Raw genomic sequence first — 55,522 nt, 5'->3', positions numbered from 1 at the left:
CCCTCTCTTATTTATACAGGGTATGTTCTGAGAATTCCCGCACCTGCAAAACCAGTAATCGAGGTTAATGCCTATATAACCAGAATGAGTGAAGCAGGAAGTCTAACTATCTTAAAATATGGCTCTCTTTTTACCTATCTATCGCCTTTTTCCTATAAGGTGAGTGAAAGCGGTGAATTGATTGAACTGCAGGATGCAAGAGTTCTTCAGGCTGCAAAAAGAACCAGCACTTCCTCTCTGCTGACAATCACAAATGAAGCAGATGGGTCTTTTAATTCAGACCGGGCGGCTGCCATCCTGCGCAACCCAGCTGTTCAGGATACTCTTTTGACCAATGTCCTTACAGAAATGCGAGAAAAGGGCTATTCAGGACTGAATATTGATTTCGAGTACGTGTATCCCGAGGACCGACAAAACTACAATGATTTTCTGCGAAAGGCTGTTGCCCGCATGCATCCCGCCGGTTATACCGTCTCCACTGCCCTGGCTCCGAAACAAAGAGCCGACCAGCAAGGGTTGCTGTATGAAGCCCACGATTATAATGCACATGGACAAATTGTTGATTTTGTCATCATCATGACGTATGAATGGGGCTGGTCTGGAGGCAGGCCATGGGCAATTGCGCCGATAAACGAAGTGAAGAAAGTCTTGGATTATGCAGTCACAGCCATTCCGCGCAAAAAAATCCTGATGGGTGTGCCTTTGTATGGCAGGGACTGGAACATTCCGTGGGAGCAGGGAACTTACGCGAAGACACTAAGTCCAAAAGGAGCAGTGGAACTTGCCGCACAGCAGGGAGTGAACATACAGTTCAACGAACAGTATCAATCCCCCTTCTTCCGCTATACAGACGCAAAAGGACAGCAGCATGAAGTATGGTACGAAGACGCCAGAAGCGTACAGGCGAGATACGATACGGTAAAAGAATACGGCCTGCGAGGTGTGAGCTACTGGGTTCTTGGGCCTTCTTTTCCGCAGAATTGGCCTGTGCTGCAGAACAACTTTAGGGTGAGGAAGCTATAAAAAATACAGCCGAATCCTGCGATTTTGGAATCGCAGGATTTTTTAAATGCCATCAAATATGGATCTCGCAAGGAACCTGAACAAATAGAATACCAGCCGGAATGGAAGGAGAATCAACTCCGGAATATAAAAAAGTACATCAAAAACAAAATCCACAAAAGTATAACTGCCGTTCTGCTTCTTCTTTCTTCTCTTTTCCGTCCGTTTTTCTACAAACATACCAGGTCCCCCTGTAATTTCACTTATCATTGCACTCATTACAAATTATTTTACCCTGATATTGTATAAATGCTTTAATCTCCGTCATACCCCTCGATTTTGGGTACCTCATTTTAACGAATATCTCTTCATTGGCTTGAATTTCTTTCTTACATATCGAGCACTGTGGCGTGATTTTGAACATGAAATTCACCTCGGTTTTAATACGATTTTTAAACAGAAAAGTTTCAACCGTCGATAAAATCACTCCAACCGTCGAAAAATACTGTCCAACCGTTAAAAAAACTGCGACAACCGTTTATATTTTGTCTCTAACCGTTAAATATCTCTTAATCAAAGCCAAAACAATCTCCAATTGTTAAAACCCTGACCAATTTCGGCCAGGGTTTCAGAATTTTAATATATATCCTGCCTGATAAAGACCCCAAATGAAACAATCAGGGCCGCTAATCCCCACACAGCCAGCACTACAAGTGAAAAGCCCAGCGACATTCCTTCGATTGGCGGTGCCTGTCCGGACAGGTAGCCTGTCAGATTCAAATTGATCATGAATAGGTATTTTGCCGATTCCCATGAGGAGACCATATTGCTAAGGATGGCACCGGATATAAGTGCTGCGAGCATGACACCCATTCCGGCTGGTGTGTTCCTGATCAGAACGGATAGCATGAAGGTGATCGTGCCGACAATCAGCGCCACAAACCACACAAGGCTGAATTCCATCAGTAGATACTGCCACTGGGGAATCATCTGGACTGCATTCGTGTTCAGTTCATTCCCTTCAACACTGAACCCGGTGATCACAGGGGCTGACCATCCTTGATAACCAAATATTAGCCCGGATATCAAATATGAGAGCACTCCAAACAGGACAACGATGATTGAGACGGATAGAATCAATGCGATGTATTTGCTCATCAGGATCTTCCAGCGCTTCACCGGCCGTGTCAGCAACAGCTTTACCGTGCCTGCTGTCCGCTCAGATGATACGATATCTGCCGCGACAACCATGATCATCAATGGAAGGAACAGGTTGATCGAATGCTCGGCGAACATCCTCGCGAAGCTTGGTGCACCAGGCTCCATCGGGTTCACATTTTTATCGAGATAATATTGTTGCTGCTGGATCCGCAGCAGCAGCTCGCTTTTCCACTCGTCTGAAATCCCGCTGCTCGTGATCCTGTTTTGCGTATCAATGATTTGCTGCTGCAAGGTCGTCCGCCAATCCACATCCCCGAAACGCTCAAGCCGCCTTTCAATTTCCCTGTATTGGGAATAGGTGAAAAGCGCCACAAGAACCGCGATGATTCCAGCGACTATCAGGATTCTCTTTTTGCGGACGATTTTAAGCATTTCATTCCTGACGAGGCTAATCAATCGATTCACCTCCAGTCAACTCAAGGAAAAGGTCTTCAAGCGCAGGCAATTTCCTGTTCATTTCGTTTACTTGAACCCCTCTTTCCACTAACATCTGATTCCATTTTGCCGATTGAGTTTCAAGATAAGGGGTGATAATTGCCCCATCCGGGCCGTCCAGTACATCTGTAACACCACTTAAAATCTCTTTAGCAGTCTCCCGCGGTTCTGCCTGCCAGATAATATTTTCCTGCAAAGCCAAAAGGTTTTCTACATAATCGACTTTAATCACCGAACCCCTCGAAATAATGGCGACACGGTCACACATCAGCTGGATTTCACTTAACAGATGGCTTGATACAAGAACAGTCAACCCTTCTTCCTCAGCGAGATAACGGATAAAATTCCGCATTTCCCTTATGCCCATCGGATCAAGGCCATTTGTCGGCTCATCAAGGATTAACACCTTCGGCTTGCCAAGCAAGGCCTGGGCAATTCCAAGGCGCTGCCTCATCCCGAGGGAATATGTTTTAACAGGGTCATGAATCCTCTCTTCAAGACGAACTAGTTCGACAACATAATCCATATAGGCACGATCAACATCTGGCAGCATCCTCGCAAAATGCTCAAGATTCTCCCAGCCTGTCAAATAGGAATAGAGTTCGGGATTTTCCACGATACAGCCCATCTGCGCCATTGCTTTTGTGAAATTCTTCCTGACATTATAACCGCCAATTTCAATTGTTCCGGCACTTGGTTTGATCAAACCGACAAGCATGCGGATGGTCGTCGTTTTGCCCGCTCCGTTGGGCCCAAGGAACCCAAAGACTTCCCCTCTTTTCAAATCAAAGTCGATTCCTTTGATGATCTCTTTTTTGCCGATTGTTTTTCTCAGCCCTTTTACAGACAGCGTAATCTCACTCATCCTTCTCCCCCCTTACCATGTAATCAAAGACGCGATCCGTTCCGCAATCAGCCTGTACCCCTCTGCATTCGGATGGAATTTATCTGTGTACAAATAGTCGTTGACACTCAACTGGAATAAGTCGAAGGTAGGCACATAAATAGCCTTCTTCTTCTCATCAAGAAGTTTATTTGTATCGTAATTCCAGTCACGGACAATTTTCGTCGTTACCGCTGAATCATTTAAATCGATGAATGGATTATACAAGCCAATATGGAAAATGACTGATGAATCATTCAAGCTCCGCAATTCTGTCAGGATGGAATCAAGATTTTTTAAATATTCTTCCTTCGCCAGGGTTATTTTCTGTTCATCCATCTGTAAAATCGTTTGTCCGCTCTGGAACAGATCATTGCCGCCAATCGTAATCAGTATATAATCTGCATCCTGGACTTTCCGCCGGATTTCGCCCTGCTTCAGTTGTTCAAGCAGTTGATTTGAACGATAACCTTTGACTCCATAGTTATGTATTGAAATTTTCTCATTTGATTTTTCTTCTAACTCTTCGACAAGATAACCAATATAACCCTTGCCTGTGTCATCCCCGGTTCCCCGTGTCAGTGAATCTCCGAGGGCAACAATGACCTTGGCGTCTTGATCTGATGGTTTATCCTCAACCGGCTTTGCCTGCTCAATGGCACCAGTTGAACCTTTGCTGAAAAATTGATTTTGAATTGTCCAGCCGAGACCAAACAGCATTATGATCAATGAAAGCACTGAAAAAAACAGTGTTATACCAACAGAATATTTTTTCACCTAAACATCCCTCGTTCCACTAATTGGTAAGGTTTATTTTATAATAATTTTCCCGTTATTAAAAATGATAATACTGTGGCAGATGTGCTGGCAGTGGCTTCCTCTCTTTTAAAAAGCAAAAAAGCGCGCAGCATTTTATGCTGTACGCGCTTTTAGATGGCAAATGCATGTTTCCCTATTGTTTTCACGACATCACGAGTGAAAATCCATTTGCTTGTTGCAGTTTCTGGATTATAAAAATACAGGCAATCAATTCCATTCTCATTTTCCAGTGCATCTTCAACTGCTTTGATTGCTTCTTCGTTTGCAGGTTTATTGATTGCACCATTTTGGACCGGTTGGAATGCGTTTTGTTGGTATATGACTTCTTTTACGGTATCAGGAAATTGTTCGTTCTCCACTCGATTAAGGACAACTTCTGCCACAGCCACCTTGCCTTCATATGGCTCACCTTTTGCCTCCGCATGAACAAGGCGTGCTAGAAGCTTCACTTCCTCTTCCTTGATGAAACGTTTATCTGTGACTGAAGACTCCTTGACGACAACATCCACTTTTTTCGTTTTCAATGTATCCGCCTTAATGGGTTTAGTTGTTTCTGCAGCATAAACTGTATATGAACCAATTACTAATGTAAGGATCGAAACCAGCATAAGAATTTTTTTCATAGTAAACCTCCTGTTTCGTTTATTAGACTTTACAGGCCCTATAATAGGCTAACAGGCTTACAATCATATCACACTAGTGAATCATTGGGTTAAACTTTAACTTATACCAAGAAGGGTAAAAACTGTATCAATTATTACGGGATTATCCTTACTCGTAAACTTTGTTACAAATTTTTAATGCTTATATCTAATTTCCCATCTATTTCGTAAGTCTAAATAACTGTTTTTCTAAAAATTCAGAATAAATATTTTTTACTATCACACTTCATGTTAAGATGTTGGAAACTATTAACAAAGTGGAGGATGATAGAATGAAAAAGAAAAAAGCACTAGGTTACATACTTACAAGCGGTTTAATCTCTGCTTCTCTGCTGGGCACAACAGTCACAAGTTTCGCAGACTCAACGACAACTCCAAATGGTCCATGGGTTCAGGATGAACAGAATCTGTCTTTTGAAAGCCTTATGTCAAATGAGCAACTGGAAAAAAAACTAATACAGATAGAAAAAACCTCCCAGGGCAGGATGGTCCTGGAGCAGTTCGGTACGTCTAATGACGGCTATCCGTTATACGTCAGCAAATTCGGTGACAATGATCCGAGCAAAAAGCGGGTATTAATTTATACTCAGATCCATGGCAATGAAACACTTGGCACCGAGGCAGCTGTTGAATTAATGCAAAAGCTGGCAGCTGGCGGACAAGAAGCGGATAAAATTCTGGAAAAAGTCAGTGTCTGGTTTGTTCCGCGGATCAATCCGGACGGTACTGCCAATCTGTATGAAGGCAAGCCGTTCCCAACTCGATACTCCCATCAAACATGGAACCCAGAGGAACTTGGCCTCCCTTCCGGAACGAAAGCCCCTTGGTATTATAATGCGGAAGGAAGCGAACGAGGACAAAACAACGAAGGAAAAATTGTCTATGGAATCCCTGGTTTTGACCTAAATCGAGATTTTCATCCAAACTATGATTTTGACGTAACTGAAGAGATCAGCAAGGATCCGGCCAAAGTAGCAAGTATTTTAAATGAAAGAGGCACAAACAATGGTTCCCAGGCATCACTTGTCTTCTCTCCTGAAACACGTGCATTGACAAAACTTGTCAAGGAACTAAATCCAGACGTGGCCATCGACTTGCATCACCGCGGATTCAATCGCTTGTCTGAAGATGACAGCCGTTCCGTATCCATACAGCTACTCGCGCAATTCACGACCAAGCCATACACAGATCCTTTCAGCGAGAAAACTTATGACCTGGACCCTGAAGTATTGGAATTAAGCAAGAAAGTAAATGCAGTGGCATATGAATCCTTGCAACGAGGCAATTCATCTTACGGAGCCATTCAAAAATACCCTACGGTCAACTATCCGGGATCGGGTCTTGGCGCCATCCAGCTGAACGGTACAGCAACAATGCTAATTGAAATAAAAGGGCAAACCCAAACCCTTGGCCAAAAACAAAACGGGATGTTAAAGGAAACGGCAAAAGTTCCAGCGATGGCCGTGTTGAACAGCATAGCAGATGGATCAGTTGAAAAAGCGGATCCTGCTGTCTATGATGCTATACCAGAATATGCTCTTCCGGTAAGTCCTGGCGGCGGGCACGACCATTAAGCACAGAAACACCGCACGAGAGTCCCTCCGTGCGGTGTTCCTATTTTGGTTGATGTTCATGACTAAACCACTTCAGACAATGTTTCAAGGTATGCATTCGAGCGGTCAAAATAAATAGATCATCAGAGTTATTTTCAACATAGCGTTCGATAATACTGAATCCTTTACTGACCCTGCCCACCAGCAATAAAGTGTATTTTTCATCCCAATCAAACGTATTGATCCTTTTCAGTTCAGCAGCCAGCAATTGAAATTTATACTCTTCTACCCATGACCTGACCTGATACAATTTATCGTGATTTAAAATCAATCCGGATTTCTCCTGATAGCATTTTTGAACAAAGTCGGAAAAACCCCTTATTTGATTAGCCAATAGATTGGCTTTTTGCATTTTAAATTTCAAGTTTTCCCCTCCCTCAAAACAAAATATGCTTTTTGCCGCAAATTTATACAAATCTAGGAAAATAGTCCGTTTTGATATGAATGTAGTTAATTTATAATTATGCGTATTGTTGTATTTTTATATAAAAGGAGGAAATTCTATGAAGAAGTCCATTTGGTCCATTCTAGCTGCTTTCGTACTGTTATTCTCTGCCACAGGAAGCGCCTGGGCGTATGCCCCGTCTTTCGTACATAAGTCTGGAACACTCGCCTACGAACATACCAAGTACTTATCTGAAGAAATAGGCAGCCGAGTGACAGGTACCGAGGGAGAAAGTTTGGCAAAAGAATATATTAAGAAACAATTTGAAGATACGGGTTACAACCCTGATGTACAGGAGTTTTCTTTTACAAAGAGGGGTACATCGCTCTCATCCTCAAATGTGATTGCAATCAAACAAGGTCAATCACCTAAACAAATTATCGTTGGCGCTCACTATGATTCAGTTAAGACTGGCAAAGGGGCAGATGATAACGCATCGGGAGTTGGAGTGATGCTCGAAGCAGCACAGGTCCTGCAAAAGGTATCAACTCCATATACCATCGTCTTCATCGCTTTCGGAGCTGAGGAAGGCGGTTTGAATGGTTCAAATTATTATGCAAGCCAGATGACAGCAGCCGAAATTGACAATACGATTGGAATGATCAATCTCGACAGTCTTGCTGTTGGCGACAAAATGTATGTCCATGGCGGCGCAGATGATGCAGGTTTTATCAGGGAACAAGCTTTGAACATTGCAGAAAAAAGAAAGCTTGATATCGGCATAAATCCAGGTCTGAATGAACACTATCCGGCAGGAACAACAGGTGACTGGAGCGACCACGCTCCGTTTAATAAGCTTGGCATCCCATTCGCTTACTTTGAATCTACTAATTGGGAGATTGGCGAATTAGATGGCTATGAACAGACGATGGAATATGGCGGAGTATGGCACACAGAAAACGACACGCTCACTTTCATCGAAACCGCCTACCCAGGCAGAATCCAGGAACGCCTTTCCAGCTACAGCCGGGTCCTGTCAGAGCTACTTAAACATTTTGATAAAACCAGCACATCTAAATAGGATAAGAAAACTGCTCGGGTAAGATTCAAAACCGTTCCGTTTTAAGGTGCATATCTACTAAATGACAATGAAAATGGCGTGCAAACTGACATCAGTTTTGACACGCCATTTTTCTAATTTAATATATTTTCAGTCCTGAAATATAATTGATCTTTTTAGACATAAGCACATTTTTATTTCATTCTTTAACATTCTTGCCCCGTTTATTAAATAACAGATCGGATAAAATGGCCTTTAATCCTCTCATGATCAAACTACCGCTTAGCTTAAACAGAAATATGTTGTTCCAATTCTTTGTTTAGAATAAAATCCCCTTGATCGTTTTTTAGAAACGGCAACACTGAATCAACTGAATCAACATTTAATTCACCATAAATATGTGGATATTTTCTACCACTATTTTCATCATCTTCCCATTTAATATCTGCTTCAACTTTTCTAGAGTCAATGCAAAGAAGCAACAGAGGTTCATCAATATCTTTAAAGTTAGGAGCGACTCTCCAAAAATTTCCAATAGAAGAACAGTGAATAAAACCAAAAGCCTCAATTGATTCTTTGCCGTAATAGGAGTTTTCCTTAATTTTATCCCAATTACTTTTGGTCAAACAATGCAAAATAATCATCTTTTCGCTTCCTTTGTATATATTTAATTTTAATTTTAAAAAAACATTTTAAGCATCTCTAATCTGGTACATACTATATCCTTAGTTGAAAAGTCAAAGTTAATTTAAAATCTCCCAATTCCTCAATTAATTTCTTTGCCTTACCATAAGGAATTTCCTGTGTAAGTACAAATGGTAAACTTTTAGACATCTTAAGTAATTCAGATGTAGACATATTTAATCCCAATATCGCTTTAATTTTAATTAAGTCTCTTAATCCTCCGTCTTGAATGTTTACTACAACTATTTTACAATTTTCTGACCAATCAATATTTGAAGATGTTTCTTTTAAATCAATTCTCAAACCAATATTAACCCATTCATTTAGATTTGTTGAAATTAATTCTGCATGATCAGGAATCATGTCTCCAGAATCTACAATTAATATTTCCTCTTTATCACTCAGTGACAACAGAAAAACTCTTCCACCACTATCATCTCCGATAGAGATAAAACCAGGCGCATACTCCTCTGTTTCCCATGCTTCATTACGTTCAAGAATGTCATCAGTACCATAAATGATTATTCCCTCATTAGTTACTAAACCATTAGAAGCTCGTAATAATTCTTTATATGGAATGGGAAGTGTAGTATTTAACCTTTTTTCTACTATTTCAATATCAATTTCAGTAGCTGCAGGGCTTAAAATTAAACCACTAACACCATTTAGATTCAAGACCAACGCACCTGCTTTTATAAAAATTATTGTTCTTTTCATAGTCAGCACCATATTCCAAGTTTGACTAACTGCTTCACCAAATATTATTTATTAAGCGAATTATCAATCTTGGTATAAACATTAAGATGTTCCAAACGACGTCACCAATTAGTTCAATTAGGGTATCTTTAAAAAAGCCGCCTCTATTTCTTTTTTTATTTTTCATTTTTTAGCTCCCTATTAATCACTCTTTATTGAACAATTCTTATTTGGAACAATACTACCTATTTATTCAATTTCTTTTTATGCTATCCTGCCCCGTCTCCTAATATAGTTACTAATTATTAAACTAACAAGCCCTTAATTTCAATAAGAAAAAGCCACCTGATTCGGCAGCTAGTCAACCTTAACTCCACTTAACCTTTTTGAAAAAGAAGAAATGAAATCATTTATACTCCTATAAACTTCATCTGGCTGGACATTAAATTCGGCAGTCTGATAATTTGGCAGCCATTGAACTCCAACCGTAAGTACATTCGCTTTTTTACCGGCAAGAATATCAGCGTCGCTATCTCCCAGGAAAACAGCCTCGTTTGGTAACACGTCTAGAAATTCCAATGCCTTATAAATTCCCTCTGGGTGAGGTTTAGGAAACTCGACATCATCGCCTGTAATGATTACATCAAAAAATTCATTTAACCCTAGACAATCTAAAGATATGTCGAGACTTCTTCTTGCTTTCCCGGTCACTATCCCAAGTTTATACCCGTTTGCTTTTAATCTTCTAAGTAAAGTGTTTATATCCTCATTATTCTGAACGAGATTTTCATGTCGATCTCGATATATTTCATAATATAATTCAATAGCTTCATCATAATTATTATTATTATTAAGGTTTTCACGGATAATTCCAGTCTCTGAGGGTCCGAACATTGCCTTAATTTCCTCCGAGTTAACCTCACGATTATCAAATTGCCTAAACACAGATTCAAATGCCACGAAACATACCGGTAATGTATCAGCAAGTGTACCATCAAAGTCAAAAATCTCTGCTTTAATAACAATCACATCCTTTTCCAATACATTACATGTTCTACATTGTGTAATTATTTTCCTTCTTCAACATTACTGGCGGGCATAAAAGGAAAAATGGCGTGGACAATTTCCACGCCATTTGTTGTGCCATTTTCGCTATATTCATTTAATCTTGGAACGGTTTATCAATGTCCCTAAGCAGTTTTCAATCTAAATATTGAGCCATTTTCTTAAGCAATTCACCGGAATTATTTGCAGTCACAAACTCCCCATCCACCATCGCATACGGAGACAACCGGCATTCCTTACATCTGCTTTGGCATTCGAACTCCTTATAATTCACATTTTTTCGACTCAAAAACTCATTATATTCAGCGTAATTTTCTTCTTTTAAAAACTGCTCTAAATTTCGCTGGCAAAATTCAATCTTCACTTTCTTTTGTTTTGAAAAAAGCTTTTGAATTACATTCATATGAGAAACTTCCTTTTCTAAAAAAGTCTAGTTGCCAAAAGGAGTATACAGTGATTGATTATTAAAATAGGCTTCTTTATTAGTAGTATAAACAAGCACAGTAACATATGCCTTATTATAGGATCAAAATAGACAGGGAATATACTTCAATAACACTAACACGAGCATCTTATCAATGAAAAGTATATCATTATTTTTGATATACCATAAACACTTAAATTTTAGTAGTTTTCCAAATAAATTAAGGGGAGAATGATATGATCATTCACGAACGGGAAAAGGATTTTATCATGGTTGCCCAGCATGACCATGCCAGGATTTCTATGGAAACGGCTATAAATTGGAGAGATGATTATTTTGAGGGGTTAGACAGAAAGGACTCTGTGGTTCTCGCTGTTCGAGAGCATGATCGATGTTGGATTGAACCTGACAAAGACCCATTATGGAACGAACAAACAGAGCAGCCCTATTCATTCATGGATTACCCGGGCAGCCCAAAGCTTGACTTTTACAAAAGAGGGATCGATGAAGTCGTGCAAATGGATCCATACGCCGGCTTACTATGCAGCCTCCACTATGCCTCCTTCCTTGAAGATGCGACAAGCACGATAGGAAAGAATTTTTGGAACGAGGAAAAACAAAGACAGGAGTTCTTGCTGAAAGACTTAAGGATTACACATGACCCGGTCCTCACTTTCCATTTAAATCTATTAAAATTCTGCGATAATCTCTCATTGTACATTTGCCTCAATGAACCTGGAACGCCAAAAGAACTTGAGCATTATTTTTACCGGGATGGGTTTCCGCAGCGATTCTCATTTGCTGGGGAAAAACCAATCCACGCCAATTGGTTAGACAAGGAAACTGTCACCCTTTCAATTTCGCCATTTAAAAGACCACTTAAGGTTAAGCTTCCCTATAAGTCTGTTGCCAAAGAGCAAATCATAACATCCGGACTGTCTGCTGCCTACAATAAAAGCGCCCTTTTACAAAGGGAAGTTAACTTTGTTTAAAACGAAAAAGACCGCTTTTTACTAAAGCTGGTCAGGGTTAATAATATACAATTAATGTTAAAAGAGAGACAGTGACTGAACTTAACCCGAAAAAGAATGCACCAATAAGAATTCTCCCGTAAAGATTGCCTTTGAACTCTTTTAACTTTTCATTGTCTGCTGCCCTTTCGTCTTCACGTTCCATTGCTCTTGATTTTGGGGATATAAATGATCCGAGTTTATTGAAACCATTCATGAACAAAGACAGAAATCCAGTTTTCAAAATCAGGAAGGCCGCTGCCACTAACAAGGATATAATACCAACCATGAATGACCGATCGATGACTTCCCGCCACGAGAGTGAAAGAACTGGTTTTGCTAACAGCCATGCCAGCATGATGAATAGAAAGGCGGTTATTTTCTTTCCCATTGTCATCCTCCTTATTCGATAAAATTGTATGGCAGGAAAAAACAGGGGGCTGTTTTTTCCTGCCATATCACAAAATAGTTACGGAATATACATAGTCAGTGTTTTACTCAGATACCTTCTTTGCCCACTTAACGTTAGGATAACGGTTATATGGGTAGACAAGGCCCTCAAAATTAGGGGATGTCAGGTATGTGTTCGTATAATGATACACAGGAACAAATGGAAGTTCATCCATCAGCACATCTTCTGCCTGGCGTAGTAAGTCAAAGTGCTTCGCTGGATCCTGTTCAGCTTTTGCCTGGTCCATAAGGCTATCGTATTTTTCATTTCTCCATTCTGTACGGTTATTCGGGCTGTCTCCAAGGAAGTAATCAAGGATGACTGCCGGGTCAAGCAGAACGCCGATCCAGCCCATGCGCGCCATCTGGAAGTTACCCTGGTCCGTAGTATCAAGGTAAGTCTTCCATTCCTGGTTAGCCAATTTGATATCCACTCCAAGATTCTTCTTGTACATTTCCTGGACAGCTTCTGCAATTTTCTTGTGGTTTTCAGCAGTGTTATACAAAAGCGTTACTTCCGGAAGAGTGGACCAGCCTTCTTCTGCCATTCCTTCTTCTAAAAGCTTTTTCGCTTCTTCGATATCTTCTTTAAAGTACTTGCCGCCTTGATCACGGAAATCTCCATCAGGCGTTTCAACACCAGGTGGCACGAATGCGTATGCAGGTGTTTCACCAGCTTTTGTGATATTCTTCGTCAGGGCGTCCCTGTCGATAGCCATTGCGAATGCACGCCGTACTTTTTCATTCGTGAATGGCTCTTTTGTGATATTAAACATGTACATATATGTTCCAAAGTAAGGGACGTTCTTGAAGTCGTTGTTTTCCTTTTCCTGTTCTACTACATCGGATGGAAGAGTGGTTACAAGATCCAGTTCCCCTGTTTTATACATCTGATAATAAGTAGTTGCATCATTAACCATTTTCCAGGTAACTTTTGTAAGATTGATATTTTTGTTGTCATAGTAATGTTCGTTCTTTTCGACCACTACTGAGCTGTCATGCTTCCATGCAGTCATTTTGAAAGGCCCGTTGCTGACATACCCTTCAGCTCCTGCAGCCCAGTCTTTGTTGTTTTCAACCAGGTCTTTTTTAACAGGGTAGAAAGTCCACATTGTTAAAAGTTCTTTGAAATAGCCAAGCGGATCATTCAGTTCGACCACTAAAGTCTTTTCATCAGTTGCCTTTACTCCAACATCTTCAGCAGAACCTTTTCCTTTGTTGAAGTCTTCAGCACCCTTTACGTAATAAAGGTAGAAAGCGAATTGGCTTCCAGTCGCGGGATCAAGTGTACGCTTCCAGCTGTACTCAAAATCTTCAGCGGTTACCGGTGAACCATCAGACCATTTTGCATCATCACGGATGGTAAACGTGTATGTCTTTCCGTCTTCAGATACTTTCACATCTTTTGCTGTACCAAGTACTGGCTTGCCATCCTTGTCCTTTGTGAACAAGCCTTCAAACGTATGATCCAACACCCATCCGGATGTTGTATCTGTTGCCATTGCCGGATCAAGCGCTGGCGGTTCACTCATTGCATTCAATACAAGTTCCTGCTTGATGTCTTTTGTGCTTCCTTTAGAACCCGAATCTGATGAAGTGTTCTTGTTGCCCCCGCCGTAACAGCCGGCTAAAACCGAACTGACAAACATAAGGGCAGCTATCATGGATAGCAGCTTTTTCATTGTTTTTCCTCCTCGAAATTGTCTAGATGTTAGTTATATAGATGGCATGCAACGAAATGGTCCTTTTTGACTTCCCGGAAATCAGGAATTATCTCGGCGCAAATAGACATCGCATGCGGGCATCTTGTACGGAAGCGGCAGCCGCTTGGAGGGTTGACCGGGCTCGGGGGATCCCCCTGAAGCACGATCCGCTCCCTTTTCGCGGCACCTGGTTTTGCAACTGGAATTGCAGACATTAGTGCCTGTGTATAGGGGTGAAGCGGTTCAGCGAACAAGTCATTGCTGCTGGCAAGCTCCATCATTTTCCCTAAATACATGACACCGATCCGGTCACTGATATGCTTGACCATCCCCAGGTCATGGGCAATGAACAAATAAGTGAGTCCCTCCTGCTCCTTCAGATCCTCCATAAGGTTGATGACCTGGGCCTGGATGGAAACATCGAGTGCTGAAATTGGTTCATCCGCAACTATGAACTTTGGATTGACCGCAAGTGCCCTCGCAATCCCAATCCGCTGACGCTGCCCTCCGCTGAATTCATGCGGGTATCTTCTTGCATGCTCTGGGCGAAGGCCGACTCGTTCCAGCAAATCATATACACGATTTTGCCTTTCCTGCCCCCGGGCAAGACGATGTGCATCGATTCCTTCCGCAATGATATCGCCTACCCTCATCCTTGGGTTAAGGGATGCATGCGGATCCTGGAAAATGATTTGCATTTCGCGATTCGCGATTGCCTTCTCCTTCCGATCCATAGTGGATAGATCGACACCGTTATAGATCATGGTTCCTTCTGTAGGGTCTTGAAGACCAACAATGGTTTTACCCAGAGTCGATTTGCCGCTTCCGGATTCACCCACAAGTCCGAATGTTTCTCCCCTTTTGATTTCAATTGAGATATCATCAACAGATTTAACTGTCTTGTCCTTTTGGATTGTGAAATACTTTTTTAGATTTTCGATTTTAAGAAGCGTATCAGCAGCTGTAGCTTTTGGCTCTTTAATGGTTGCTTCGGTCATGTTGTTTCCCTCCCTGCAGCGACAAGATCTTCGACTTTCGGTGACCTCGGATCGTTCAGCCAGCATCTTGCATAATGCCCTGACTCTGTCTCGAATGCTGGAGGCATGTCCTGAAGGCAAACTTCCATTGCATATTTGCATCTAGGAGCAAAAGGACATCCCGGCGGCGGCGAGAACAAATCCGGAGGCGTTCCTTCAATCGGGATGAGCCGCTCTTTTGCAGAGCTTGTATGATCGGGAATTGATTCCATCAATCCCCATGTGTAAGGATGGCGCGGGTTTTCAAAAAGTTCATGGACCGTACCGCTCTCGACCATCATTCCTGCATACATGACTATCACTCGTTCAGCTGTTTCTGCCACAACGCCCAAATCATGTGTAATGAGGATAATCGCCGTGTCAGTTTTTTCCTTCAGGTCCCTCATCAGATCAAGAACCTGTGCCTGGATTGTCACATCCAATGCTGTCGTTGGCTCATCAGCAATTAACAGCTCCGGATTGCATGCCAGGGCAATCGCAATCATTGCCCGCTGCCTCATGCCGCCGCTGAATTCATGTGGATACTGGTTATAGCGTTCTTCAGGGTTTGGAATTCCCACGAGGCGGATCATTTCGATTGCCCGCTTTTTCGCCTCCGTTTTTTTCATATTTTGATGGACAAGCAATCCCTCTTCAATTTGTTTTCCAATTTTCATGGTTGGATTGAGAGATGTCATCGGGTCCTGAAAGATCATGCTAATCTTTGAACCTTTCACTTTTTGCATTGCCCGTTTTGATAGTTTTAAGAGATCGATGCCTTCAAAAAGCACTTCTCCATTTTTGATAATTCCTGGGGGTGTCGGGATCAGCCCCATTAAGGTTTGTACAGTCACGCTTTTACCGCTTCCACTTTCACCAACAATGGCGACAATTTCACCTTTGTCCACATGGAAGGAAACATTTCTGACTGCCTTAACTTCACCGCCGTATGTTTTAAAATTCACTTCGAGGTTGTTTACTTCTAGTAAGTGACTCACAGTTGTTCCCTCCTATTTCCGATTCCTAGGATCCAATGCATCCTGAAGTCCGTCCCCAAAGGCATTAAAGGCAAACATCGTCAGGGAAATCATGAATCCAGGGAAGAATAGCCTCCACCATTGGCCGCTTAAAATGACTCCAAGAGCATCGTTCGCCATCGTTCCCCAGCTTGCAAATGGAGCCTGGACACCTAACCCAAGGAAGCTCAGGAACGATTCTGCGAAGATCGCCTGCGGAATCGTGAAAGTCAGATTAACGATGATGATTCCAAGTGCGTTTGGCAGCAGGTGACGCAGGATGATTTTCGCATGGGAAGTTCCCAGCTTCTCGGCAGCCATGACATATTCCTGCGATTTCAGCTGCAAAATCTGTCCCCTGGTAATGCGGGCCATGCTCACCCACCCTGTAACGGACAGGGCGATAATGATTGATGTCACACCAGGATCCATGATGACCATCAGCAAAATGACGATTAAAAGATAAGGAATTCCATAAAGAATTTCGATTACTCTCATGATGGCGTTATCGACTCGGTCGCCTTTTTTGCTGCGTCCAGCCATGTAGCCGGCAATTCCTCCAATGGTAACACCAAGGATTAGGTCGATCAAGGCGGCAACAAACCCGATTGTCAGGGAGACCCTTGCACCATACCAGGTTCGAGACCACATATCGCGGCCAAGGTCATCTGTTCCAAACCAGTGAGAGCTGGATGGTGCAATATTCCCCTTCATTAAATCCTGGTCGGATGGGCTGTAGGGCACCATCTTCGGGCCAAAGAGCGCGAAGAAAACAATCACTAATAGAAGAGACAAGCCCAGGATGGCCAGTTTGTTTTTCATGATATTGATAAGTGTTTCCTTCCATACGCTCAGTGATGGGCGCTGGATGGGGTCGAGAACTTTCTTTTCTGGAGAAACGGGTACGAATAATTTGCTGTCAAGTTGTTTAGGCTGCATGCTATTTCCCCCCGCTTGTCAATTTAATTCTTGGATCAATCAGTCGGTATGAAATATCAATCAAGAACAGGATCACAACAAGTATGGTACTGAAGAAGATCGTTGTTCCCATGATTACTGGGTAATCCCGGTTAAAGATGCTGTCTACGAAGTATTTTCCCAGGCCAGGGATCGCAAATATTTTTTCTATAACGAATGTTCCTGTAATCAAGACGACTGCCAGCGGCCCGATGAACGTGATGACCGGCAGGATAGCATTGCGGATGCCATGTTTGATGACTAACTGTACGGTAGATAATCCTTTTGCATTTGCGGTCTTAATGTAATTTTGGTTCATGACATCGATCATGCTCGAACGCATGAAGCGAGCGATGACTGCCATCGGCGAAGCAGCCAGGGCAAGAGACGGCAGAATACTATGCTGGAAGCTTCCCCATGACGCTACTGGCAGCATTCGCCATTCCACGGCAAAATATTTGATTAAAAGCGGCGCCAATATGAAGCTTGGCACTGAAATTCCAATAATGGCAATCATCATCGCAAAAAAGTCCAGCGGTTTGTTGTGGTTCAGTGCAGCTATGATTCCCAGGATGAGTCCAAAGAACATTGCGACAGTGAGTGCCTGAATCCCAAGAGTGGCCGATGCCGGCATGCCATCAAGAATGATGTCATTTACGGATCGTGTCTGGGATTTAATTGATGGTCCCAGATCAAACATCATGAGATTTTTCATATAAAGGGCATATTGCACAGGAAGCGGCTCATCAAGGTTGTACTTTGCCCGGATATTTTGCAGAACTTCCTCCGGCAGAACATCTGCATCCGACGCGAATGGATCCCCAGGGATAAATTTCATGATGACAAATGTTAACGTAATGATGACCCAGATGGTCAAAAGCATCGTTAAGAGCCTTTTGACTATGTACATTCCATTCACCTCGTTATTTTAAGATTTAAGCATTTACTGAACCGAGAACTCCATTTGTGGCAGTCATGGCAATAATGACGCAGCCCCACATATGCTTGTATGCCGTAACCATGTCATCGCAGGTGAAGCGGATGCTTTTAGGGCCAGTCAGTTCTACAGTTGGCAAAGTCGTTGTCATTTTTGCCTGCTGCGGGCCTTTAAATTTAAGATCAAACTTAACTGGACCATCAGACACGGTGAAAGGCTTCGCCTGCTTTGCTTTTTTCACAGCCGCTTCTGCCTTTGTACGGATTTCTGCACGTGCAGCTTCTGGATGAAGCAATTCGGCAGCAAAACGGTCAACCGCTCTTTTGGTTACCGCACCTTCAACTTCAGGAAGGGTTTCCTGCACTTCTTTTACATAAGCGTCGTCGCCGCTGATGAATAGCGGAGGAACGCCAAAGGAACCGGCAACATAGGAATTCAATTCCGTTTCTCCTACCACTTTCCCGTTAACCTTCATTTCCTCGACACAGATTCCGGCCAAAGTGTGGCTGATGACTGTTACATCGGAACCGCCTTCGCGTCCATGGTGGCCGACAAACATGATGCCATCGAAGGTCTCATCCAATCCTTCAAGCTGGCACATGACCCGATTGCTTCCGGAAACCAGACGTGCGCGTAGATCCAGCTCTTCAATGATGATATTTGACATATTTCCGTGTCCATCTGCTACAACAATTTCCGTAGCTCCTCCGTTAAATGCGCCTTCGATTGCTGCATTCACATCTGCTGTCATCAGTTTGCGGAAACGCTGATATTCGGACGGAGTTTTTAACTGCTGGTTTGTAGCAACACCTGAAATGCCTTCCATATCTGCGGAAATAAATATTTTCATTTTCTTAACCTCTCCCCTTTTTTCAATTTTTCGATAACTAAAGTTAAATGAAAGCTATAATTCTATTAAAATTCAAAACTCTGCTCTTCTGATAGATTCAAAATAAACGCCTTTAACAAGTCTTTTGTTGCCTCAAGATCTCCCAAATCCACCACTTCAACAGGTGAATGGGCGTAACGGGAAGGAACGGATAGGACACCGGTTGGAATCCCTTTGTTGGCATAGTTGACTGCTCCGCCGTCTGTCCCGATACCGGGGAATACTTCAAGCTGGTAAGGAATGTTCTGTTCTTTTGCAAGATTCACGAGCGTCTCTTTCATGGTTTTATGTACAATCAGGCTGAAGTCCATTACCTTGATTCCTGTACCCCGTCCAAGACCAAGACTCTGGTCCATTGTCTCCTCTGGTGTATCACTGACAGCCGTAGTATCGACAGCAATCGCTGCATCTGCTTTAATATGTTCGGAAGCTGTCTTCGCTCCTCTCAGCCCTACTTCTTCCTGTACTGCAAAAAGGAATATCAGCTCTCCTGCAAAGTTTTCTGCCTGGATTTCTTCCAGTGCCTGCAGCAGGACGGCAACCCCTGCCCTGTCGTCCAACGATTTCGCTCTTACTCTGGGTGCATACTCAGGTCCAAAGACAACGAATTCGCTTCCCCATGTGATCGGCGTTCCGATCTCCACTCCCATTTCGAGGACCTCATGGCGTGAAGAAGCACCAATATCAATATAAAGCTGCTGATGTTTTCTAAGTTTTGAAGGGTCATCAAATTTCACATAATGAGCGGACATTGTACCAATCAGTCCAGGTAACAATCCTTGACACCCCATTACCGTTACCGGCTGCGCTAGAAGGGTTCGGTCATCATTTCCGCCTAGTTTTTCAAATCTCAGCAGTCCGTTCTCCTCGATCTTTTTAACCATAAAGCCCACTTCATCAATATGCGCGGTTAAAATAACTTTTGGCCCAGGCTTGTCCCCTTTCTTCCTGGCGATGACATTTCCGATTGGGTCAATGCTGACCTGATCAGTCCGTTCCTCAAGGTACTCTTTCAAAAAATAGGATACGGAATGTTCATAACCGCAAGGTCAGAGAGACCTGTCAGTGTTTTCAATAAATCAAGCATCATCTTGCCCCCTCCTAATAATACTCATATGAATTTTTGTAAACATCCAGCTGGATAATACTGTTCATTTCGATGATAGAAGGAAGTTCGTTTATCTTAAGCATGGTTTCGTTTATATCATCCTGTGTTGGTACAGCAATCTGGACCAATAGAGGATATGGGCCTGACGTCAAGGTGATATAGCGTATTTCTCTGAACTCTTTCAAAGAATCGATGGCTTCCTTGATCTTTTGTGGCTGAACCTTCAAAAGAATAATTGCTCCTGCTTTGATCCCAATCGCTACAGGGTTAACTACTCCTACTACATCAAGGATTCCGTTGTCCTTTAGGTTCTTATATCGAAGCCTGACTGTCTTTTCCGTCACATTAAGATTGGCGGCTATTTCAGAAAAAGACATCCTTCCATCATTGGCTAAGTGTTTGATAATTCCCCTGTCCATTTCATCTATTTCGTATTTCAAAACTTATCCTCCTTCCGGTAATAGCTTGTTTATATTTTATCCTTTTTAGTACTTTTGTATTATATAGATATTAATTTAAGTATGTTTTAGCTTCAATAGTATCGTAATAAGGAATTAATATGTATTATAGTAAAAGAATTTTCTAAATTCAATAGATTTTTCAAAAAATCTTTAATACGTTGCAGTATTAACCCTTTTTATTATCAAAATTGTTAACAGAATTTCAAACAACTGTAACCTAATCTTTCACTAACTGAAATCTTTTTATGGGATAATAGCCCTTCTGATAAAAAGAGATAGTTCAACCCGGGTGGTGTTAAAGTGACGAAAAAAAGAGGCAGAAAAATCCGGTGGGGACGAGTGATTGGCGCCCTGCTTATCCTTGCGATCTTTACTGTTGGGCTTTTTACCATATATCAGTACATAGAAGGAACTTACCAAGCATTCAATCAACCATTTAAAAAGGCCGAAGCAGAATCGTTTCAAGGAGAGAAGAATACTCAAGAAGAAGTAAATGTTCTATTATTAGGCAGTGACTCTCGCGGAGAAAAAGCAGCGCGAACTGATTCCATCATGGTTGCCCATTACAACCCAAAAACGCATAAGGTAAAACTGATTTCACTTATGAGGGATATGTATGTGAACATTCCTGGACACGGTCAGCAAAAATTAAATGCTGCCTACTCTTTCGGAGGCCCGGAATTACTAAGGGAAACGATTAAAATGAATTTGGGTCTCGACATACATCATTATGCTATCGTCGATTTTAAAGGCTTCGTAAAAGCCGTCGACCTCCTCGTCCCAAACGGAATTCAAGTGGACATACCATATGAAATGTCCGATGGCATCGGTATGACCCTCGAACAAGGAACACAACAGCTCCACGGAGAAGAGCTATTAGGATATGTCCGTTTCCGCCAGGACCGGTTAAGCGACTTCGGACGAGTCCAAAGGCAGCAGGAAGTAGTCTCTAAATTAAAAGATGAAGCCATAAGCCTTAACAGCGTGGCCAAGCTTCCCGAACTGTTAGATCTCCTAGGTTCATATGTCGAAACGGATATTGAAACATCCACACTCCTGACCATCGGAAAAGACATTCTGACTAATGAAACCGGAGAAATTCAAACCATCCGCCTTCCTGAAGACGGCAGTTTCGAGAATGAACGTTATGAAGGGATTGGAGAAGTGCTCGAGGTTGATTTTGAGCAAAACAAGAGAGCCTTGGAGAAGTTTTTAGAAGATGGAAAAGAATAACTGAAGTATCGGAAACGATGTTTCATGATAGTTGGGGAGTCCATTTAATGGTCTCCTCTTCTTTTTTCTTTGTTATTTTACTGGCATGAAATTTTCATCTCAGTAATCGCTCAATAACTTACAATAATAGGCTTGAGTCTAATTTATTTTTTCCCCGCACCCTGAAAAAAAACGATTGCAAAAGAAAAAAAGAACTCATTAAGAGCCCTTTTTCAAACTAACAAAAACACACGATATGGATTGGAATTTTTAAGGGATTAAATCACATTCTCAGGTGGATCGGTTTTATCTCTCCCGGCTGCTGTTAAAATACCTTAAATAAATTTCAACCAGATCATAAAAAAGGGTATCCGTTCATTAAACAAACAAAAGCTGATTCTTCATACCGTAGAAAAAAGATGCTTTATATTTTTTATCTGCAGGGTCCCAATAAAAAACTCATATATCCATTACGGTGTACCGTAATGGATATTTTGCAAGCCAATTTAAAATGTTCCTAGTCAATCTTAATCTGTGATTTACTATATAATGTTTTTAATATTTACCGGAACCTCCAGTAACCATCCAACATTTCAAAAACGTGACTTTGGTTCGTGTCAGTTAGGTTCACTAAAAAAAGCGTCTCCCCTTTTTCTTTTAATACCTTAGCAGCCGGACCATCTCCAATTGGTGTAAAAAATAATAAATTAGTTCCGTCCAATTTTAAAATTCTACAACGCGCATTTATTTCCGTATCGATAAATTCCTCACCTTGTTTAAGACCAAATAATTCCCTCCAAATTTCTGGTGTTTTATCCAAATCATGCACGACAAATCCGACACTCTCCAATTTTGGTTGACCAACCATGTGCGACCCTATGACTCCTTGTTCTTCTAATTCTGAATATCTTTCTTCATCCGATTTTTCCCATTGAATAAAAAAAGGTAAAAAAACCTTTTTTTCCGGGTATACAGGGAATAACAATGACCACCTGATTACTTGACCATCACCACGAACTCTCTCCCCAGTTAGCGGCCCATATACTGTTAGTCCTTCTGTCTTAAGTTTTATTGCTAATTTTTCTATTTGATTTGTTCGGATAGCTACGGTCGCAGGACCTTCCCGATTTTCTTTTGCTAACTGTTCAACGATTTGCGTTATCAATTGATTTTCATCATGCTTTTCAGCTATTGATAGATTTTCAATTCCTAAAAATTCAATATAACTTAAGCCAAAATAAGATAGGGTATTATATGTTCCCCAAGACTCATGTCGGCCTCCGGTCACAACATGAAGTCCCCTTTTGTGTAAGGGGGATATTGCTTTCTCTGGTTGCTTTAAGAACCAAACAAGGTGATCAAAGAAAAATTGCATTACTGTACCCCTTTCTAACAATAAAATAAACATTAACAATATTTAATTAATTTTCTCTATTATACTGTAAAGAAGTAGGGGGACGTACTTTTTGCTCTTAAATTGGACGAGGTGCTTAATCTTTCCAATTAACCTTGGAATAACTATACTTCACACAAAAAACCGCTCAGCATTCGGAGCGGTTACTATTTATGTATTTGTCGGGACCGCCTGGGAATCGAATCCCTCTAGCCTGGCAGGTACCTTGTTTTACGATTTCGACTAATTCATTATTTTAAACAGTAAAATTCGGTTAGGTACTTAAAAAAATATTCAGTATTTTCATAATTGTGTTAAAATATTGATATTAATTGACCAGGAGGTAAATCATGAAAAGGAATAAGTTAGTAATTGTAGGAGTTGGCCATGTTGGCTCGTATGTTCTAGCTGATGCCATGAAATTGGGGCTTTTTAGGGAAATAGTTGTCATTGATAAAGATAAGGATATTGCTTATGGTGAAGCCCTTGACCAGGCGCATGCAACCGCTCTTACCTATATGTCAAATACAACAGTTTATACCGGGGATTATTCCGAATGTGCTGATGCAGATGTAATTATCTGTGCTGCTGGTCCAAGTATGATAAAAAGTGATCAAGATACAATGCCGGACAGGGCCAAATTAGCTGTTGTCAATTCAGAGGTAATTCGTGAAGTTATGACTGGAATAACTAAATATACGAAAGAAGCAATCGTAATTCTTATAACAAATCCGTTAGATACCATGGTGTACATAGCAGAAAATGAATTCGGATATCCGAAGGGACGAATATTTGGAACCGGAACAATGCTTGATTCTGCACGTCTCCGTAAAATAATCGCTACTAATTATGACATCGATCCAAAAAGTGTAACAGGTTATATGATGGGCGAACACGGACACACAGCTTTCCCAGTTTTAAGCCGCTTAAGTGTGCAAGGGTTTGGTGAAAATGAACTCGACCAAGTTTTTCAGGGAAAAGAACCATTAAGTCGGGAAGGTTTGAAAAAACAAGTTGTAAAGGCAGCCTTTGATGTGTTAAATGGAAAAGGGTGGACAAATGCAGGTGTTGCCCAAGCTGCTGTTACACTGGCAAAGGCAGTAATGCTGGATGAACGCAGCGTTTACCCGGTGTCCACAACATTACACGGGCAATATGGATACGATAGAGATGTTGCATTAAGTATGCCATGTATCATCGGCAGAAATGGCGTAGAAAAACAATTAGAAATTACTCTCGACTCACAAGAACTTAAATGGCTGCATGAATCAGCGGAGTATATCAAAGCAGCGATGAAAGTTGCAAAGACAGGCAAAACTCAGAATTCTAAAATTCCTGGGTGATGTTACATTTCTTTTAAGGCGAACAGGATTTGTACTGTTCGTCTTTTTTTTATATTTCCTAAAGCATAGATGTTTATCTTCAAAGCACGTTAGAAGTCATGTAATTCTACTTTTTTTAAAGGTTTATATCTTCAATCCTCCACTTTTTAATACGGTCATCCCTTCCCCTTGCCTTTGTCAAAACAAATCGATACTTATTTTCAATTTCCGGTACGGTTTTATAGGTGAGATTTTTCTTTCTATGTTTTAATTTTTTCAAGCCCAAGCATGTCTAAATTAAAAACTTATAAGTTTTCTCTAACTAATTTCTTCTTGTTTTTCAGTCTTTTGTCGACTACCTTCAAATTCGCTATCAAATCCAACGTTCTCAACATAGAATAGGTGCCTGCCCCCTGCCTTATATATCTTTACCGGGATTAGGCACCTATTTTCATTCCTATAGCTTGACTTCGACTGGACGGACTGGGCTCTTCTCTTCTCTGCTGACAGCAGGTTTTTTAGACCAGTAAGTGGCAAGTATTGGTCCAGAAATATTGTGCCAGGCAGCTCCCAGAACACTTGGAAGTGCAGCCAGCGGCCCGAAGTGTGCGGTCGCAAGGGCAACGCCAAGTCCTGAGTTTTGCATTCCAACTTCAATCGCAATCGCTCTTCGATTTACTTCATCCTGACCAAGCACTTTTCCTGCAAAATAGCCAAGCAGAAGTCCGAATCCATTGTGAAGCATGACAGCGGTAAAGATCAACAACCCTGATCCGGCAATAGTTGCCGCATTGCCGGAAACGACAGCAGCCACAATCGTGATAATCGCCGCAACTGAAATAAGCGGTAAAACTGCTAAGCTTTTTTCCACTGCAACAGGGAAAAATTTCTTAACTGCCAGTCCTAAAACAATGGGAACAATAATTACTTGGACAATGGACGTGAACATGGCTACAGCATCAACCGGCATCCATTGACCTGCCAGCAAAAGCAAAAGCAACGGTGTAATGATTGGAGCCAATAATGTTGAAACGGAGGTCATGGCAATAGATAATGGTACATTTCCCTTTGCCAGGTACACCATAACGTTAGAAGCAGTTCCCCCTGGTACAGATCCGAGCAGTACCAGGCCGGCTGCCAATTCTGCCGGCAAATTCATTAGTTTTGCAATGGCGAAAGCAACGGACGGCATGATGACGAACTGTGCACAAACTCCGATGAACACAGGCAGCGGTTTCGTAAAGATGATTTTAAAATCGACTGCCTTCAATGTGAGCCCCATTCCAAACATGACTACGCCAAGCAGGATGGTGATATAGCTTCCCAGGCCTAAAAATGGGTCTGGAACCATAAACGCAATCACCGATATTAAAATTACCCAAACAGCAAAATATTTCTCTGCAACAGTACTTACCGCCTCTAATAATTTCATATCATCACACTCTTTCTTTTTTATTCAAGATTTTATTTGGATTCAAAAGGTTATCCGGATCAAGGGCCTTTTTGATTTTCTCCATAACCGCCAATGCTGGTCCATGTTCAATTTGCTGATATTTTTGCTTGCCGACACCCACTCCATGCTCACCCGTGCAGGTTCCACCCTGCTTAAGGGCATAGAGGACAATTTGTTCATTGAGGTCCTCAGCCTTTTTAATCTCCTCAGGATTACTCATATCAATCATCAGGAGAACATGATAGTTTCCATCCCCCACATGACCGAGAATTCCGCCGGCAAGACCGAGTGAATCGACTGCTACCCTTGCATGGCTTATTGCGCCTGACAGCTTTGAAATCGGAAGGCATACATCCGTCACCATCATTTTCTTACCAGGGTGCCCATGGATATAAGCATAAGCAAGATTATGCCGCGCCTCCCATAACCGATTCCTCGCTGCATTATCTGTTTCAAACTGAATATCCAGACAATGATGATCTTCAACGATTTCTGTTGTGAACGCTATATCCTGCTTCAAGCCCGCTTCATTCCCGTGAAACTCCAAAAATAGTGTTGGAGTTTCACTATAGCTAGTTTCACTAAACAGGTTCACCTGCCTCATGGAAGGTTCATCGACAAGCTCTACCCTGGCAATCGGCACACCTGACTGTAAAATCGAAACAACTGCTTCTACCGCATCGTTCAATGAAGGAAAAGAAGCTCTTGCCGCCATCACATGCTCAGGAATCCCATATACTCTTAAAGTCAGTTCCGTAAAGAGTCCAAGAGTACCCTCCGAACCAACAAATAAACCATTCAAATGGTATCCTGATGAAGACTTGGCGGCCAAATTTCCAGTATGTATAATCGAACCATCCGCAAGCACCACTTCAAGATCACGTACTTGGTCACGCATGACCCCATATTTGACCGAAGACGTTCCACTTGCATTTGTCGCTGCCATTCCACCCAGCGTCGCATCTGCTCCAGGATCCACAGAGAAAAACAGGCCATATTTTTTCAATTCTTTGTTCAGCTGCGACCTTGTCACACCAGGCTGTACCCTGACAAGGAAGTCCTTTTCACGTACTTCCACGATTTTATTCATAAGCGAAAAATCGATTGTGATGCCATGTTCGTATGGTATGACATGACCCTCTAGACTGGTTCCAAGCCCAAAAGGCACCACTGGGACTTTATATTTGTCTGCAAGGTGTACAATTTCACTGACTTGCTGTGCTGTTTCCGGAAAAACAACAAGAACGGGAAGACTTTCCCTATGGTATGATTCATCCCGGCCATGCAACTCCCTTACTGACTGATTTTCCGATACCTGCTGTTCAGAAAGGATCTCCTTTAAAGCATGTACGATGTTCATACTAGCTGTTTCCATCCAATACTCCTTCTTTCTGCCACAATGAATTTGGTCAGACCAAAGATAAAATTGGTCCAACAAGTTAAAGTCAATTATACTAACTTATCAGAAAAATTCAATAATTCTTTTAAAACTTTTTGTCTTGATTATTAGATTTTACGTCTGTTAAATTTAGGACAGTATTTGAGAACTATTTTGAAAAGAGGCTACGGTTAATGGCGGAGAAGAAAAAGACCTATCTAGTTTTAGTGGATAAAATTACTGAACGCTATTTGACAGGAAATCTTAAACAAGGTGAAAGGCTGCCTTCAGAAAGAGAATTGGCAAGCCAATTAAACGTTAGCCGGACAACCATAAGAGAAGCCCTGAGGACCATGGAACAAAACGGGGTAATAGAAATCCGCCAAGGAGGCGGAAGCTACGTTAAAATTTCTGACTTCCAATCGAGAAAAGAAGAAATTATTGCAGCTGTCAAAGCTGAGACACCACTTGTTTATGAAACGCTGGAACTTAGGCGCGCCCTAGAAGTTGAATCAGCCTTCCTCGCCGCAAAAAGAGCTGCTTCAGCAGACCTTGAAAAGCTGCGGACGGCTCTCAACAATATGGCAGAGTCCCAACAGGATCCAGAGTTGAGGCTTAAGGCGGATCTTGACTTTCATATCGGAATAGTCGAGGCCACCCATAACTCCATATTTATACAACTGATACATACCATTAGCGGACATATGAAAGATACCATCATGGCTACCCAAAAGCATCGCTTTAAAGATCCCTCTCGGTACGGAGATACACTCGACGAACATAAAGAAATCTATCTAGCGATAGCTTCCGGGAATGCGAATAGAGCCAAGGAACTTATGGAAGATCATATTACAAGGATTAGAGAAGAACTGTTAGAGTCGATGGTGGTTGATCTAGGGAAATGAGATGGATTTTAAGGCAGGATTAGGTTTGTGGATAGTATTGCTGATATCTATAAAGCTGTAATAGATGCATGATACTCACTTTTAGTTGACTATATGTTCATCTGCCCGTTTATTTTGAATACTACTTCTTAGAGTGCGGCTTAAGATTAAAACAGAAAAAAATCCACCCAACATATCTGATGGGTGGATTTTTGGCACGTTCTAAAACGTTTATACTGTTATGTATTTAATAGAAGGAATAATTGTGTATGTATTAAAAGAACACACTGTCCAAATCCAAGTAGTATCACTTTTAAAAAACAGGTAAAACCGATAAGTATACCGAAAAAATTGGCGGGACCGCCTGGGAATCGAACCCAGCTAACCTGGCACGCAGGTCACAAGCGGTTTTGAAGACCGTGGAGGACACCAGTACCCCATTCAGCCCCATTTGAAGAACAAGGTCTATTATACTTACAAGCTGGTGATTTTACAAGCATGTTACTCAAATTGTCACAAGACTTGTCTTCCCTTTACTGCTGATACTATAATAAGAAAAGATATTAGAAATGCGTGGGTGAAGGGTTATGTATCAGCTTGAAGGTTGGTTTTTGTGGTTTATTTTATTCTGGGTCGTTGTATTGGTTGGCTTATTCGCGATTGGCGGATACTTCATGTTCCGCAAGTTTTTGAAAAAGCTGCCTAAAGACGACGGCAAATCGGATATGGATTGGGAAGAGTATTTTGTGAATCAGACGCGGCATCTATGGCCAGATGATCAGAAGGAATTGCTCGAAGATTTGGTGAGTCCGGTTCCAGAATTGTTCAGGGATGTGGCAAGGCATAAGATTGCCGGTAAAATTGGTGAACTCGCACTAGAGGAAAATGCGGACAAGATCACGCAGGAACTTGTCATCCGCGGCTATATCCTGGCTACACCAAAGCGTGATCATAAATTTTTGCGAAAGCGTCTTGCTGAAAAACAAATCAGCACGACTCCATTTGAAAGCCTGTTTTAAAACTGCCTTAGTGTTAAGGCAGTTTTTCTTTCGAGTTAAGCTGCTCCTCCAGACGGTTTCTTTTTCCGCTTGACGAAAAGCTTGAATACATCATCACTCTTCGTTAGTATGATGACTTTGTCCTTGTACGGCTTCATCAGCTTGATTGCCTCTACTAGATTGTTGCCATCATATTGGTGGTTCCACTTCAGGAAATCGATCAGCGTCTTTAGGTTCTCTTTTCGAGGAGAAGGTGCCAGCTTTGCTTTTCTTAAAATAAACCTTTTCACAATTCTCCAGTCGCGAACGAACACATTCGTCTTAAACACAAAAATATAGTCAGCATGCTTGAAGCTTTCTTCAAGCCAGCTATAATACACTCCTTCTATAATCCACTTATCCTCCGATAAAACCTTTTTCAGCATTTCGACCCTTTTTACCGGAGGTGTTTGGGAACCGAAATACTCTGAATCTTGATCCCAAAAAATTCTGTCCAAATCATGCTTTGGAACCCCAAGCATTTTTGAAAGTTTTGCCGCTATGTATGTTTTCCCGCTACCCGGGCCGCCAATCATATGTATTTTCGTCACAATCTTTCACCCTGTTTTTTAGTCTTTGTCGAGATCATTGTCAAAAACTGACGGTGTTCTTTCCTCTTTTATGCCTATATGCGCTTTAATGATAGCCAATTCTTTTAAAATCAGCCTTGTATTCAGCCAGGCTCCAACTGCAGCGAGAAACGCAACCGCTAAAATGATTATCAACCAAATATTGATAACAACCAAATTGCTCACCTCTAAACCAATTTTACCACAATCTAACATAAAAAAATGATAGAATTCATGAGGGAGGGATTTTCATGACAGAGATCGTGTTCTGGATCTTTTACTATTTGCTGTTAATGACGATTTTCGTCAGGGCCATTTATATGGTCATCAAGAAAAAACAGGTTGCCCTTGCAATGGTTGCGATATTGCTGATCATTTCTGTGCCTATGGTCAGCCTGATGAATAGCATTGGCAGGCCCCTTGAGATGAATGAATTCGAATTTTTAGCAAAGGAATTCAAACATGGAGCACTATGGGCCATTTTCACCATTGCAGGATACATCTACCTGCTCGTTTGGTTCTTGTTTTCTTTTAAAAAAATAACGAGTTTCAGAATCTGAAACTCGTTTCTCACCTTATTCTTCTTCTCCGCCTGCTATAGGCACCGGACCGCATAGCCTTTACCTCACACACATTCCCTGCGATCAGGAGAACAACTCCAATAGCAATTAAACTAAACATAACTGAAGGTGAAATGGTCGCAATATATCCCATTCCCTTCATGAACATCGGTACAAGGAAAACAGCAAGACCAAGGGCTTTCAGAAAAAATGCATAAAACTTCAAAGACATCTCGGCTCCTCCTGACTGAATCAAGTGGTCTTATCATTGTATTCAGTGAGGGTTGAACAGTTCACAAAAAATTCAATATTTTTAGATTGGTAAAATAGTATGATGGTGGTGACTAATTAAAGGAAGGAAGATGATTGTGGCTTTTAAGGAGCGGAATGAACCCATCATTTTATCAAAACTGCGAATTTTAAATAAAAGACTTGCGTTATCAGATGAGGAAAAAAGGTACCTATCGAACCTCGAAAAAGGATATCAAGGCGAATTACAATTCGATGCCATGACAGAGACACTGACAAGCAGCTGCTTGATTTTGAATGAATTGCTGCTCGAAGTAGAGAAAGCAACCTTTCAGATAGATACTCTAATTATATTCGCTGACACGTTATACGTTTTTGAAATAAAAAACAACCACGGAGATTACCTGTACAAACAAGAAGGACTTACCTCTACTACAACCGGAGCATCAATGAAGAATCCCCTTGATCAACTTAATCGCACTAAGCTGCTTTTTAAAAAGCTGTTGAATCAACTCGGCTACAACTTTAAGCTTCAAGGCTCCGTCGTTTTCGTTAACCCCGAGTTCACACTGTATCACGCACAACCCGAACTCCCATTCATTTTTCCCACCCAAATCAAACGACTCCTCAATCATCTCAATAACCAACCCGGAAAAGTATCCACCAACCATAATAAACTTGCAAGCAAACTAGTCTCCCTTCATCAAACTGACAGCTTATCCAATAAACTACCTTCCTTTCATTATGATGAACTCAAGAAAGGGATTACTTGTTTGGAATGTGAGTCTTTTGCGGTGATAGCAGTTGGACATAAAATATATTGCAATGATTGCGGCCATATAGAAAAAGCTGAACTTGCAGTCTTAAGAAGTATAACCGAAATTAAGTTGCTATTTCCGTCCCGTCCAATAACTACACCTGCAATAAAAGAGTGGTGTAATATTATCCCTGATAACAAAAGGATTAGCAGGATACTGGCAAAACATTACCATTTTACAGAAATAAAGAAAGGGAGAACCTATTCATGATCGGTATTAGTAAAAATCTCGAAAATTATTTAGTGGAGAACGTTTACTTAGACATTTTGACTGGTATTCCACTCTGAAATGTCCATTAAACCCACTTTCTTAGACATTTTGACTGAGATGCCTCTCTGAAATGTCCATTAAACCCACTTTCTTAGACATTTTAACTTAGATGCCTCTCTGAAATGTCTATTAAAACCACTTTCTTAGACATTTTGATTGGCATCCCTCTCTGAAATGTCCATTAAAACCATTTTCTTAGACATTTTAACTGAGATGCCTCTCTGAAATGTCCATTAAAACCACCTTCTTAGACTTTTTGATTGGCATCCCTCTCTGAAATGTCCATTAAACCATCATCAACTATACATCATCAGTGAATTTCACTTCTTTCCTCAACAAAAAAACAACCAGCCCCACCTTCGCTGATTGCCTCGATAGCCACACTTGCTATCCTGCCTAGTATTTATATTAATGAAGAAATATAAAATTCGTTGCCTGAATTTGTTAAGACTTCTTTAACATCTGTTAAAGAAGATAGAAGTGGGCACATACCAATAGGAAATTAATGATGACTTTGTAAACCATCGCCAACACTCCTTAAATTATGAGATCCCTTACATCTATACTTTAGCACAGTATTGTAAAGATGGAATGAAGCAAATTCGGCTATTTTGTAAACATTTTACCGTTTTTCCTATTTTAATGTAGCTTTGTTAGCGTCTTCCATCTAACTCCACAGCCAGGTTTACCTTTGATAAGTTTACTAAGGGTATCATTCATTTACTCAGGATCTCCACTCTGTTTCCAACCTGCATAATCATGATGCATAATATGGACGATATCTTTAAAAATGGCATCCATACTATCCCTCCCTGCATCTAAAAATGCTTATGTAATAGTCCTCCACAGGAAAATCTCCGATATATTCAAAGCCATTCTCGCTGTAAAAGCTTTTTAACTTTTCATTTCCTGCCCAGCAATCCAGATACAGTTCCTGCCCGAAACCTCGTACTTTTTGACATGCCCAGGACACAATATCAGCACCGTATCCTTTTCCCTGGTAATCGGGGTGTAGAGCTAGCTGGTATAAGTATTTTACGGCTCCCTCAATATGCCATTGCCCCACATCTTTAATGCCAAATGTCCCGATAATTTTTCCATCAACTGATGCAACATACAAAAATCCAACCTGTTCCAGCAGCTGTTTTTCATTCCATGGGTAATTCCACTGATTCACACCTTTTTGGTGTAGAGAAAGCGAAGCTGCATTTAACACAGACAGGATTTCACTAACATCCTCTATCTCTGCTGATCGGATTTCCATACCAATTAGCCCTGCTTCCTGCAAGCGAACATCAATACCAGCGGAATCCTTATCCTCCGCTCGTATTCTTCCCTGGTGGAGAAGTTTTCGGCTTTCGGAGTCCCTTCTCTCAGGTCTTCTATCATAAAACCAGCTTCCAATAAGAGGGTGAAATACTCTTCGACTGTCCGATGGTATTTGATTACCTTTTTCCCGATCCACGGTTCAGAACGTTCTCCCTGGTTGAAATAATTGTCCACAACCCAGTCAGTTCTTCTGCCGCTGCCTTCAGCACTTTTCGATGATGAGGTGAGTACTGGGTGCTGAACGCTGAAAACAAACCTTCCGCCTGGCACCAACGAGTCATGAACCTTTGTAAAAATACTGCCTAAATCCTCTAAATAATGCAGTGCAAAACGAGAAAGGACTAAATCATATTCCTCTGCCAGCGGTTGCCATTCCTCCATTGAAGCGTGCAAAATCTGGCCAGCAGTGTCTTTCAAATTTCCCACTGCAACATGGATCATATTTTCGGAACCTTCCAACCCGATATATGCACCGGCACCTTCTCTCAGGAGTTCAACCCCTATCTCCGCATCGCCGCAACCCAGATCGAGTATCATTTTACCTTTCACATTCCCCATTAACTCGAGCAAGATTGGTTTTTCTATACTATTATTTGGACTTTCAGGCCGTGTTTTTCTCTTCAAGTAATTCTGGAAAAAATCCTCTTCCTCATAAGCCGATGACCCTCTATACTCCATAAACCCCCCCCATTTCCTTAATAAGTTAAATCTTCAATATTTTATCATATTAAGGGTGAATAGGAATATATATTTCTATCATTTCTATATCATTCTCAACAGGATGATAGGTTTCAATTATGTAGCTTCCATCGAGTTCCTTTTGATATCCCTGTCCATCGATCCACTCATCAAGTGTTGAATACAATTTTCCGATTTCATTCCCTTTCCCAGAGATCATTCCGTAACTATGCTGAATTTCTAAGAATTCAATTTCCTCCGGCAAGGATACAGGCTTTTCCTCCACAAGGATTCCTACGTAAAATATCCCTTCAACATGACTGTTACTTGCCTTTGGCTCATAAACTGTCACTTCGGTTCCCTCATTATTCGGCATACGCTGTAAAAACTGCTGTGCCGCCTGAGGTACCAGCTGTGCATAATTTTCAAATGGCCCACTATGTTTCGACCCAATCACTTTAAATTCCCTGTTCACAACCTGGCACATGTTTGACCCTCCTAAAAAAATTCGTATAAACCTTCTTTAAAGTAAAGGTATTCTTCATCTGATACTCGGTATCTGGTATATCCTTCGTAAAAAGGAGCCAGCAATTCCGGCTTATCCCTGAATTTTCGAATCGCCAGAGATTCATCATAACGAGGGTCCCCAAGCGTCATACCAGCAACATCGATAAACAAACGGACTTCTCCATCCACTACCAATACATTATCTGAGGTACAGTCTCCGTGGATGGTCGTTTGTTTTACCTTTTCCGGTTTCCCTCCTTCCAACTGTTCCAATAATGTTAAATTGCCATCAGCCTGGCCTGACTCAGCGTATAATCGAGCCCTCATCAACTGGGTTTCGAGCCAGTCTGTTTCTGATTTCAAACCGGCTTCTTGCTCGTGAAGCTGTTTTATAAAATGACCAAAACTCCTGACCAGCCTTTGTTTTTCCTTCATAGTCCCAGCCTTTTTTAATGCAGCAGTCAATGTAATTCCATCATCAAAAGACATCAGCAAATGGCTGGCATCCTCTTCCTCGACGAAACCATAATACTTCGGAACAGGAATGGAATTTTGATGGGATAAAATTTGAAGCACTTCTGCCTCTGAGTGTAGCCACTCTCGATATTTTTTCTTAGTCGCACTTTTCATGATGTAAATGCCGTCTGGTGTAACAATCCTGCAGACTTCCGATGTGCAGCCTTGTTCAGGGAGTTTATTGATCTTCGTTATCTCCCCAAGAATATCTGCAAATAATACCTTTTTACCGTTCATATGCATGTTTCGGCCCCCAGTTTCTGCTTCCATCCGATAATAATTCAAAGAGGGACCATATGCTGCAGTAATCATCACCAGGGCCGAAAGTTGCTTTTGAGTAATGCTTAATTGCTCCATCCTCTTCTTTCAATAATATGGAAACTCCTGGACAAAAGCCCTCGGCATTTTTAAACCCGAGGTCGTCTTTAAAAGTTGTCCCCTTTGTCGAAACGCTTTTGAATTTCCAGTCTCGTTCCTTGGAAAAAACCGATAATGTTTGGTAATCATCCGGACTTGTTAAAACAAATGCCGCCCTGTTCTCAAGGTGTGGTGTAAACCCACTGAATCCATCTGCCCATAAAGTGCAGTAGGAACAGGATTTCCCCATATTATGTATAACGATCAATTCATTTTTATCGCCAAAAAGCTCACTTAAATGTACCTTACTGCCTTCGGTGTCAGTCAGTTCATAATTGGTTACTGCGAAAGAAGGATGCTGCTTGCGCAAAACGGCCAGCTCCTGTTTTACACGGATCAATTCTTCCTCTTTTTCTTGTATTTCCATTTCTAATCGTTTAATAGGCTCCATCAATATTCCCCCTTTTATCACAATTCAAAATGCTCTCTTACCTGACTGGCAACCTCGGCTGCAGTTAAATTGGTGTTATTAATCCGAATATAGTTCGCTCGTTCAATTTCACCTTCATATGAATTTAAGCGATACTGATCCATTGATTTCAGCAAATCGTTTTCGGACCGTTCTATGTTTCGCTTGGAAGCTTTTTGCTCCAGCCGATATGTACTTCTGTTTCTTACGAGCCTCTCTTCCAGGTCTGCCTCAAGCTCAACAAAATAAACCGAGCCGCCTTCTGACTCGAATAATTGGCAAACTTTCTCGACATACTCCCAGTCTTCCTTTATATCAAACGCCCAGACATACGTGAAAATCATTCCGCTTTGATCACTTTTTGCCATAGCTTTAAAGAGCTCTTCTCGAAACAGGCCAACTAGCCTTTTCCCTTCCCTTGTCCCATAGTCAAAAAAGGGATTTACCAACTCAATCGTCATATGATTATGAAAAAGTTGTAAATCAGTTATTTTTTCCAGTTCATGCCCCACTGTCATTTTCCCTACCGCCTGCGGGCCAAATATTAAGACAAACTTCATATTGACTCCACTTCCATCCTCTTTTTATACTCTTTGCTTAGCTCACTCCATACATCGAATTTATTTCCATCGAGATCATAAAAAACAAAATTGCGGCCAGCATGTCCCCGGTTTTCAATCTCACCGACATTCATTCCTCGTTCAATAAAATCAGCATGCATCGCTTCAAGAGTGTCTTCACCATCAACCTCAAAAGTAAGAATGAACCTTTCTGATCCATGTACATCCTTAAAGTTTGAACTTTCACCCGGAGACTTCACCAAAAACAGACTAATATCAGCCAAGTTCATAATTGCCTTATCTTCATCCAGATAATTTAAACTTGCACCAAGCATATCCTTATACCAATCCGATGATTTCTCTGGTTCTATTACCGGTATGTAAATTGTCCCGACTCTGATTAATTGATTTTTCAATTGCCTCCACCTCTGTTATAAAGATTCTCTATTTCACTGATATCCCCTTCTTATTTATTTAAAAATTCCATATTTAAAAAAACACACCCAAAACGAGTGTGCTTTAAGCTCAATCTTATATCCAATCGTTGTATGAATTTTTAAAATCCCAGTAAACAATATAAAACTTTCCACCTGCCATAGTGAAAGTAACTGCGGGGCCTATAAAAAATTATAGACAAGAACCATCCAAGGATAAGAAAAAAACTCACTCTTTCCCCTTGATTTTCTCCCTTAGTTCCTCTAACTCCTCGATTGAAAGGCCGCCAAGTGCTTGTGATATTTCTGATTCGATCTCTTTTCTGTTTCTTTCACGATATTGATCCCACCAGTCCCGGAGACCCTCCGTGTTGTTAAGCAAATATTCGATGTCAATAACCTCGACTTCATCATCGGAAATATAATTAAGTACGGCTGCCAACATTTTATTTAATTTTTCAATTTCATTATTTTCTTTGTCTTGCTGGATTTCTTTTTCCGGACCCTCAGCTTCTTGTACATCAGGATTCTCTGCTGCTTTCCGTGGCAAGGTCTCACCTTCTTTTTTACCTTTTAGTATGCATTATTCCCTAAAGATTGGATTTTTATTGAACAGATAATTCCCCCCCATGTTACATTTTTAATGATGAGGTGGTACATTTGCTATGTACATTATCCTTAATGCTACTTTATTATAATCAATGGACTCTTAACAGCAAGCCCGCTGGAATAGTCCTAAAGCTATTTCCTTTCACCATTCCCCAGGTATTGATTGAGACGTTCGCTGCCAAAAAAACAGATTTAATCACATGGAGGAAGGGTTGGACATGGTATCACTCATTCATTAGTTTAGCGATTAAATTATTGTTATGCCGAGGAATCATTTCAACCATCCGAATCATCAATAAAGATGATCTCTCAGTAGATTAATATCCTGAAAAAGACCAAATCAAAGGATGATTTGGTCTTTAGCGATTTTCAATTATCGATGCCTTGTAAAACCTAAATAACGCGTTCCTTGAAAAGTCAGTTCTCCATCATCACCTTCAACCAACTGGCCGTACTCCTGTCCGTTTACATGAAGCTCCAATCTGTCTCCACTATCAAACTCAAATGTCACATAATAAACATTACGTGCTGCAGTTTCTCCACCTCCGCGCACGCTCGTTCTTTTGGTTACAACTTTAGCGAATGAGTTTACGCGTGGTGATTGGTTATTTTTACTCCAGGTACCTAGACTTTTGATAATCGTAAAAATTATTATGCCGAATACCAATATAAAGACCGCTCCTATAAAAATAGGGCCAAACGTAAACATAAAATCCATTCCCATTGGTTCTTCTATCATGAGCCATCCTCCCCCTTGTCACTCAACGCTTATATATCTTTACGAAAATATAAGAAAAAAGATTCAAATCATTTCCAATTACATTATCGTATCCATCAGTTCAACTTCGATTTCCTTCGGATTCGACCAGTCATGAAATACTTCCAAATGCCATTGATCCATCAATCTTCGATATCCGTTTCCTTCAATCCATTGATGAAGCTTGCTATATGTATCTCTTATTTTTTCATTAGATCCTTTGTGCCGTATGACCGCATATCTTTGTGCCGGAATCCTCAGGGTCACCATGTTTTCAGGAATGTCCTCGTAGTCAGATACTTCAACACAAACCCAATAACCATCCTCCTCGTCTGAACAACTGTCAACAACAAAAGCCCCATGCTGCAAAGATGGATTTAATACATTCTTTATTTCATGTACTCGCTCACTCAATTGCTTTGATGCTTTCGGAATTTCCTCGATATATTCATTACCAGGACAGAATACCCGGATGCCTACTAGTTTAATTTCTGAACACTGCTTGATTTCAGTCATAGCCTATTCCTCCCCTCATAGCTGCTTGATATAACATTACTATGGGTGAATTTTAAAGATTAAAATTCCTCTAAATGCAAATGGTAAATAAACATTTCTCCTTCTCTTCCCATAGCCCTTTTACCTTGGTCAACGAAGCCGCCTTTTTTGTAAACATTTTGCGCTATAACATTTAAGTGATTTACAGCCAGTATTATTTCATTCACTAAAGGAAAGTGGTCGTTTGTAAATTGTTTCAATAACCGGATTGATTCTGAACCAATACCCTTTCCCTGATAAGGAAGATTGATGGAATAGGCTCTTAGCAGCATTGCATTCTTGTTTTCACTGTACACCTTCGCTCCCTCCCAGCCATGAAGCACAAAAAATCCCGCCGGATGCCTATCATAAAGAATGACAACTGGATGCCGGTCTGGCTCTACATCACATTTTTCCAGAGCTTCTGCAGGAAGAGCAGTGAATCTCCTCTGTTCATCTAGCAAAGCGTAATTCAATAAGCGACTTTTGAATTCATTATTATAAAGCTGCAGAGAAACCATTTCTTTTTTAGCCATTGGCATCCAGAACTCCCCTAGTATTTTATGATATATTAATAGAAACCCTGCCCTCTTTGTTCTCAGCATGATTCCATACTACCTGTATTTCGAAAATCCCTTCCTGAAAAAACAACGGAAACCTTCTTCTAACTGATTCCTGCATGGGCAAATGGCAGGCTTCTTCAATGCTTACCCAAACTGCTTTTCCTTCAGGACCATCATTTAGGAGTTCCCCTTTGAAATCAGTAGTAATATAATGGAAAATCATATACCTGTCCCTCACGGCAGGATTCACATATTCATAAAGACCCTTATATTTTAAATTGCTTACGTCGAGCCCTGTTTCCTCTTTCACTTCTCTAATAGCACCTTCAACAATGCTTTCCGGAAAATCCACTTTTCCTCCAGGAGGGAGATAACCCTTGAAATGATCAAGCTGACGGTCGAGGAGTAATACTTTATCTCCATTTTGGATCATGCACATCGTCCAAATCTTATAGTTTACTTGATCGCTCATATAATCTCCTTATACTTCTTTAATTTCATCTCATTACGTTTCTTTTAAAAACAACCCTAATACCTGGATACGATACCTATAAGCAGTTTAAAATTCTTATCTTTCTTATGTACTCTTTTAAAACCTTCCCTGCAATCCAATATGAACACTGTTTTCCATAGCCAAAATCTTATATATGCCGATTGAAAATGAATGGGTCCCTGTATTCCCCTCACTTCATATTCATTTCCGTACTCCATTTCAATTTCAGTCCTTACCACCCATCTGTTTCCGATGCCTGCCTCGATATATTTCAACTGATGATATCTCCTTATTTCTTACTCCCTAAAATGGCCGTTATTCTTTTATGCATTTCCCTCTCATCAATATATTCAAAGAAACCAATCTCATTTCCCCAAGGATCGGAAAAAGTCGCCCACTTGACAGGAACTTCTTCTCTCTCGTAAATCTCAAATAGCTCAACATCTAGTTCCCTGACTAATCGAGATCGTTCACCCTCAAGCGACCTTACTCCCAAACGCAATGGGCCGCACCCTTCCGCAGGTTTCCCTTCCGCTACCTGAAGCCACGCTCCGGGAATCAACTCCCATTCAGCAAACCCACTATGAGGGGTAAAATCCGGCTCTTTATTAAGTAAATTTTTATACCAGCGCAAACCTTCTTCAAAATCTGTTACTCGCACCTGATACGTCATTTCAAAAATCACTTTTATTTCCTCCTTTGTCTTTTATGATTCAATTCCAATTTTGAACCTCATATCCAAGAACCCAGTCCAGCCTTTTGATTTTCATTTCGTCTGGTGTACTTCTTAGCAGGAGATTTCGTAATCTAATCGCGGCCGAATTTTCGAGTTGCATCATTCTGGCCATCATCCTGGAGCTTTGAACAATTTTTTTAGTACGGGAACTCCTCAATTGTTCATATTGGTTCAGTGCTTTTTCAATTTCCCTTGGATATTGTTCTAGACAATTTGTAAGGACTAGCGCATCCTCCATCGCCTGGGCTCCACCCTGACCGAGATTCGGAAGCATCGGATGTGCTGCATCTCCCAAAAGTACAGCTCTTCCCTTATGCCAATCATCAACTGGCTTTCTGTCAAAAATCTTATGTACAAGGATTTTCGATTCTTCAGTTGATTCAATGACTGCTTCTATAGGACCCCACCAACCCTTAAAATGCTGTAGAACAACGCTTTTAATCTTTTCTGTCGTTATTAGAGTCCCTTCTGGCATGTTCACCGCTGCGAACCAAAACACGCGACCTTTTCCTAAATGAGAAAAACCAAACCTTTTACCCCTTCCCCAAGCTTCAAAGCCTCCACCGAGCTCCACTGGGAAACGATCATCCTCAAAATAAGATATCCCCCTGAAAGCGGTGTAGCCTGAATAACGCAAAGGAGAATCCTTAACAATTTCCTCTCTCACTTTCGAGTGAACTCCATCCGCTCCGATAAAAAGATCTGCAATATCCATCTCATCATTCTCAAAAAAACTGGTGACTTTCTTCCCCTCATGATTCAGCCCTGAAAACTTTTTCCCAAACACAACGCTATCAGGTGTTAATTTTTCATATAAAATCCTTTGCAAATCCGGCCGGTAAATCAAATAACTATAAGTCCCATACCGTTCGGCCTGTTTATGGACCGGCATGTTCACAATGAGCCTGCCATCAGAGGTTCTAATTTCCGCCTTCTTGACCGGTGAACCCGCTTGACGCACTTGATTGGCAAGCCCTAACTTTTCCAATGCCTTAATCGCATTGGCTGCCAGCACAATGCCTGCACCAGTTTCTTTCAGTTCTGTACCTTTCTCAAAGACTTTTACCATCAATCCCTTTTGCTGCAAGGCAATCGCGGCAGATAAGCCTCCAATACCAGCACCGATAATCGTTATCTCAGGTTTGTTCATTGCTAAAGACATCTGCCTCGCTCCTTTCTATCCAATCCCGTATTGAATATTCTTTCTTCACTGGTTTTGTTTGGTATGACAGCGTTGTTAGATTCTATCGGACATTTTTTCGCTCATGCACGTTCCCGTTAGCCTGATAGAGTCTGTTTATCGGACTCTTTTCCACGTTGCACGGTTCGATTTGTCCTTTAGAGCCTTTCTATCGGACACTTCTCACTCTTGGACGCTCCAGTTTGTCCGAAAGAGTCGTTTTTTTTTTAACTAGTTTCTGAATTGACCTTTTATAGAGAACCTCCACCCTTAAATATGGTAAAATTATGTAAAAATAATCTAAAGAGGTGCTACCTATTGACTAGACCAATAGCTTTCGCTGCTATCATTAAAGAAACTAAAATCCTTATGACCAAGCATGTCTACTCTGATGGAGAGTTCTAGACACTTCCAGGCGGTGGTTTAGAGGCCGGTGAAACGTTTGAAGATGCGGTCGTTCGAGAAGTGAAAGAAGAAGTGAATTTGGATGTAGAGGTAGTGGATTATCTTTTCACCGGTCAATACAGCGGTGGTGAAGAGCGGTGTTTCCTTGTCCGCCAGCTGAACGATCAAGAACCTATGCTCGGATGTGACCCAGAGTATGGCGAGAGCCAAACATTAAGTGAAGTACGGTGGCACTCACTGGAATCCATGAAAGATGACCTGCATGTTTCAAAAGTTTTAGAAGCTTTGAAAATAGTAGTTTAAATCCATCCGCCCTCACATATTTGTTCTAATATAAAACGGCTGGAAGGTTTGAATTATTTCTAACCTTCCTACCGCCTATTTTTATAATAGATAAAAAGACACAGTCCATTTTCCCGTAAAAACTTCTCTCTACATTCATGCCAGAAATCAGCTTTCCACCTTTGCCATATAAGAGGCCGGATTCAACTCTTCGCTTTCTATGACCACTGCAGTTAAACCCTTGTCTGTCTTTGTTTCATGCCACTCGCCTTTTTGCCAGAATACTGCAGTGCCAGGCTCTACTTTAAAGTATTCTTCCGATTCTCCGCGAACAATGCCGGAGCCGCTTACCACCAGCAATAGCTGCGGCATGGTTGCCTGATGAAAACCGATGATCCCATTCTCATCTAGATACATAAACCCAATATGGGTTGCGTTCACTGTCCTTACAATCCTTGACATCACAAAGTCCGAATCAAATTTTGTGATGGCCGCTCCAATGTCCTTTTTAAAATTATAGAATTCCATTTTGCCACCTCCATTCCTTTTCAACAACCCCGGACCGCGTTCACTTTCCAGCCCTGATACTATACTGCTTTACAATCAAATGCTGAGGAGTTTCAGGCACTGCATGAAGAGAGGTTCTGATAAACTCGGGGTACAGCTTTATCTTTGCAAGTTGGCTGATTGGCACCCATTGGTAAACTAATCGTTCTCCTTCTTCCCCAAAGAACGCATCTGCTTGAAAATCGAAGCTGCCTTCCAATGGTGATACATGATAATACAAGCCAATTTCATGAAAATCTCTATGTTTGTAGTCAAAGAAGTTTTCGGTAAACCATAACAGCCGATCCACTTTGACGTCTATTCCCAATTCTTCCTTTACTTCTCTTACAATACTGGTTTGTGAATCTTCCATTACCGTGACCCTGCCACCTGGCAATGCCCAGTGTTCATCGTCTGCCTGCCTATGTATGAGTATATGGTTGTTAACTATCATCACAGCTGCGACACGATAATTAAAAACCGTCTTTTCCATGTAAAATGTAGCGTCCATCACTGTTCCTCCCCCTTGTAAAAGCTGTCCAATTCTCTTGCCAGACTGGATCTGCGAAACCCTTTTTGCCGCTTCAATTCCTTCAGTTCCTCTAACGTCTGATAGGAAAGGCGGATGCAATAGTAATTAATATATTCAATGGCAGCAAACAGATATAGAAAAAGAAACCAATACCGCTCCAACTGATTGCGAATCATCAAATAGGCCAATATAAACAAACCTATAAATATGAAAAATGCATTCATCTTTTTAAATAAGGAAAATAACTTAAGCTTTTTAGCCGGCAGCCTGGACAAATTGCCCTGTTTCAACTGTTGCAGCTTCAAATACCAGTAATAAATTCCCTGCATCAAGATAAACTCCAGCAATCCAAAGGCATAAATGGAAGAGAATGCTCCTAAGTATGGAATCGACCATTCAAAAAGCTGGATATATATGCTCCAAATGATTGCAAAGGTAAAAACCGCAAAGAGTTCACCAGTATATAAACTGACTAATTTTCTTTTTACTTTTTGCTGCATGACCCTAGACTGCTAATGTAAATTGCTTCATAAGATTCTTAATCATCGGATTCAGCTTCTCTGGCAAATCATTCACATGAAAAAAGCGGGTCTCTTCCGTTTCCACTCCATCTGCTTTCAATTCTCCACCTTTAATATCCCTAGTCATATACGCAACTGTTACCGAATAAAACTCATCCCCGTTTGGCAGCTTTACATAGTGCTCCTTACCCGAGAAAACTCCAACCAGTTCTAGTCTCCCTATTTCGAGCCCAGTTTCTTCGAACACTTCACGTCTGCCTGCATCCTCTGTCGACTCCCCTAATTCAAGAAAACCTCCTGGAACACCCCACTGTCCGTCGTGACGTTTCTGCAATAAAAACTCTCCATTTTCGTTGATCACTGCCACTGCTGTTCCCACTAAAATAAGCGGCTGGTGGCCAATCACCTTCCGCAAATCCTCGATATATCCCATGACAACCTCCAATAGGTAAAAATTAACTAGTTAAACAAGATTCGACAGCGGCTTAGCATTTCCTTCTTTTTCCCATATTTAATATAGAAATTAACTGCTAGTAATTCTAAATTGTGTCCGTTAATCTCTGCTATAAGAGAAACTTTTCCTCTTGTTCTCGCTCTTTTTGTCAGTCATAAAGGCTATGTTGGACACTTTTCCTCTGGTTCTCACCCTTTCTGTCCGTCATCATGGCAGTGACGGACACTTTTCCTCTGATTCTCACTCCTTTTGTCCATCTTCAACGCTATAAAGAAAACTCCTCATGTTCTTGCCCTCTCACGGTAAATAGCACTACCCAATCGGGCAGTGCTAAGTACATTTTATTATGTTCTAGTAATTATAATGACACCGCCACAGTGGGACATCGCCTGAAATTCCAACTTGCATTCCTCTTTCAACATAGATTGCAATTCATCAAAAACAAAGTAAAATTCATCTTCGTCCCAGAAATCAATACTGTCATGTCTGCAGGTTTCTAGCTCTTGTCTAGTATCAAAAGCGATGTCCCCAATCAAGATTTTTCCTTTCTCCTCAAGCATTGGCAATAATATTCTAATAAACTGTCTTTTTTCCTCGTCGGTTAAATGATGCAATGCATATGTACTGACAATGTAATCATACTTCTTTGCCTTAATATCTTCAGGCAGTCCGTTTGTAATATCCCATTCGATCAAGTTGGCCTTCGGCATCTTGGGTTGAGCGAGTGCAATCATCCGTGATGAAAAATCTATTCCATCGATCTGATGTCCATGGTCATACAGCTTGGATGTCAAAACTCCTGTACCAAAACCGATATCTAAAACCCTCGCATTTTCTTTCCCCATCACTTTTTTAAAAATGGCATTTAAAATAGCCCTATACCCGGCGAATGGGTAGACTCCACTTTCCTCGCTTACCTGCACGGTCTTATCATAGCCATTCGCCCATAAATCAAAGCCCTGTTTGCTTAACATGGACTTTCCTCCTCTGTTCTCATCTGACGCTATCCAATCTTTGATAATAGTCAAATACATCCTTTTCGAATACAGCTACCGGCTTCCCTGTCAACTGTTCCAGCGCAACATAGAAATCCTCTGTTTCTTTTGTTTTATACATCAATTCATTCACCACATTTATCCCATATTCTTGGATCAGGTAATTCACAGTATAATAACTTTGCAAATAGGGTTCTGAGATGCCAGCATGACGAACTTCATGAAAATCATCGTCCCAGCTGATTTCCTCAAGGGGCTGTGTTTCGTATGGAATTAAACCGATGTCAACTTCTGTTTTGTCGTTTGCAACATACTCAGCTATCCCTTCCAGGAACCAGGTCGGAAAAAGTCCACCATAGGTTTCCGCTTCAGTTATTTTAATGAAAGTGGCGTAATGTGCATACTCGTGCAAAATCGATTTTTGAAAAAAATACAGTGGTGTTTCATGCCCCTGTAAAATCCCTTCAACATATTCTGTGTCAGCATTTACAACAAGGACCTTCTCAAACTGAGAATAATAACCTGAGACATCATCAATTTTAGAAATCTGTACAATATCTTCTTTTTTCATAAAAATCATATCGATAGGAACGTTTTCATATCTGTCAAAAAGTTCCCCTGATTTCTCTTCAGCCAATTTCAGCGTTTCGATTGTCAAGGGAATCAGTTCTTTGTTCTCTTCCTGATAGTAAATGGAAACATGTTTATACTGCTTGTTCATACCTGCAGCTTTATACTCTTTTTCCAATTCACTGTCAAAGTTCTGGTTGACAAATGATTTGGCAATCACGTAAAAGCTTGAATTTTCACCTGTTCGCTCATTAAATTCATCTTGAAAGGATTTCGCCATTCCGACCCATCTGCTTAAATAAAAACCAAAGATGATTGCAGGGATGATCAGCCATAACCATCTTTTAGCTCCCTTCACTCCTTGCCTCTATTCACTTGCTCTTCAAGCAAAGAGATTATCTTATCATTCTGCTCGATCATTTTCTCATTTTGTTGTCTCAGCTTCGTAAAATCAAACATAAATGCAAATAACATGATGGTAATGATGATTGTCATTTCCTCACTCCTCCACAGTAAGCCAGTTGATCGCATCGTTTAGATCCTCTGCAATATAGTCAGGCTGCACCTCAGCCCAGCGTCCTTTGTACTCCTTGTTACGGTAATTTTCGAAAGCCTGGTTGCCGCTGCCAGTTTTCACCAGGATTTTCATGCAACCTGCTTCATCAGAAGCGAGTAGATCTGTCCATCGATCACCGATGACGACACAATTTCTTAAATCCAGCCCGTTTTCTTCCGCTGCCCTTTTCAACATACCAATACCAGGTTTCCTGCATTCGCAGCCTTCACCATGACGATGAGGACAAAGGTAAACCCTATCAAAACCAAATGCCTTCAATTCACTGTCAAAGCTTTCAGCAGAAGCTTCTTCGTCAGCCACTCCCGGCTGGTTCGTGAACGAACAGACTAAGATCCCGCGCTTTTTCAATTGCTTAATAGATTCTTCAACACCCGGAAACAATGTAAATTCTCCCGGAAAAGTGACGAAATCACTTCCACCCAGAGTACCTTCCCGGTCGATAAAAACTGCCTAAGACTTTTAGTTTTTCACTAAAAAAATCTCTCCCAATGTATACTTACGACTATCATAACATTCCATAATTTAGTTTAATATCCATTTATTATAAAAAAGTTCGCCGCTGTCCACTTTTTCATGAATATATGCAAATCAAAACCACCAGTGTGAACTGGTGGTTTGCTCTGCGGCTGAAAGCCTCTCTTACCGGCCTTGGCCTTAAAGGCCCGCTGAAAGGGTTTCCCTTCTGCACCACATTCACTCACCAATTCTAAAGAATTTCTTTATTTATTCTTATTTTTTTGTCCTGTGAAAGGATCAAACTCTTCGAACAATGTTAACTGGTCAGCTTGATAGTCTTCCACGAGCTGATTTCGAATGTATTCTTGTATTTGCTTTTTGTTTCTGCCTACTGTATCAACATAGAAGCCTCGGCACCAAAATTTCCGGTTTCCATACCGGTATTTTAAATTGGCATGTCGATCGAAAATCATGAGGCTGCTCTTTCCTTTCAAGTAACCCATGAATTGAGACACACTCAATTTCGGCGGGATACTAACTAACATATGAATGTGGTCCGGACAGGCATTAGCTTCATGGATCACAACACCTTTTCGTTCACATAAATCTCTGATAATTTGGCCTATACTCTTTTTATATTTTCCATAAATGATTTGTCTTCTGTATTTTGGGGCAAATACTATGTGATACTTACAATTCCATGTTGTATGTGCTAAACTGTTCATGTCCTTCATAGGGCATACCTCCTTCTACGGTGAGATGAAGTGGTCGGGAAACCAACTTTATCCTACCATGAAGTGAGGTTTTTTTATTACTACCACGCTATAAGCTCTCTGGAACCCCCGGCATAGCCAGGGGTTTTCTAACACAGTAACAAATAAAAAAATCCCCTCGCAACATGCGAGTGGATTTCAATAAATTATTGCCGGTCATCCATGCAATTCATTATGCAGCTTTTTGTACTGCATATACATAGCAATCCGCCATGGTACAATCATTCCGAATGCCAGGATCCAGAACATGCCGCTCAGTTCGCCAACATCTATGGTACTGCTGAGAACGAGCTTGGCTATTACGCGGACTATCAATAGACCGATTAATATGAAAACAAAAGCCTTGGACCTTTTAAGAAAAATTTCCCGGCCGCGCACTTCAAATTGCGAAGTTTTAATCAGCAGGATCGAGAATAACATTCCTACTGTAAGTGCCTCAAGAATCTGTAAAAAATGCACCCGGAACATCGGGAAGATAAACATGAGGGCACCGGTACTCATGAAAATTGGCGGCAAAATGATTTTCTTGGCTGATGCTGGTTTTTTTGCTGCCTTCATCCTCATGACTGTCACGAAGATTGCCATTCCAACTGCGCCAACTGTAGATGCCAGAACATAATTCATCTATATTTCATCCCTTATTTTTAGATTACCCTATTATTATAATGAAAAATAGCCATTTAAGATACACTTAAATGGCTATTATTTATCTTAGAACTCTTGATACTGAGTCGACTACTTGGGAATCATCAAACGGCTTGACAATAAAATCCTTAGCTCCCGCTTCGATTGCATCCACCACCATCTTCTGCTGGCCCATCGCTGAGCACATGATGATTTTTGCATCCTTGAAATCCTTTTTGATTTCTTTTACTGCATCCAGGCCGCTCATTTCAGGCATTGTTATATCCATTGTCACTAGATCGGGCTTAAGCTCGCGATATAGAATGACTGCCTCACGTCCGTTTTCAGCTTCTCCTACTATTTCGTGATTTGCTTTCCTCAGAATATTGGTTAAGGTGATCCTCATAAATTTTGCGTCGTCAACTATCAAAATTCTGGCCATTATATCCTCCCCGACAATCACAACAAGTATATTTTATCTGTAAAAATTCCCCTTAATTACTATATAACTATAAATAGTCATTATTTTCAATGTAAAGACACCGACAAAATTCTCATATACAAAAACGGAGGATTATCTCATCTTTAAAATCCTGTGAAATCGCCAAATAACATGGAAAGAACTGAAATCAATTTTGTCATCCAGTCAAAGAATAGCATGACTCCCACCAGAATCATGATATAACCGCCGATTTTCACTATTTTTATATTATGCTTGCGGATCCACTGCATTCTTCCGATAAAGAAAGAAAGAATGAAGAATGGAATCGCGAATCCGAGAGTGTAAGCGATCATATAAAGCATGCCTGAGCCTGGGTTGGAGCTTGCAAGCAGGATGACAGATGCAAGAATGGGGCCAGTACATGGTGTCCAGCCAGCAGCAAATGCCATTCCAATCAAAGATGATCCAAAATAACCAGATGGCCGGTTCTTAAACTCAAATTTACGATCTTTCATCAAGAACTCAGGTTTAAAGAATCCAATCACCATCAATCCGAAGGCCACAATGAAAATTGCCCCAAGCTGACGTATAAGGTCCTGGTACTGGATGAAAAATTGCCCTACAAAAGAGGTCCCGAAGCCGATTGCAATGAAAATGACCGAGAAGCCAAGCAGGAAAAACAAGGTGTGGAGCAAACTCCTTTTTTGCAGCATTGCGTTTTCACTTTTCAATTCCCCTACCGACATACCTGTAATATAGGATAAGAAAGCGGGGTAGAGCGGTAAACAGCATGGAGAAATAAAGCTTAGGAAGCCGGCGCCCATAGCGATAAAAATATTAACATCTGACATCATTCCATCTCCAGTCCATATTCGATAGTCCCATTCTAACAAATTATTTTCACTATTATCATAGTTCAACTGTGAACAATTTATTAATTCTATAAAAATGATGTTTAACTTTAAAAAAACTGGGTAATTAACTTTAGTGTCTTATTTTTACAGGAAAATATTTTACAAATGTTTCTTTTGAAATTTGCCAGTATATGCTATATACTAATATAGCACTTGTAATAATTTCTATATTTATAACGATTTTACATAATATACTGTTGAAACACATAACAGAGAGGATTTTCACATTGTCTAAAGAGCAACTGATCACCCTTATAGAAAAGAAGCGAGAAGAGCTGATTGAAATTGCATTGAAGAACGGCTTGAGTTCCACTATTGCCATTCATTACAGCCAGGAACTCGATGAATTGTTGAACGAATATAATCGCGTCTATATTAAAAAAATTGCAGCTCATTAAAAAACAGCTAAACGCAGCAAGCGTTGTAGCTGTTTTATTTTTTATTATCCCACAACATCCTCTAACCGTTCAACTGAACCATTCTGAAGCAGATACATCTTATGATAAAGTCCCTGTTGGGATATCAATTCCAGATGTGTCCCTCGCTCTACGATTTCCCCATGATGAAGGACAATGATCTGGTCTGCATCCTGGATCGTTGAAAGCCTGTGTGCGATGGCAATTGTTGTTCTGCCTTTTCGCATTTTTGCAAGTGCCGTTTGGATGGCTTCTTCCGTTTCGGTATCTATGTTTGCCGTCGCTTCATCGAGAATAAGGACTTTTGGATTCGCGGCGATTGTCCTCGCGAATGCGATCAGCTGCCTTTGTCCGCTGGAAAAAGTCGATCCCCTCTCCGTCACCTTGTGTGTATAGCCATTTTCAAGCTTGTTGATAAAAGTGTCAGCCTGGACGAATTCAGCCGCCTGCTTGATATCCTCATCACTCAAATCCCGATTATGCAATCTGATGTTATCCCCGATTGTGCCGTAGAACAAGAATGGATCCTGCAGCACAAGTCCCATTTTATTCCGCAGCTCATTCACCGGGTAATTCTTGATGGAATGACCATCGATCAAAATCTCACCGCGTTCAAATTCATAGAAACGCATCAGCAGATTGATGATCGAACTTTTTCCGCTGCCGGTATGGCCGACAAATGCAATGGTCTCACCAGGTTTTACGGCAAAACTTATATTTTTTAATACATCCCGCTTGCCATCATAAGAAAAGCTGACATCCTTAAATTCAATTTTGCCATCATTAATTTTGTCCTTTTCCGTTCCATACTGTGCCGGAGCCAGCTCATCTTCATCCAGCAGCTTGAACACACGTGAAGCAGCAACAATTGCCTGCTGATACATGGAAAGCCGCATCATCATGTTGTTCACCGGTTCGAAAAAACGATCCAGATAATTGATAAATGCGTAAAGCACTCCAATTTCAATCGGGCTGTCAAAGGAAGTGATCCCGAAAAAGCTGAGCACGATGATCAACGCAAGAATATACACCAGGTCAACCGCCGGTCGCAATAGCAGTCCATCCGCCTTGATGTTTCTCATCCCCGCATCGAAATGCTTGTCATTGATATCACCAAACTCCCTTTTCAGCCTTTCTTCCTGGCGAAACATCTGGATGATGGACATCCCCTGGAGTGATTCGCTAAGCTTGGCATTCAATTGGCTGAGCCGTTCACGCATATCCTGGTAAAACTTCGAGCTCAACTTCCTGTATAAGCTCATAATGAACACAATGAACGGTAGAATAAGCATCGTAAACAAGGCCAGTTTAACGTTCAGGATGAACATCGCAACAAAAATTCCGAACAACAAAATCCCGCTCTGGATAAAGGTAGCTATGACACTGACAAACATATCCTTGATCGCCTCAGTATCATTCGTGACCCTGGAAACAAGCGATCCTGCAGGAGTTTTATCAAAATACTTCAACCCCAACTGCTGAACCTTCGTAAAGACATCAACCCTCATCTGCTGAATGATTTTAAGCGCGATTTCCTGGAATTTTAAAAGCTGAAAATAGGAAACAAGCACATTGAGTACCTGGATGCCGATATACGCTGAACCAAGCAGTAATAAAGGTTGGAACGGCAAATACCCTTCCCTCAAGTAATCATCGATAAAAATCTTCACTAAAATCGGTCCAAGTACATCCCCAATCGTCGCGAGCAGCAGGAATCCAAATGCGACAGAAATCATTTTTATATGCGGCTTAGCATAAGCAAGAAGCCTGAACAGCACCGATCGCTGTTCTTTTGCGTTTAATACAGGCGTTTTGTCCATGGTCACCCTCCCTGCTCAACAAGTTCTTCAAGCTGCTGTCTCAAATACATGTCCTTGTACCAGCCATCTTCCTCCATTAACTGGTCATGCGTACCACGTTCAGCTATTCGGCCATCTTCAAGGACGATGATCAAGTCCGCATGATGGATCGCACTTAAACGATGAGCAGTGATAATCGTGGTTTTATCTTTCCGATTTTCTTTTAGTGCTGAGAGAATCTGTTCCTCGGTCTTAGCATCGACAGCTGACAGTGAATCATCGAGTACCAGGATTTCAGGATTCATGACAAGAGCACGCGCTATGGAGATCCTTTGCTTCTGGCCTCCTGACAGAGAAACGCCTCGCTCCCCGACAACTGTCTGGTAGCCATCAGTAAATTCAAGAATGTCCTCATGGATGTTCGCCACTCTGGCCGAATTATGGATGACATCCTTCTCGGCAAATGGATTCGCAAAAGCGATGTTTTCTTCGACTGTAGCTGAAAAAAGGAAGTGATCCTGCGGGACATAACCGATTGCCTGCCTCAGCCTGTCAATCTTATAATCCTCGATGTTCCTGCCGCCAATGGAGATGCTTTCATCCAAAAGATCGAATTCCCTGATCAGCAGCTTCAGTAGGGTAGTTTTGCCTGCTCCCGTTTTTCCAACAATTCCGAGAGTCTGTCCTTTTCCAAGCCCAAATTTGACCTTTTTCAAAATCGGGTCCGTGTCACCTGGATAAACAAATGTTTCAATATTATATTGAATATCTCCCTCTGGTACTATGTCCAGTGCCTCGGCTTTGTCCTGAATATCAATCTGTTCATCAAGCAATGCAGAGACACGGTCATACGACGCCCTACCACGCTCGACAATATTAAAAAACCAGCCGAATGCCAGCATCGGCCAAACCAACAATCCGAGATAGGATGTGAAGGAAACCAGCTGCCCGATCGTCAACTCTCCATTTAGGACATATCTTGATCCAAACGCAATGGACAGGAAAAAGGAAATCCCGACTATGATGGAGATCGTTGGGTCAAATAGAGCGTCTACTTTTGCAACGGAGATGTTCTTGTTCACGACATCCTCTGACTGCTTTCTAAAATCCTCGATATCTTCACTTTCCTGGCCAAACGTTTTAATTACTTTTATGCCAGTAATGCTTTCCTGGGTCTTGTCATTCAAATCCGAAAAAGCTTCCTGTGCCTTATGGAATCTTTTATGAAGCATAGTTCCGTACCAGCTTGTCAGCATGGCCATGAACGGCATTGGAATCAAAGCGATCAAGGTAAGCTTCCAGCTGATGGTCGCTGCCATGGCAATAATGACAAACCCGCCTGTCGAAACCGAGTCCACGAAGGTTAGAACCCCGGCACCTGCTGTCTGCTGGATTGCCGACAAGTCGTTTGTTGCATGTGCCATCAAGTCCCCTGTCCTTCTTTTTTGGTAAAAGGATTGCGACATGCTGGTGAAATGCGCATACAAACGGTTTCTCAACAATCGGGACAGTTTTACCGCAGAACCGAAAATCATGATCCTCCAGTAATAACGGAGCGAATACATCGCCAGACCGGAACCAGCCAGCACGACAATCCATTTACCCAGCTTTCCAGCCGTAAGAGTCCCATTCGTAATTTCATCTACGATAATCCCGATTACCCGCGGAGGCACCAGCTGGAGCATCGCTACGAACAGCAAAAGGAAAATCCCTGTTAGATAAGCTTTTTTCTCTGACTTAAAGTACCACAACAAATCCTTGAATACGCTCATATGTATATCCCCCATACGCCTCAAATGCTTAAATAGTTTAACAAATATTTGTAAAATGGGGAAGATTTTTTCTTTTGTGAAAATCAGCTTTTTGGTATTCTTATCCTAAAAAGCGAACATTATCTATTTATTCGATTAAGAAAATACGGTTTTAATAGTTGAAGATTACAAAAAGGATGTTATAATGACTATAAATTAATTTATTCACTCATATAATCGCGGGGATATGGCCTGCAAGTTTCTACCGGATTACCGTAAATGATCTGACTATGAGTGAGCAATGCAGAGGCGGATTTCTGACCTCTTTTTGTCTTAAGTTGCTTTCAAAAGCCCAAAGACCATTGCTTCACTCAGTTATGACGTGAATGCATGGACTTTGGGCTTTTTTTATCGGCTCGGATAAAAGAGGAGGATTAACATGGAACAGCTTATTGAAAAAATCAAAAACGATGGCAGTGTCCTTTCTTCATCCATTCTTAAAGTTGACTCTTTCCTGAATCACCAGATTGACCCACAGCTTATGAATGAAATTGGATCAGAATTTGCAAAAAGATTTGCTGGATCAGGGGTTACGAAAATTGTAACCATCGAATCATCTGGTATAGCACCAGCTGTCATGGCAGGGCTTCACTTAAAAGTACCAGTGATTTTTGCAAGGAAAAGAAAATCTCTTACTCTTGTAAATGACCTGATTACAGCTTCTGTTTACTCCTTTACCAAAAAAGAGAGCAATGACATTGCAGTGTCCAGCAAATTTCTTTCTGAACAAGATAAGGTATTAATTATTGATGATTTTCTCGCAAATGGACAAGCCGCATTGGGGCTGGCAGAAATAGTGAACAAAGCCAAAGCCTCGATTGCAGGTATTGGAATCGTGATTGAAAAAGGATTTCAGGATGGCGGACGTTTGTTGCAGGAAAAAGGCTACCGGGTAGAATCACTGGCAGTCATTCAATCTCTTGAAAACGGCATAGTAGAAATTGAAAATACAGAAGAAGGAAAGGCGGAACTAACACGATGAGACAGAATCCATTTAAAATTGCTTCATTAGGAATCCAGCATGTATTGGCCATGTACGCAGGTGCTGTAATTGTACCGTTGATTGTCGGGGGCGCCCTCGGACTTTCGGGAGAACAACTAACTTATTTGGTTTCAATTGATATCTTTATGTGCGGTATCGCTACGCTTCTGCAGGTTTGGCGGAATAAGTTTTTTGGAATCGGCCTCCCTGTCATGCTGGGCTGTACTTTTACAGCAGTAGGACCGATGATCGCCATTGGCGGACAGTACGGTATCTCTGCCATCTATGGTTCGATACTAATTTCAGGTATTTTTGTCGTTGCTATTTCAAAGTTCTTTGGGAAGCTAGTCCGGTTTTTCCCACCTGTGGTTACCGGTTCTGTTGTGACCATCATCGGAATCACCCTGATTCCAGTTGCAATGAATAATATGGCTGGCGGCCAGGGAAGTCCTGACTTTGGGTCCCTGTCGAATATCGGCCTTGCCTTTGGAACATTGCTTTTCATTATCCTTCTATTCCGTTTTTCCAAAGGTTTTATCCGTGCTATCGCCATTCTGCTCGGACTTGTGGCAGGAACGATTGTTGCTTATTTTATGGGACTTGTTGATTTTTCAGCTGTTAAGGAAGCTTCCTGGTTCCACATGCCAGCACCGTTTTACTTCGGCCTACCGACTTTCGAGGTATCAGCCATTCTGACGATGATCCTGGTTGCAGTGGTAAGTTTAGTGGAATCCACAGGAGTCTACTTTGCACTCGGAGATATCTGTGATGAAAAGCTTGAGGAAAAAGATCTGGAGAATGGTTATCGTGCAGAAGGGCTCGCGATCATTCTTGGTGCTCTCTTTAACGCGTTTCCCTATACAACTTATTCGCAAAATGTCGGCCTTCTACAAATGTCCGGGGTTAAGTCAAAAAATGTCATTTACACAGCAGGGTTCTTCCTGGTCCTCCTCGGATTGATGCCTAAAATCGGCGCATTGACCACGATCATCCCAACTCCAGTGCTTGGCGGAGCAATGGTAGCGATGTTCGGCATGGTCGTTGCCTACGGAATTAAAAT

At 41.3% G+C, this 55,522-nt stretch carries 68 protein-coding genes, 1 tRNA gene, 1 pseudogene and 1 riboswitch (2 of these 71 running past the window's edge); of the genes and pseudogenes, 15 read left to right on the top strand and 55 right to left on the bottom strand.

Translation table 11 applies throughout. The features are described 5' to 3' along the window. A protein-coding gene (locus QNH36_RS10430) for a LysM peptidoglycan-binding domain-containing protein (protein WP_283905147.1) crosses the window boundary here: on the top strand, positions 1 to 1,023 show its 3' portion. It extends 390 nt beyond the left edge of the window; 1,023 of the gene's 1,413 nt are visible here — the last part of the coding sequence; its start codon lies beyond the left edge, outside the window; its stop codon occupies positions 1,021 to 1,023. Positions 1,024 to 1,065: 42 nt separating this feature from the next. Here the strand turns inward: QNH36_RS10430 and QNH36_RS10425 are convergent, their stop codons facing one another. From QNH36_RS10425 to QNH36_RS10400, 5 genes are all read right to left on the bottom strand, one after another. Then, positions 1,066 to 1,242 (bottom strand): hypothetical protein, encoded by a 177-nt coding sequence (locus QNH36_RS10425; RefSeq protein ID WP_186326724.1) that lies wholly within the window; start codon positions 1,240 to 1,242, stop codon positions 1,066 to 1,068. 396 nt (positions 1,243 to 1,638) lie between these two features. Then, the gene (locus QNH36_RS10415; RefSeq protein ID WP_144475903.1) at positions 1,639 to 2,619 is read right to left on the bottom strand and encodes an ABC transporter permease; all 981 of its coding nucleotides are present in this window, start codon (positions 2,617 to 2,619) and stop codon (positions 1,639 to 1,641) included. Further along, the gene (locus QNH36_RS10410) at positions 2,612 to 3,523 is read right to left on the bottom strand and encodes an ABC transporter ATP-binding protein (protein ID WP_283905145.1); all 912 of its coding nucleotides are present in this window, start codon (positions 3,521 to 3,523) and stop codon (positions 2,612 to 2,614) included. Before QNH36_RS10410 ends, QNH36_RS10415 begins: the two co-directional genes overlap by 8 nt. Before the next feature lie 12 nt (positions 3,524 to 3,535). Further along, positions 3,536 to 4,318 (bottom strand): SGNH/GDSL hydrolase family protein, encoded by a 783-nt coding sequence (locus QNH36_RS10405; protein WP_251541696.1) that lies wholly within the window; start codon positions 4,316 to 4,318, stop codon positions 3,536 to 3,538. A 152-nt stretch (positions 4,319 to 4,470) separates the two neighbouring features. Continuing rightward, a complete protein-coding gene (locus tag QNH36_RS10400) occupies positions 4,471 to 4,983 on the bottom strand; it encodes a cell wall hydrolase (RefSeq protein ID WP_251541698.1) in 513 nt (170 codons plus the stop codon). Positions 4,984 to 5,294: 311 nt separating this feature from the next. On the opposite strand from QNH36_RS10400, the gene QNH36_RS10395 reads away from it, so the two are divergent. Further along, a complete protein-coding gene (locus QNH36_RS10395; protein WP_283905144.1) occupies positions 5,295 to 6,596 on the top strand; it encodes a M14 family zinc carboxypeptidase in 1,302 nt (433 codons plus the stop codon). Positions 6,597 to 6,636: 40 nt separating this feature from the next. Here the strand turns inward: QNH36_RS10395 and QNH36_RS10390 are convergent, their stop codons facing one another. Next, positions 6,637 to 6,999 (bottom strand): hypothetical protein, encoded by a 363-nt coding sequence (locus tag QNH36_RS10390; protein WP_283905143.1) that lies wholly within the window; start codon positions 6,997 to 6,999, stop codon positions 6,637 to 6,639. Positions 7,000 to 7,138: 139 nt separating this feature from the next. Between QNH36_RS10390 and QNH36_RS10385 the strand changes: the two genes are divergently transcribed. Next, positions 7,139 to 8,101 (top strand): M20/M25/M40 family metallo-hydrolase, encoded by a 963-nt coding sequence (locus QNH36_RS10385; RefSeq protein WP_283905142.1) that lies wholly within the window; start codon positions 7,139 to 7,141, stop codon positions 8,099 to 8,101. A gap of 266 nt (positions 8,102 to 8,367) precedes the next feature. On the opposite strand, the gene QNH36_RS10380 is transcribed toward QNH36_RS10385, so the two are convergent. The 4 genes from QNH36_RS10380 to QNH36_RS10365 form a co-directional block, all read right to left on the bottom strand. Continuing rightward, a complete protein-coding gene (locus QNH36_RS10380; protein WP_144475909.1) occupies positions 8,368 to 8,724 on the bottom strand; it encodes a DUF952 domain-containing protein in 357 nt (118 codons plus the stop codon). A gap of 73 nt (positions 8,725 to 8,797) precedes the next feature. Continuing rightward, positions 8,798 to 9,481, bottom strand: coding sequence for an SMI1/KNR4 family protein (locus tag QNH36_RS10375; RefSeq protein WP_283905141.1), 684 nt, complete (start codon positions 9,479 to 9,481; stop codon positions 8,798 to 8,800). Between the two features lie 336 nt (positions 9,482 to 9,817). Next, the gene (locus QNH36_RS10370; protein WP_481825306.1) at positions 9,818 to 10,501 is read right to left on the bottom strand and encodes an HAD family hydrolase; all 684 of its coding nucleotides are present in this window, start codon (positions 10,499 to 10,501) and stop codon (positions 9,818 to 9,820) included. A 160-nt stretch (positions 10,502 to 10,661) separates the two neighbouring features. Next, positions 10,662 to 10,928, bottom strand: coding sequence for a DUF1450 domain-containing protein (locus QNH36_RS10365; RefSeq protein ID WP_144475911.1), 267 nt, complete (start codon positions 10,926 to 10,928; stop codon positions 10,662 to 10,664). Between the two features lie 257 nt (positions 10,929 to 11,185). On the opposite strand from QNH36_RS10365, the gene QNH36_RS10360 reads away from it, so the two are divergent. Then, a complete protein-coding gene (locus QNH36_RS10360) occupies positions 11,186 to 11,941 on the top strand; it encodes a DUF3891 family protein (protein WP_251541703.1) in 756 nt (251 codons plus the stop codon). A 37-nt stretch (positions 11,942 to 11,978) separates the two neighbouring features. On the opposite strand, the gene QNH36_RS10355 is transcribed toward QNH36_RS10360, so the two are convergent. The 9 genes from QNH36_RS10355 to QNH36_RS10315 form a co-directional block, all read right to left on the bottom strand. Beyond that, positions 11,979 to 12,350, bottom strand: coding sequence for a DUF3899 domain-containing protein (locus QNH36_RS10355; protein WP_186326726.1), 372 nt, complete (start codon positions 12,348 to 12,350; stop codon positions 11,979 to 11,981). A 103-nt stretch (positions 12,351 to 12,453) separates the two neighbouring features. Further along, a complete protein-coding gene (locus QNH36_RS10350; protein WP_283905140.1) occupies positions 12,454 to 14,091 on the bottom strand; it encodes a peptide ABC transporter substrate-binding protein in 1,638 nt (545 codons plus the stop codon). 29 nt (positions 14,092 to 14,120) lie between these two features. Next, a complete protein-coding gene (locus QNH36_RS10345; protein ID WP_283905139.1) occupies positions 14,121 to 15,110 on the bottom strand; it encodes an ABC transporter ATP-binding protein in 990 nt (329 codons plus the stop codon). Continuing rightward, a complete protein-coding gene (locus tag QNH36_RS10340) occupies positions 15,107 to 16,126 on the bottom strand; it encodes an ABC transporter ATP-binding protein (RefSeq protein ID WP_283905138.1) in 1,020 nt (339 codons plus the stop codon). Before QNH36_RS10340 ends, QNH36_RS10345 begins: the two co-directional genes overlap by 4 nt. Positions 16,127 to 16,138: 12 nt before the next feature. Continuing rightward, complete coding sequence (locus QNH36_RS10335) at positions 16,139 to 17,083, bottom strand: ABC transporter permease (protein WP_251541719.1); 945 nt, start codon at positions 17,081 to 17,083, stop codon at positions 16,139 to 16,141. A gap of 1 nt (position 17,084) precedes the next feature. Continuing rightward, the gene (locus tag QNH36_RS10330) at positions 17,085 to 18,011 is read right to left on the bottom strand and encodes an ABC transporter permease (RefSeq protein WP_144475918.1); all 927 of its coding nucleotides are present in this window, start codon (positions 18,009 to 18,011) and stop codon (positions 17,085 to 17,087) included. A 25-nt stretch (positions 18,012 to 18,036) separates the two neighbouring features. Continuing rightward, positions 18,037 to 18,888, bottom strand: a complete 852-nt coding sequence (locus QNH36_RS10325; RefSeq protein WP_251541721.1) for a M55 family metallopeptidase — start codon at positions 18,886 to 18,888, stop codon at positions 18,037 to 18,039. Between the two features lie 65 nt (positions 18,889 to 18,953). Beyond that, the gene (locus tag QNH36_RS10320; protein ID WP_283905137.1) at positions 18,954 to 19,943 is read right to left on the bottom strand and encodes a M42 family metallopeptidase; all 990 of its coding nucleotides are present in this window, start codon (positions 19,941 to 19,943) and stop codon (positions 18,954 to 18,956) included. Positions 19,944 to 20,028: 85 nt separating this feature from the next. Beyond that, positions 20,029 to 20,475, bottom strand: coding sequence for an Lrp/AsnC family transcriptional regulator (locus QNH36_RS10315; RefSeq protein ID WP_251541723.1), 447 nt, complete (start codon positions 20,473 to 20,475; stop codon positions 20,029 to 20,031). A 321-nt stretch (positions 20,476 to 20,796) separates the two neighbouring features. Here QNH36_RS10315 and QNH36_RS10310 point away from each other — a divergent pair, with 321 nt between their 5' ends. Then, on the top strand, positions 20,797 to 21,729 hold the full coding sequence (locus QNH36_RS10310) for an LCP family protein (RefSeq protein ID WP_144475921.1): 933 nt from the start codon (positions 20,797 to 20,799) through the stop codon (positions 21,727 to 21,729). Between the two features lie 541 nt (positions 21,730 to 22,270). On the opposite strand, the gene QNH36_RS10305 is transcribed toward QNH36_RS10310, so the two are convergent. Next, positions 22,271 to 23,083 (bottom strand): VOC family protein, encoded by an 813-nt coding sequence (locus tag QNH36_RS10305; protein WP_251541726.1) that lies wholly within the window; start codon positions 23,081 to 23,083, stop codon positions 22,271 to 22,273. Positions 23,084 to 23,451: 368 nt separating this feature from the next. On the opposite strand from QNH36_RS10305, the gene QNH36_RS10300 reads away from it, so the two are divergent. After that, on the top strand, positions 23,452 to 24,444 hold the full coding sequence (locus QNH36_RS10300; protein ID WP_251541727.1) for an L-lactate dehydrogenase: 993 nt from the start codon (positions 23,452 to 23,454) through the stop codon (positions 24,442 to 24,444). A gap of 436 nt (positions 24,445 to 24,880) precedes the next feature. Here QNH36_RS10300 and QNH36_RS10295 read toward each other — a convergent pair whose 3' ends face one another. Next, a complete protein-coding gene (locus tag QNH36_RS10295; RefSeq protein ID WP_283905136.1) occupies positions 24,881 to 25,855 on the bottom strand; it encodes a bile acid:sodium symporter family protein in 975 nt (324 codons plus the stop codon). 4 nt (positions 25,856 to 25,859) lie between these two features. Then, positions 25,860 to 27,251 (bottom strand): FAD-binding oxidoreductase, encoded by a 1,392-nt coding sequence (locus QNH36_RS10290; protein ID WP_283905135.1) that lies wholly within the window; start codon positions 27,249 to 27,251, stop codon positions 25,860 to 25,862. A gap of 197 nt (positions 27,252 to 27,448) precedes the next feature. Between QNH36_RS10290 and QNH36_RS10285 the strand changes: the two genes are divergently transcribed. After that, a complete protein-coding gene (locus QNH36_RS10285) occupies positions 27,449 to 28,159 on the top strand; it encodes a FadR/GntR family transcriptional regulator (RefSeq protein ID WP_283905134.1) in 711 nt (236 codons plus the stop codon). A 331-nt stretch (positions 28,160 to 28,490) separates the two neighbouring features. Here QNH36_RS10285 and QNH36_RS10280 read toward each other — a convergent pair. Continuing rightward, positions 28,491 to 28,587, bottom strand: a tRNA-Sec gene (locus tag QNH36_RS10280). Positions 28,588 to 28,725: 138 nt separating this feature from the next. Between QNH36_RS10280 and QNH36_RS10275 the strand changes: the two genes are divergently transcribed. Further along, entirely contained in the window at positions 28,726 to 29,157 is a 432-nt protein-coding gene (locus QNH36_RS10275) for a DUF2621 domain-containing protein (protein WP_283905133.1), read from the top strand. Between the two features lie 35 nt (positions 29,158 to 29,192). On the opposite strand, the gene QNH36_RS10270 is transcribed toward QNH36_RS10275, so the two are convergent. Continuing rightward, a complete protein-coding gene (locus tag QNH36_RS10270; RefSeq protein ID WP_283905132.1) occupies positions 29,193 to 29,726 on the bottom strand; it encodes a P-loop NTPase family protein in 534 nt (177 codons plus the stop codon). A gap of 18 nt (positions 29,727 to 29,744) precedes the next feature. Beyond that, positions 29,745 to 29,921 carry a hypothetical protein gene (locus tag QNH36_RS10265; RefSeq protein WP_283905131.1) on the bottom strand — a complete coding sequence of 59 codons (177 nt, stop codon included), beginning with the start codon at positions 29,919 to 29,921 and terminating at the stop codon, positions 29,745 to 29,747. A gap of 74 nt (positions 29,922 to 29,995) precedes the next feature. Between QNH36_RS10265 and QNH36_RS10260 the strand changes: the two genes are divergently transcribed. Continuing rightward, complete coding sequence (locus tag QNH36_RS10260) at positions 29,996 to 30,304, top strand: hypothetical protein (protein WP_283905130.1); 309 nt, start codon at positions 29,996 to 29,998, stop codon at positions 30,302 to 30,304. 10 nt (positions 30,305 to 30,314) lie between these two features. Here the strand turns inward: QNH36_RS10260 and QNH36_RS10255 are convergent, their stop codons facing one another. Continuing rightward, positions 30,315 to 30,536 carry a hypothetical protein gene (locus tag QNH36_RS10255; protein WP_144475937.1) on the bottom strand — a complete coding sequence of 74 codons (222 nt, stop codon included), beginning with the start codon at positions 30,534 to 30,536 and terminating at the stop codon, positions 30,315 to 30,317. A gap of 136 nt (positions 30,537 to 30,672) precedes the next feature. On the opposite strand from QNH36_RS10255, the gene QNH36_RS10250 reads away from it, so the two are divergent. Continuing rightward, positions 30,673 to 31,581: a nuclease-related domain-containing protein gene (locus tag QNH36_RS10250; protein WP_283905129.1), complete on the top strand. Its 909-nt coding sequence runs from the start codon at positions 30,673 to 30,675 to the stop codon at positions 31,579 to 31,581. 862 nt (positions 31,582 to 32,443) lie between these two features. Here QNH36_RS10250 and QNH36_RS10245 read toward each other — a convergent pair. From QNH36_RS10245 to QNH36_RS10210, 8 genes are all read right to left on the bottom strand, one after another. Then, positions 32,444 to 32,905, bottom strand: a complete 462-nt coding sequence (locus tag QNH36_RS10245) for a GNAT family N-acetyltransferase (protein WP_283905128.1) — start codon at positions 32,903 to 32,905, stop codon at positions 32,444 to 32,446. 5 nt (positions 32,906 to 32,910) lie between these two features. After that, positions 32,911 to 33,648 carry a class I SAM-dependent methyltransferase gene (locus QNH36_RS10240; protein ID WP_283905127.1) on the bottom strand — a complete coding sequence of 246 codons (738 nt, stop codon included), beginning with the start codon at positions 33,646 to 33,648 and terminating at the stop codon, positions 32,911 to 32,913. Between the two features lie 49 nt (positions 33,649 to 33,697). After that, positions 33,698 to 34,135: a GyrI-like domain-containing protein gene (locus tag QNH36_RS10235; RefSeq protein ID WP_144475941.1), complete on the bottom strand. Its 438-nt coding sequence runs from the start codon at positions 34,133 to 34,135 to the stop codon at positions 33,698 to 33,700. 11 nt (positions 34,136 to 34,146) lie between these two features. Beyond that, positions 34,147 to 34,908: an aminoglycoside phosphotransferase family protein gene (locus QNH36_RS10230; protein ID WP_481825322.1), complete on the bottom strand. Its 762-nt coding sequence runs from the start codon at positions 34,906 to 34,908 to the stop codon at positions 34,147 to 34,149. Then, the gene (locus QNH36_RS10225) at positions 34,898 to 35,479 is read right to left on the bottom strand and encodes a DUF899 family protein (protein ID WP_283905125.1); all 582 of its coding nucleotides are present in this window, start codon (positions 35,477 to 35,479) and stop codon (positions 34,898 to 34,900) included. The genes QNH36_RS10230 and QNH36_RS10225 overlap by 11 nt, the downstream gene beginning before the upstream one ends. Before the next feature lie 17 nt (positions 35,480 to 35,496). Next, positions 35,497 to 36,057 carry a DEAD/DEAH box helicase family protein gene (locus tag QNH36_RS10220; RefSeq protein ID WP_283905124.1) on the bottom strand — a complete coding sequence of 187 codons (561 nt, stop codon included), beginning with the start codon at positions 36,055 to 36,057 and terminating at the stop codon, positions 35,497 to 35,499. Beyond that, entirely contained in the window at positions 36,054 to 36,473 is a 420-nt protein-coding gene (locus QNH36_RS10215) for a VOC family protein (RefSeq protein WP_251541753.1), read from the bottom strand. Before QNH36_RS10215 ends, QNH36_RS10220 begins: the two co-directional genes overlap by 4 nt. A gap of 247 nt (positions 36,474 to 36,720) precedes the next feature. Next, positions 36,721 to 37,041 (bottom strand): hypothetical protein, encoded by a 321-nt coding sequence (locus QNH36_RS10210; protein WP_251541755.1) that lies wholly within the window; start codon positions 37,039 to 37,041, stop codon positions 36,721 to 36,723. Between the two features lie 131 nt (positions 37,042 to 37,172). On the opposite strand from QNH36_RS10210, the gene QNH36_RS10205 reads away from it, so the two are divergent. Continuing rightward, the gene (locus QNH36_RS10205) at positions 37,173 to 37,421 is read left to right on the top strand and encodes a CBO0543 family protein (protein WP_283905390.1); all 249 of its coding nucleotides are present in this window, start codon (positions 37,173 to 37,175) and stop codon (positions 37,419 to 37,421) included. Between the two features lie 52 nt (positions 37,422 to 37,473). Here QNH36_RS10205 and QNH36_RS10200 read toward each other — a convergent pair whose 3' ends face one another. The 7 genes from QNH36_RS10200 to QNH36_RS10170 form a co-directional block, all read right to left on the bottom strand. Beyond that, on the bottom strand, positions 37,474 to 37,839 hold the full coding sequence (locus QNH36_RS10200; RefSeq protein WP_251541757.1) for a DUF2500 domain-containing protein: 366 nt from the start codon (positions 37,837 to 37,839) through the stop codon (positions 37,474 to 37,476). 78 nt (positions 37,840 to 37,917) lie between these two features. Further along, positions 37,918 to 38,373 (bottom strand): GyrI-like domain-containing protein, encoded by a 456-nt coding sequence (locus QNH36_RS10195; protein ID WP_283905123.1) that lies wholly within the window; start codon positions 38,371 to 38,373, stop codon positions 37,918 to 37,920. A 59-nt stretch (positions 38,374 to 38,432) separates the two neighbouring features. Beyond that, a complete protein-coding gene (locus QNH36_RS10190) occupies positions 38,433 to 38,933 on the bottom strand; it encodes a GNAT family N-acetyltransferase (protein ID WP_283905122.1) in 501 nt (166 codons plus the stop codon). Positions 38,934 to 38,952: 19 nt separating this feature from the next. Beyond that, positions 38,953 to 39,426 (bottom strand): 8-oxo-dGTP diphosphatase, encoded by a 474-nt coding sequence (locus tag QNH36_RS10185; protein WP_283905121.1) that lies wholly within the window; start codon positions 39,424 to 39,426, stop codon positions 38,953 to 38,955. Positions 39,427 to 39,482: 56 nt separating this feature from the next. Then, complete coding sequence (locus QNH36_RS10180; protein WP_251541761.1) at positions 39,483 to 39,722, bottom strand: DUF3977 family protein; 240 nt, start codon at positions 39,720 to 39,722, stop codon at positions 39,483 to 39,485. A 14-nt stretch (positions 39,723 to 39,736) separates the two neighbouring features. Continuing rightward, positions 39,737 to 40,132 (bottom strand): VOC family protein, encoded by a 396-nt coding sequence (locus QNH36_RS10175; protein ID WP_283905120.1) that lies wholly within the window; start codon positions 40,130 to 40,132, stop codon positions 39,737 to 39,739. A gap of 28 nt (positions 40,133 to 40,160) precedes the next feature. Continuing rightward, complete coding sequence (locus QNH36_RS10170; RefSeq protein WP_283905119.1) at positions 40,161 to 41,345, bottom strand: FAD-dependent monooxygenase; 1,185 nt, start codon at positions 41,343 to 41,345, stop codon at positions 40,161 to 40,163. A gap of 438 nt (positions 41,346 to 41,783) precedes the next feature. Here QNH36_RS10170 and QNH36_RS10165 point away from each other — a divergent pair. Beyond that, positions 41,784 to 42,071, top strand: a pseudogene (locus tag QNH36_RS10165) (NUDIX hydrolase); the annotation flags it as partial. A gap of 147 nt (positions 42,072 to 42,218) precedes the next feature. Here QNH36_RS10165 and QNH36_RS10160 read toward each other — a convergent pair. From QNH36_RS10160 to QNH36_RS10105, 12 genes are all read right to left on the bottom strand, one after another. After that, complete coding sequence (locus QNH36_RS10160) at positions 42,219 to 42,578, bottom strand: cupin domain-containing protein (protein WP_144475955.1); 360 nt, start codon at positions 42,576 to 42,578, stop codon at positions 42,219 to 42,221. Between the two features lie 40 nt (positions 42,579 to 42,618). Further along, complete coding sequence (locus QNH36_RS10155; RefSeq protein WP_144475956.1) at positions 42,619 to 43,107, bottom strand: NUDIX hydrolase; 489 nt, start codon at positions 43,105 to 43,107, stop codon at positions 42,619 to 42,621. Then, entirely contained in the window at positions 43,107 to 43,628 is a 522-nt protein-coding gene (locus tag QNH36_RS10150) for a hypothetical protein (RefSeq protein ID WP_283905118.1), read from the bottom strand. Before QNH36_RS10150 ends, QNH36_RS10155 begins: the two co-directional genes overlap by 1 nt. A gap of 4 nt (positions 43,629 to 43,632) precedes the next feature. Continuing rightward, positions 43,633 to 44,082 carry an NUDIX hydrolase gene (locus tag QNH36_RS10145; RefSeq protein WP_283905117.1) on the bottom strand — a complete coding sequence of 150 codons (450 nt, stop codon included), beginning with the start codon at positions 44,080 to 44,082 and terminating at the stop codon, positions 43,633 to 43,635. A 365-nt stretch (positions 44,083 to 44,447) separates the two neighbouring features. Continuing rightward, positions 44,448 to 45,077 (bottom strand): class I SAM-dependent methyltransferase, encoded by a 630-nt coding sequence (locus tag QNH36_RS10140; protein ID WP_251541772.1) that lies wholly within the window; start codon positions 45,075 to 45,077, stop codon positions 44,448 to 44,450. Positions 45,078 to 45,096: 19 nt separating this feature from the next. Then, entirely contained in the window at positions 45,097 to 46,026 is a 930-nt protein-coding gene (locus tag QNH36_RS10135) for a gluzincin family metallopeptidase (RefSeq protein ID WP_283905116.1), read from the bottom strand. After that, positions 46,023 to 46,163 (bottom strand): hypothetical protein, encoded by a 141-nt coding sequence (locus QNH36_RS10130; protein ID WP_251541774.1) that lies wholly within the window; start codon positions 46,161 to 46,163, stop codon positions 46,023 to 46,025. Before QNH36_RS10130 ends, QNH36_RS10135 begins: the two co-directional genes overlap by 4 nt. 4 nt (positions 46,164 to 46,167) lie before the next feature. Next, positions 46,168 to 46,686, bottom strand: coding sequence for an HAD-IIIA family hydrolase (locus tag QNH36_RS10125; RefSeq protein ID WP_283905389.1), 519 nt, complete (start codon positions 46,684 to 46,686; stop codon positions 46,168 to 46,170). Between the two features lie 278 nt (positions 46,687 to 46,964). Beyond that, positions 46,965 to 47,435, bottom strand: coding sequence for an IS200/IS605 family transposase (tnpA, locus tag QNH36_RS10120; RefSeq protein ID WP_144481521.1), 471 nt, complete (start codon positions 47,433 to 47,435; stop codon positions 46,965 to 46,967). Positions 47,436 to 47,630: 195 nt separating this feature from the next. Continuing rightward, positions 47,631 to 48,098 (bottom strand): CcdC family protein, encoded by a 468-nt coding sequence (locus QNH36_RS10115; protein WP_251541775.1) that lies wholly within the window; start codon positions 48,096 to 48,098, stop codon positions 47,631 to 47,633. Between the two features lie 82 nt (positions 48,099 to 48,180). Then, positions 48,181 to 48,540 (bottom strand): response regulator, encoded by a 360-nt coding sequence (locus tag QNH36_RS10110; RefSeq protein ID WP_283905115.1) that lies wholly within the window; start codon positions 48,538 to 48,540, stop codon positions 48,181 to 48,183. 143 nt (positions 48,541 to 48,683) lie between these two features. Beyond that, entirely contained in the window at positions 48,684 to 49,391 is a 708-nt protein-coding gene (locus tag QNH36_RS10105) for a cytochrome c biogenesis CcdA family protein (RefSeq protein ID WP_251542327.1), read from the bottom strand. Between the two features lie 290 nt (positions 49,392 to 49,681). Between QNH36_RS10105 and QNH36_RS10100 the strand changes: the two genes are divergently transcribed. Next, positions 49,682 to 49,852 (top strand): aspartyl-phosphate phosphatase Spo0E family protein, encoded by a 171-nt coding sequence (locus QNH36_RS10100; RefSeq protein WP_283905114.1) that lies wholly within the window; start codon positions 49,682 to 49,684, stop codon positions 49,850 to 49,852. Between the two features lie 44 nt (positions 49,853 to 49,896). On the opposite strand, the gene QNH36_RS10095 is transcribed toward QNH36_RS10100, so the two are convergent. Together QNH36_RS10095 and QNH36_RS10090 are read right to left on the bottom strand one after the other, a co-directional pair. After that, positions 49,897 to 51,690: an ABC transporter ATP-binding protein gene (locus QNH36_RS10095; RefSeq protein WP_283905113.1), complete on the bottom strand. Its 1,794-nt coding sequence runs from the start codon at positions 51,688 to 51,690 to the stop codon at positions 49,897 to 49,899. Positions 51,691 to 51,692: 2 nt separating this feature from the next. Beyond that, positions 51,693 to 53,441 (bottom strand): ABC transporter transmembrane domain-containing protein, encoded by a 1,749-nt coding sequence (locus tag QNH36_RS10090; RefSeq protein WP_283905112.1) that lies wholly within the window; start codon positions 53,439 to 53,441, stop codon positions 51,693 to 51,695. A 188-nt stretch (positions 53,442 to 53,629) separates the two neighbouring features. Next, a riboswitch (purine riboswitch) is annotated at positions 53,630 to 53,731 on the top strand. 128 nt (positions 53,732 to 53,859) lie between these two features. On the opposite strand from QNH36_RS10090, the gene QNH36_RS10085 reads away from it, so the two are divergent. Both QNH36_RS10085 and QNH36_RS10080 read left to right on the top strand, forming a co-directional pair. Further along, complete coding sequence (locus QNH36_RS10085; protein ID WP_251541779.1) at positions 53,860 to 54,462, top strand: xanthine phosphoribosyltransferase; 603 nt, start codon at positions 53,860 to 53,862, stop codon at positions 54,460 to 54,462. After that, positions 54,459 to 55,522 carry the 5' portion of a nucleobase:cation symporter-2 family protein gene (locus tag QNH36_RS10080; RefSeq protein WP_283905111.1) on the top strand. It continues 247 nt past the right edge of the window, so the window shows 1,064 of its 1,311 coding nt (coding positions 1-1,064); its start codon is at positions 54,459 to 54,461; its stop codon lies beyond the right edge, outside the window. The genes QNH36_RS10085 and QNH36_RS10080 overlap by 4 nt, the downstream gene beginning before the upstream one ends.

It is taken from the genome of Mesobacillus sp. AQ2 (assembly GCF_030122805.1).
GTDB lineage: Bacteria > Bacillota > Bacilli > Bacillales > Cytobacillaceae > Mesobacillus > Mesobacillus oceanisediminis_A.
The sequence above is the reverse complement of the archived record's forward strand: the minus strand, read 5'-3'. Positions and strand labels throughout refer to the sequence as shown.

What these genes read in the sequence shown, in the direction of transcription:
- QNH36_RS10095 (WP_283905113.1), bottom strand. Translation starts at nt 51,690, where the DNA reads ATGGACAAAACGCCTGTATTAAACGCAAAAGAACAGCGATCGGTGCTG.
- QNH36_RS10150 (WP_283905118.1), bottom strand. Translation starts at nt 43,628, where the DNA reads ATGCAGCAAAAAGTAAAAAGAAAATTAGTCAGTTTATATACTGGTGAA.
- QNH36_RS10185 (WP_283905121.1), bottom strand. Translation starts at nt 39,426, where the DNA reads ATGAGCGATCAAGTAAACTATAAGATTTGGACGATGTGCATGATCCAA.
- QNH36_RS10205 (WP_283905390.1), top strand. Translation starts at nt 37,173, where the DNA reads ATGCTACTTTATTATAATCAATGGACTCTTAACAGCAAGCCCGCTGGA.
- QNH36_RS10255 (WP_144475937.1), bottom strand. Translation starts at nt 30,536, where the DNA reads ATGTCTTTGAAGTTTTATGCATTTTTTCTGAAAGCCCTTGGTCTTGCT.
- QNH36_RS10355 (WP_186326726.1), bottom strand. Translation starts at nt 12,350, where the DNA reads ATGGGAAAGAAAATAACCGCCTTTCTATTCATCATGCTGGCATGGCTG.
- QNH36_RS10365 (WP_144475911.1), bottom strand. Translation starts at nt 10,928, where the DNA reads ATGAATGTAATTCAAAAGCTTTTTTCAAAACAAAAGAAAGTGAAGATT.
- QNH36_RS10170 (WP_283905119.1), bottom strand. Translation starts at nt 41,345, where the DNA reads ATGTCTTTAGCAATGAACAAACCTGAGATAACGATTATCGGTGCTGGT.
- QNH36_RS10225 (WP_283905125.1), bottom strand. Translation starts at nt 35,479, where the DNA reads ATGGAGCCTATTAAACGATTAGAAATGGAAATACAAGAAAAAGAGGAA.
- QNH36_RS10325 (WP_251541721.1), bottom strand. Translation starts at nt 18,888, where the DNA reads ATGAAAATATTTATTTCCGCAGATATGGAAGGCATTTCAGGTGTTGCT.
- QNH36_RS10245 (WP_283905128.1), bottom strand. Translation starts at nt 32,905, where the DNA reads ATGGAAATCCGATCAGCAGAGATAGAGGATGTTAGTGAAATCCTGTCT.
- QNH36_RS10295 (WP_283905136.1), bottom strand. Translation starts at nt 25,855, where the DNA reads ATGAAATTATTAGAGGCGGTAAGTACTGTTGCAGAGAAATATTTTGCT.
- QNH36_RS10380 (WP_144475909.1), bottom strand. Translation starts at nt 8,724, where the DNA reads ATGATTATTTTGCATTGTTTGACCAAAAGTAATTGGGATAAAATTAAG.
- QNH36_RS10240 (WP_283905127.1), bottom strand. Translation starts at nt 33,648, where the DNA reads ATGGAGTATAGAGGGTCATCGGCTTATGAGGAAGAGGATTTTTTCCAG.
- QNH36_RS10155 (WP_144475956.1), bottom strand. Translation starts at nt 43,107, where the DNA reads ATGGACGCTACATTTTACATGGAAAAGACGGTTTTTAATTATCGTGTC.
- QNH36_RS10105 (WP_251542327.1), bottom strand. Translation starts at nt 49,391, where the DNA reads ATGTCAGATGTTAATATTTTTATCGCTATGGGCGCCGGCTTCCTAAGC.
- QNH36_RS10145 (WP_283905117.1), bottom strand. Translation starts at nt 44,082, where the DNA reads ATGGGATATATCGAGGATTTGCGGAAGGTGATTGGCCACCAGCCGCTT.
- QNH36_RS10230 (WP_481825322.1), bottom strand. Translation starts at nt 34,908, where the DNA reads ATGAACGGTAAAAAGGTATTATTTGCAGATATTCTTGGGGAGATAACG.
- QNH36_RS10350 (WP_283905140.1), bottom strand. Translation starts at nt 14,091, where the DNA reads ATGAAAAAGCTGCTATCCATGATAGCTGCCCTTATGTTTGTCAGTTCG.
- QNH36_RS10190 (WP_283905122.1), bottom strand. Translation starts at nt 38,933, where the DNA reads ATGCCAATGGCTAAAAAAGAAATGGTTTCTCTGCAGCTTTATAATAAT.
- QNH36_RS10235 (WP_144475941.1), bottom strand. Translation starts at nt 34,135, where the DNA reads ATGTGCCAGGTTGTGAACAGGGAATTTAAAGTGATTGGGTCGAAACAT.
- QNH36_RS10335 (WP_251541719.1), bottom strand. Translation starts at nt 17,083, where the DNA reads ATGCAGCCTAAACAACTTGACAGCAAATTATTCGTACCCGTTTCTCCA.
- QNH36_RS10110 (WP_283905115.1), bottom strand. Translation starts at nt 48,540, where the DNA reads ATGGCCAGAATTTTGATAGTTGACGACGCAAAATTTATGAGGATCACC.
- QNH36_RS10260 (WP_283905130.1), top strand. Translation starts at nt 29,996, where the DNA reads ATGACAGAGATCGTGTTCTGGATCTTTTACTATTTGCTGTTAATGACG.
- QNH36_RS10360 (WP_251541703.1), top strand. Translation starts at nt 11,186, where the DNA reads ATGATCATTCACGAACGGGAAAAGGATTTTATCATGGTTGCCCAGCAT.
- QNH36_RS10290 (WP_283905135.1), bottom strand. Translation starts at nt 27,251, where the DNA reads ATGGAAACAGCTAGTATGAACATCGTACATGCTTTAAAGGAGATCCTT.
- QNH36_RS10160 (WP_144475955.1), bottom strand. Translation starts at nt 42,578, where the DNA reads ATGGAATTCTATAATTTTAAAAAGGACATTGGAGCGGCCATCACAAAA.
- QNH36_RS10305 (WP_251541726.1), bottom strand. Translation starts at nt 23,083, where the DNA reads ATGCAATTTTTCTTTGATCACCTTGTTTGGTTCTTAAAGCAACCAGAG.
- QNH36_RS10400 (WP_251541698.1), bottom strand. Translation starts at nt 4,983, where the DNA reads ATGAAAAAAATTCTTATGCTGGTTTCGATCCTTACATTAGTAATTGGT.
- QNH36_RS10425 (WP_186326724.1), bottom strand. Translation starts at nt 1,242, where the DNA reads ATGTTTGTAGAAAAACGGACGGAAAAGAGAAGAAAGAAGAAGCAGAAC.
- QNH36_RS10115 (WP_251541775.1), bottom strand. Translation starts at nt 48,098, where the DNA reads ATGAATTATGTTCTGGCATCTACAGTTGGCGCAGTTGGAATGGCAATC.
- QNH36_RS10200 (WP_251541757.1), bottom strand. Translation starts at nt 37,839, where the DNA reads ATGATAGAAGAACCAATGGGAATGGATTTTATGTTTACGTTTGGCCCT.
- tnpA (WP_144481521.1), bottom strand. Translation starts at nt 47,435, where the DNA reads ATGAAGGACATGAACAGTTTAGCACATACAACATGGAATTGTAAGTAT.
- QNH36_RS10085 (WP_251541779.1), top strand. Translation starts at nt 53,860, where the DNA reads ATGGAACAGCTTATTGAAAAAATCAAAAACGATGGCAGTGTCCTTTCT.
- QNH36_RS10130 (WP_251541774.1), bottom strand. Translation starts at nt 46,163, where the DNA reads ATGACAATCATCATTACCATCATGTTATTTGCATTTATGTTTGATTTT.
- QNH36_RS10300 (WP_251541727.1), top strand. Translation starts at nt 23,452, where the DNA reads ATGAAAAGGAATAAGTTAGTAATTGTAGGAGTTGGCCATGTTGGCTCG.
- QNH36_RS10140 (WP_251541772.1), bottom strand. Translation starts at nt 45,077, where the DNA reads ATGTTAAGCAAACAGGGCTTTGATTTATGGGCGAATGGCTATGATAAG.
- QNH36_RS10410 (WP_283905145.1), bottom strand. Translation starts at nt 3,523, where the DNA reads ATGAGTGAGATTACGCTGTCTGTAAAAGGGCTGAGAAAAACAATCGGC.
- QNH36_RS10385 (WP_283905142.1), top strand. Translation starts at nt 7,139, where the DNA reads ATGAAGAAGTCCATTTGGTCCATTCTAGCTGCTTTCGTACTGTTATTC.
- QNH36_RS10285 (WP_283905134.1), top strand. Translation starts at nt 27,449, where the DNA reads ATGGCGGAGAAGAAAAAGACCTATCTAGTTTTAGTGGATAAAATTACT.
- QNH36_RS10345 (WP_283905139.1), bottom strand. Translation starts at nt 15,110, where the DNA reads ATGACCGAAGCAACCATTAAAGAGCCAAAAGCTACAGCTGCTGATACG.
- QNH36_RS10275 (WP_283905133.1), top strand. Translation starts at nt 28,726, where the DNA reads ATGTATCAGCTTGAAGGTTGGTTTTTGTGGTTTATTTTATTCTGGGTC.
- QNH36_RS10195 (WP_283905123.1), bottom strand. Translation starts at nt 38,373, where the DNA reads ATGACTGAAATCAAGCAGTGTTCAGAAATTAAACTAGTAGGCATCCGG.
- QNH36_RS10330 (WP_144475918.1), bottom strand. Translation starts at nt 18,011, where the DNA reads ATGTACATAGTCAAAAGGCTCTTAACGATGCTTTTGACCATCTGGGTC.
- QNH36_RS10395 (WP_283905144.1), top strand. Translation starts at nt 5,295, where the DNA reads ATGAAAAAGAAAAAAGCACTAGGTTACATACTTACAAGCGGTTTAATC.
- QNH36_RS10220 (WP_283905124.1), bottom strand. Translation starts at nt 36,057, where the DNA reads ATGAAGTTTGTCTTAATATTTGGCCCGCAGGCGGTAGGGAAAATGACA.
- QNH36_RS10090 (WP_283905112.1), bottom strand. Translation starts at nt 53,441, where the DNA reads ATGAGCGTATTCAAGGATTTGTTGTGGTACTTTAAGTCAGAGAAAAAA.
- QNH36_RS10375 (WP_283905141.1), bottom strand. Translation starts at nt 9,481, where the DNA reads ATGAAAAGAACAATAATTTTTATAAAAGCAGGTGCGTTGGTCTTGAAT.